The sequence below is a fragment of the Rothia sp. 88186D007BW genome (genome assembly GCF_053544215.1).
Genome location: NZ_JBPPTR010000012.1, coordinates 1 through 57671 on the forward strand (window position 1 = coordinate 1; position 57671 = coordinate 57671).

44 protein-coding genes (1 of these 44 running past the window's edge) are annotated in these 57671 nt (G+C 57.3%); 17 read left to right on the forward strand and 27 right to left on the reverse strand.

From position 1 onward, the window contains the following. Positions 1 to 151: 151 nt before the first annotated feature. From ACEE09_RS07730 to ACEE09_RS07740, 3 genes are all read left to right on the forward strand, one after another. Positions 152 to 394: a hypothetical protein gene (locus ACEE09_RS07730; protein WP_449083565.1), complete on the forward strand. Its 243-nt coding sequence runs from the start codon at positions 152 to 154 to the stop codon at positions 392 to 394. A gap of 165 nt (positions 395 to 559) precedes the next feature. Further along, entirely contained in the window at positions 560 to 814 is a 255-nt protein-coding gene (locus tag ACEE09_RS07735; protein WP_449083567.1) for a type II toxin-antitoxin system Phd/YefM family antitoxin, read from the forward strand. Beyond that, positions 811 to 1077 (forward strand): type II toxin-antitoxin system RelE family toxin, encoded by a 267-nt coding sequence (locus ACEE09_RS07740; protein ID WP_449083569.1) that lies wholly within the window; start codon positions 811 to 813, stop codon positions 1075 to 1077. Before ACEE09_RS07735 ends, ACEE09_RS07740 begins: the two co-directional genes overlap by 4 nt. 326 nt (positions 1078 to 1403) lie before the next feature. Here the strand turns inward: ACEE09_RS07740 and ACEE09_RS07745 are convergent, their stop codons facing one another. The 7 genes from ACEE09_RS07745 to ACEE09_RS07775 form a co-directional block, all read right to left on the reverse strand. Then, positions 1404 to 3692, reverse strand: coding sequence for a fibrinogen-like YCDxxxxGGGW domain-containing protein (locus ACEE09_RS07745; protein WP_449083673.1), 2289 nt, complete (start codon positions 3690 to 3692; stop codon positions 1404 to 1406). Further along, on the reverse strand, positions 3611 to 3973 hold the full coding sequence (locus tag ACEE09_RS07750; RefSeq protein WP_449083570.1) for a hypothetical protein: 363 nt from the start codon (positions 3971 to 3973) through the stop codon (positions 3611 to 3613). The genes ACEE09_RS07745 and ACEE09_RS07750 overlap by 82 nt, the downstream gene beginning before the upstream one ends. A 229-nt stretch (positions 3974 to 4202) precedes the next feature. Next, positions 4203 to 4532: a metal-sulfur cluster assembly factor gene (locus ACEE09_RS07755; protein WP_449083572.1), complete on the reverse strand. Its 330-nt coding sequence runs from the start codon at positions 4530 to 4532 to the stop codon at positions 4203 to 4205. A gap of 35 nt (positions 4533 to 4567) precedes the next feature. Continuing rightward, positions 4568 to 5326, reverse strand: a complete 759-nt coding sequence (gene sufC / locus ACEE09_RS07760) for a Fe-S cluster assembly ATPase SufC (protein ID WP_449083574.1) — start codon at positions 5324 to 5326, stop codon at positions 4568 to 4570. Positions 5327 to 5356: 30 nt separating this feature from the next. Continuing rightward, positions 5357 to 6604, reverse strand: a complete 1248-nt coding sequence (gene sufD, locus ACEE09_RS07765) for a Fe-S cluster assembly protein SufD (protein WP_449083576.1) — start codon at positions 6602 to 6604, stop codon at positions 5357 to 5359. 3 nt (positions 6605 to 6607) lie between these two features. Then, positions 6608 to 8065: a Fe-S cluster assembly protein SufB gene (sufB, locus tag ACEE09_RS07770; RefSeq protein WP_449083578.1), complete on the reverse strand. Its 1458-nt coding sequence runs from the start codon at positions 8063 to 8065 to the stop codon at positions 6608 to 6610. 99 nt (positions 8066 to 8164) lie between these two features. Next, the gene (locus tag ACEE09_RS07775) at positions 8165 to 8923 is read right to left on the reverse strand and encodes a helix-turn-helix transcriptional regulator (RefSeq protein WP_449083580.1); all 759 of its coding nucleotides are present in this window, start codon (positions 8921 to 8923) and stop codon (positions 8165 to 8167) included. Between the two features lie 129 nt (positions 8924 to 9052). On the opposite strand from ACEE09_RS07775, the gene ACEE09_RS07780 reads away from it, so the two are divergent. From ACEE09_RS07780 to ACEE09_RS07790, 3 genes are read left to right on the forward strand one after another with little or no spacing between them, the layout of a single operon-like run. Beyond that, a complete protein-coding gene (locus ACEE09_RS07780) occupies positions 9053 to 10072 on the forward strand; it encodes an ABC transporter ATP-binding protein (protein WP_449083675.1) in 1020 nt (339 codons plus the stop codon). Next, positions 10069 to 10836 (forward strand): ABC transporter permease, encoded by a 768-nt coding sequence (locus tag ACEE09_RS07785; RefSeq protein WP_449083582.1) that lies wholly within the window; start codon positions 10069 to 10071, stop codon positions 10834 to 10836. Before ACEE09_RS07780 ends, ACEE09_RS07785 begins: the two co-directional genes overlap by 4 nt. A gap of 44 nt (positions 10837 to 10880) precedes the next feature. After that, the gene (locus ACEE09_RS07790) at positions 10881 to 12017 is read left to right on the forward strand and encodes a COX15/CtaA family protein (RefSeq protein ID WP_449083584.1); all 1137 of its coding nucleotides are present in this window, start codon (positions 10881 to 10883) and stop codon (positions 12015 to 12017) included. Positions 12018 to 12029: 12 nt separating this feature from the next. Here the strand turns inward: ACEE09_RS07790 and ACEE09_RS07795 are convergent, their stop codons facing one another. Then, positions 12030 to 12986, reverse strand: coding sequence for a heme o synthase (locus tag ACEE09_RS07795; protein WP_449083676.1), 957 nt, complete (start codon positions 12984 to 12986; stop codon positions 12030 to 12032). A gap of 477 nt (positions 12987 to 13463) precedes the next feature. Between ACEE09_RS07795 and tkt the strand changes: the two genes are divergently transcribed. From tkt to pgl, 5 genes are all read left to right on the forward strand, one after another. Then, the gene (gene tkt, locus ACEE09_RS07800; RefSeq protein ID WP_449083585.1) at positions 13464 to 15575 is read left to right on the forward strand and encodes a transketolase; all 2112 of its coding nucleotides are present in this window, start codon (positions 13464 to 13466) and stop codon (positions 15573 to 15575) included. A 25-nt stretch (positions 15576 to 15600) separates the two neighbouring features. Then, a complete protein-coding gene (gene tal / locus ACEE09_RS07805) occupies positions 15601 to 16707 on the forward strand; it encodes a transaldolase (RefSeq protein WP_449083587.1) in 1107 nt (368 codons plus the stop codon). A gap of 189 nt (positions 16708 to 16896) precedes the next feature. Further along, positions 16897 to 18432: a glucose-6-phosphate dehydrogenase gene (gene zwf / locus ACEE09_RS07810; protein WP_449083589.1), complete on the forward strand. Its 1536-nt coding sequence runs from the start codon at positions 16897 to 16899 to the stop codon at positions 18430 to 18432. Beyond that, on the forward strand, positions 18429 to 19412 hold the full coding sequence (locus ACEE09_RS07815) for a glucose-6-phosphate dehydrogenase assembly protein OpcA (RefSeq protein WP_449083591.1): 984 nt from the start codon (positions 18429 to 18431) through the stop codon (positions 19410 to 19412). Before zwf ends, ACEE09_RS07815 begins: the two co-directional genes overlap by 4 nt. Further along, the gene (gene pgl, locus ACEE09_RS07820; protein WP_449083593.1) at positions 19402 to 20178 is read left to right on the forward strand and encodes a 6-phosphogluconolactonase; all 777 of its coding nucleotides are present in this window, start codon (positions 19402 to 19404) and stop codon (positions 20176 to 20178) included. Before ACEE09_RS07815 ends, pgl begins: the two co-directional genes overlap by 11 nt. Before the next feature lie 110 nt (positions 20179 to 20288). Here the strand turns inward: pgl and secG are convergent, their stop codons facing one another. The 10 genes from secG to uvrA form a co-directional block, all read right to left on the reverse strand. Beyond that, positions 20289 to 20546, reverse strand: a complete 258-nt coding sequence (secG, locus tag ACEE09_RS07825; protein WP_449083595.1) for a preprotein translocase subunit SecG — start codon at positions 20544 to 20546, stop codon at positions 20289 to 20291. Between the two features lie 101 nt (positions 20547 to 20647). After that, positions 20648 to 21424 (reverse strand): triose-phosphate isomerase, encoded by a 777-nt coding sequence (tpiA, locus tag ACEE09_RS07830; RefSeq protein ID WP_449083597.1) that lies wholly within the window; start codon positions 21422 to 21424, stop codon positions 20648 to 20650. A 112-nt stretch (positions 21425 to 21536) separates the two neighbouring features. Further along, entirely contained in the window at positions 21537 to 22760 is a 1224-nt protein-coding gene (locus ACEE09_RS07835; protein WP_449083599.1) for a phosphoglycerate kinase, read from the reverse strand. Between the two features lie 170 nt (positions 22761 to 22930). After that, the gene (gene gap / locus ACEE09_RS07840; RefSeq protein ID WP_449083601.1) at positions 22931 to 23935 is read right to left on the reverse strand and encodes a type I glyceraldehyde-3-phosphate dehydrogenase; all 1005 of its coding nucleotides are present in this window, start codon (positions 23933 to 23935) and stop codon (positions 22931 to 22933) included. Positions 23936 to 24180: 245 nt separating this feature from the next. Continuing rightward, on the reverse strand, positions 24181 to 25161 hold the full coding sequence (gene whiA, locus ACEE09_RS07845; RefSeq protein ID WP_449083603.1) for a DNA-binding protein WhiA: 981 nt from the start codon (positions 25159 to 25161) through the stop codon (positions 24181 to 24183). A 61-nt stretch (positions 25162 to 25222) separates the two neighbouring features. Continuing rightward, positions 25223 to 26167: a gluconeogenesis factor YvcK family protein gene (locus tag ACEE09_RS07850; RefSeq protein WP_449083678.1), complete on the reverse strand. Its 945-nt coding sequence runs from the start codon at positions 26165 to 26167 to the stop codon at positions 25223 to 25225. Between the two features lie 77 nt (positions 26168 to 26244). Continuing rightward, positions 26245 to 27135, reverse strand: a complete 891-nt coding sequence (rapZ, locus tag ACEE09_RS07855; RefSeq protein WP_449083605.1) for an RNase adapter RapZ — start codon at positions 27133 to 27135, stop codon at positions 26245 to 26247. A 58-nt stretch (positions 27136 to 27193) separates the two neighbouring features. Next, complete coding sequence (gene uvrC, locus ACEE09_RS07860; protein WP_449083607.1) at positions 27194 to 29170, reverse strand: excinuclease ABC subunit UvrC; 1977 nt, start codon at positions 29168 to 29170, stop codon at positions 27194 to 27196. Positions 29171 to 29235: 65 nt separating this feature from the next. Further along, positions 29236 to 29922: a lysophospholipid acyltransferase family protein gene (locus tag ACEE09_RS07865; RefSeq protein ID WP_449083609.1), complete on the reverse strand. Its 687-nt coding sequence runs from the start codon at positions 29920 to 29922 to the stop codon at positions 29236 to 29238. Positions 29923 to 30046: 124 nt separating this feature from the next. Further along, complete coding sequence (gene uvrA, locus ACEE09_RS07870) at positions 30047 to 32920, reverse strand: excinuclease ABC subunit UvrA (RefSeq protein WP_449083611.1); 2874 nt, start codon at positions 32918 to 32920, stop codon at positions 30047 to 30049. A gap of 157 nt (positions 32921 to 33077) precedes the next feature. On the opposite strand from uvrA, the gene ACEE09_RS07875 reads away from it, so the two are divergent. From ACEE09_RS07875 to ACEE09_RS07885, 3 genes are all read left to right on the forward strand, one after another. Next, complete coding sequence (locus tag ACEE09_RS07875; RefSeq protein WP_449083613.1) at positions 33078 to 33785, forward strand: MBL fold metallo-hydrolase; 708 nt, start codon at positions 33078 to 33080, stop codon at positions 33783 to 33785. Positions 33786 to 33902: 117 nt separating this feature from the next. Continuing rightward, positions 33903 to 35621 carry a D-lactate dehydrogenase gene (dld, locus tag ACEE09_RS07880; RefSeq protein ID WP_449083615.1) on the forward strand — a complete coding sequence of 573 codons (1719 nt, stop codon included), beginning with the start codon at positions 33903 to 33905 and terminating at the stop codon, positions 35619 to 35621. Between the two features lie 175 nt (positions 35622 to 35796). Beyond that, positions 35797 to 37419 carry an alpha/beta hydrolase gene (locus tag ACEE09_RS07885; protein WP_449083617.1) on the forward strand — a complete coding sequence of 541 codons (1623 nt, stop codon included), beginning with the start codon at positions 35797 to 35799 and terminating at the stop codon, positions 37417 to 37419. Between the two features lie 101 nt (positions 37420 to 37520). Here ACEE09_RS07885 and ACEE09_RS07890 read toward each other — a convergent pair whose 3' ends face one another. The 3 genes from ACEE09_RS07890 to ACEE09_RS07900 all read right to left on the reverse strand — a co-directional run bounded on the left by ACEE09_RS07890 (position 37521) and on the right by ACEE09_RS07900 (position 42701). Next, complete coding sequence (locus ACEE09_RS07890; protein WP_449083619.1) at positions 37521 to 39233, reverse strand: formate--tetrahydrofolate ligase; 1713 nt, start codon at positions 39231 to 39233, stop codon at positions 37521 to 37523. Positions 39234 to 39319: 86 nt separating this feature from the next. After that, positions 39320 to 41062 carry an ABC transporter ATP-binding protein gene (locus tag ACEE09_RS07895; RefSeq protein ID WP_449083621.1) on the reverse strand — a complete coding sequence of 581 codons (1743 nt, stop codon included), beginning with the start codon at positions 41060 to 41062 and terminating at the stop codon, positions 39320 to 39322. Further along, complete coding sequence (locus tag ACEE09_RS07900) at positions 41055 to 42701, reverse strand: ABC transporter transmembrane domain-containing protein (RefSeq protein WP_449083623.1); 1647 nt, start codon at positions 42699 to 42701, stop codon at positions 41055 to 41057. The genes ACEE09_RS07895 and ACEE09_RS07900 overlap by 8 nt, the downstream gene beginning before the upstream one ends. A 99-nt stretch (positions 42702 to 42800) precedes the next feature. On the opposite strand from ACEE09_RS07900, the gene ACEE09_RS07905 reads away from it, so the two are divergent. Further along, positions 42801 to 45404 (forward strand): DEAD/DEAH box helicase, encoded by a 2604-nt coding sequence (locus ACEE09_RS07905; protein WP_449083625.1) that lies wholly within the window; start codon positions 42801 to 42803, stop codon positions 45402 to 45404. Positions 45405 to 45506: 102 nt separating this feature from the next. Next, positions 45507 to 46919, forward strand: coding sequence for an alpha/beta fold hydrolase (locus ACEE09_RS07910; protein ID WP_449083627.1), 1413 nt, complete (start codon positions 45507 to 45509; stop codon positions 46917 to 46919). Positions 46920 to 47015: 96 nt separating this feature from the next. Here ACEE09_RS07910 and ACEE09_RS07915 read toward each other — a convergent pair whose 3' ends face one another. The 4 genes from ACEE09_RS07915 to coaE form a co-directional block, all read right to left on the reverse strand. Beyond that, positions 47016 to 48209: a TerC family protein gene (locus tag ACEE09_RS07915; protein WP_449083628.1), complete on the reverse strand. Its 1194-nt coding sequence runs from the start codon at positions 48207 to 48209 to the stop codon at positions 47016 to 47018. Positions 48210 to 48425: 216 nt separating this feature from the next. Beyond that, a complete protein-coding gene (gene uvrB / locus ACEE09_RS07920; RefSeq protein ID WP_449083630.1) occupies positions 48426 to 50570 on the reverse strand; it encodes an excinuclease ABC subunit UvrB in 2145 nt (714 codons plus the stop codon). Between the two features lie 83 nt (positions 50571 to 50653). Beyond that, positions 50654 to 52525: a BCCT family transporter gene (locus tag ACEE09_RS07925; protein WP_449083632.1), complete on the reverse strand. Its 1872-nt coding sequence runs from the start codon at positions 52523 to 52525 to the stop codon at positions 50654 to 50656. A 100-nt stretch (positions 52526 to 52625) separates the two neighbouring features. Further along, a complete protein-coding gene (gene coaE / locus ACEE09_RS07930; protein ID WP_449083634.1) occupies positions 52626 to 53243 on the reverse strand; it encodes a dephospho-CoA kinase in 618 nt (205 codons plus the stop codon). Between the two features lie 92 nt (positions 53244 to 53335). Between coaE and ACEE09_RS07935 the strand changes: the two genes are divergently transcribed. Beyond that, positions 53336 to 54028, forward strand: a complete 693-nt coding sequence (locus ACEE09_RS07935; protein WP_449083635.1) for an IMPACT family protein — start codon at positions 53336 to 53338, stop codon at positions 54026 to 54028. A 117-nt stretch (positions 54029 to 54145) separates the two neighbouring features. Here the strand turns inward: ACEE09_RS07935 and rpsA are convergent, their stop codons facing one another. Both rpsA and polA read right to left on the reverse strand, forming a co-directional pair. Next, positions 54146 to 55606, reverse strand: a complete 1461-nt coding sequence (gene rpsA / locus ACEE09_RS07940; protein WP_449083637.1) for a 30S ribosomal protein S1 — start codon at positions 55604 to 55606, stop codon at positions 54146 to 54148. 333 nt (positions 55607 to 55939) lie between these two features. Continuing rightward, positions 55940 to 57671, reverse strand: the 3' portion of a protein-coding gene (gene polA, locus ACEE09_RS07945) for a DNA polymerase I (RefSeq protein ID WP_449083638.1). Its footprint extends 1088 nt past the window's final position; 1732 of the gene's 2820 nt are visible here — the last part of the coding sequence; its start codon lies beyond the right edge, outside the window; the stop codon is at positions 55940 to 55942.

The following is a 57671-nucleotide window of genomic DNA, read 5'->3' on the forward strand; positions in this document are numbered from 1 at the left end:
CCGGAGTAGACCTGGCCAACCCCAGCTGGGACTAACAAACGTCTCGCCCCTAACCGAGCGTGCGTCATATCGCTGAGTGTGCACCGACCATGCGCACGCTCAGCGATTTGGTGCACGCTCGTTACGCTGCCGGTAAACTGACCCTATGAAAATGCCCTTTACAGACCCGCCCCTGACCGGATCCGAAAAAGAGCTGGTGCTCGGTTATATCCGTTTTCAACAGGGGAAATTCTTGCGTAAGTACCAGGGCGCGGACGGCACCTGGCTGGATGAGAGCGTCCTTGCAACTCTTCTGCTCCCCACCAGCATGACCCTGACCGGCGTGGTCGGGCACCTCTGGTTCGTGGAGGACTACTGGCGGGAAAAACTCCTGCTCGGCCGCACCCCTATCTGAGGCGAAATCGACCGATACCCAGCAACCAAACCTCACCACGGGCTACGTGGAAATACCGAAGAGACACCCTAATAACCCAAACCCTAGGTAGGGCTACAATCAAGGGTCGAAAAATAATCTGCTCAACTCTAGCCCTCAACCTTGTACGTAATGTACATTTAGTACATGACTACATCTACTGGAACAGCAGAATTTCGCCAGAACCTTGGCCATTACTTCGATGAAGCACAGCGAGAACCCATTGCTATCGAAAGCAGAGGCCGCCGCCGAGCCGTCCTTGTCTCCCCCGTCTTTTTCGATCAAGCACTCGAAGCACTCGAAGACAAACTTGATGCAGCCAAAGCCCGTCAAGCCCGCCAAGAAGAAGACGAAATCCCCTTTGACCAGCTCATGGATGAGCTTGGCATCAAGCTCTCATGACAGATAACTACTCAGTTACCTTCAAACCTTCTGCAGCAAAAGAACTGCGCAAAATCAATAAAAACGATCAGACCCGCATTGCCAAGAAAATCCAAGAGCTTACTTCAAACCCATACCCGCCAGGGATCAAGAAAATAGTTGGAGGAGACGGCGAACTCAGACTTAGAGTTGGCAACTACAGGGTAATCTACGCTGTCGAAGAAGGACGACTCATCATCTTGGTTCTAACAATCGGTCACCGGCGAGACGTCTATAAAAAATAGAAAACAGACTTACCCCCCCCCACCGACATCGGCAAGATCCTCGGCAACGCCAACTTCGCCAATTACCAGGCAGAAGCTGAGGAACGCTACGGCGGAACGTGCCGGAGTAGACCTGGCCAACCCCAGCTGGGACTAACAAACGTCTCGCCCCTAACCGAGCGTGCGTCATATCGCTGAGCGTGCGCATGGCAGGTGCACGCTCAGCGATATGACGCACGCTGGGCTGCTGGCATAGAGAAAACTCCCCGTGGGCAGACGGTAGTGGTCTGCCCACGGGGAGTTTTTAGGGCTAAAGGTTTTAGCGGCTAAGGGTGGGGTTGAGTTGCCTACTTGGGGGTGTCAGCACCCAGCTCTATTCCTGGGCCGTTACCTAGCTCAGCATCCGCTTCGCCCTTGGGTCCAAGTTCCTGCTCAAGTTCCTGGGCAGGGGCATGAGCTGGTTCGACCGGGGCAAGTGGCTGCTGAGCTTGCTGTGCCAGGGCCACGGGGGTTGAGGCTGAGAAGTTGCTAGCTGCGTCCGCAGAGCGCACAAAGTAGCGGGCCCCATCGGTGTGAGCTACCGAGTAGGTGGTGCTGTTCGTCGTTGCGATCACCCGGTTATTGCGTAGCACCTGGTAGGTGGCCTTACCACTGGCAGCAGACCAGGTCAGGACGTCGGTAGCCCCATCGGTGCGCACAGTTAGGGAGTGCGGGGCTGCTGGTGCGGTAACGTCGCGCTGGGTGAAGCGGGCAAAGCCCACGGTCTGCTGGGTACCGTAAGCGCCTTGGGAGCGGTTGATGTCGCCACCTACCCAGAGGGTGCCGGTGGAGTCCACAAACTGTTCCCAGACCCCGTCCCCGCGGGCGCCACTCAGGTTGGGGGCAAATTCGCCTAGCACATGGCCGGTTTCAGCGTCGAAGGCGGCAGAGAGACGGATGGAGTGCAGGTTGAAGAAGCCCTTGTTGGCCCAGGGGCGGCCCCAGGTGTCGGAGCCTTCATAGAGGTAGTTGCCGCAGTGGCAGGACCCGTAGATAACCTTGTTATCCTCATCTTCGTAGAGGTCCTGGTAGTCGCCGCCTCGGATACTGATGGCCGAGTAGGTGCGGGTCATATTGTGTTTGGCGTACTGGTGGATAATGTGCTCTGAGCCGACAGCCCACACGCTTGAGCCGGTGTCTTCAACATCGTATTGGAAGCCCTGGCGGCGGATAGTGGGGAAGGACGGGTCCCACACCCACATCTGGGCGACATTACTGTCAGTGGTGTTCAGCTGGGCCAGCTTCCAGGTCTTAGTGCCGTTGACTTCGCTGAAATAGCCTGCAAGGGCAACGGTGGCACCATCATCTGCTGCTGAGAGGCCATTGACCGAGCCGTTAATGTAGGGGCGCCAGCTAGCGTCGGGCTTATTGGCGCTGAAACTGAACCGGCCAGCGTTACGGGAGTAGCCGGTGGCACCGTTGCCGGTGTTGACGACGTGCGAGAATGAGCCACCAACGTAGAGGTAGTCCCCCTGCACATCCAGGGTGCGGGCGCTGGTGACGGACCCTGCGCGGCGGCTTGAGATGCCGAAGTTGTAGCTGCGGTCGATCTGGCCGGTGACAGGGTCAAGAATAACCAGGCCAGCGACCTTCTCGCCGTTGACTTCAGTAAATTCGCCGCCTACCGCTAGGGTGCCGTTGGGTAGGGCCTCTAGGGCCTTAATTTGGCCGTTGAAGGTGGGCGTGAAGGTGCGTACTAGTTCACCGGTATGCACATCGTACCCGGCGAGGAATTTTTGCTGCACCTTTTCGCCGGTTGCGGCGTTCTCTACCCAGGCGAAGTCGCCGCCGGTGAAGACGGTATCACCGACCTGGGTGATGGCCTGCACGTAGGTGTTCAGCTCGCTGCGCCTACCTGTTCCGGTGGCCTCGCTGGTGCGCCAAGTGACCTTAGCGGAGTATGAGTTGGGTAGGGCCCGGCGGGTCGAGCCGGTTACTCCGGTATCGGTGTAGTTGGTCAGGTTCAGGTCAGCCTGGGTCAGTTTGGGGCGCAGGTAGACCTGGGAGAAAGGTAGGGCGCCGGGGCCGGTTTTGCTCCAGAGGTGGGTGCTCTCATTGTTTGCCCCGCGGACGCCAGGGCCGTAGGCGAAACCTATACGCCAGTCTTGGGTGCGGTTACCCAGGAAGTTTACGTGGTACATGGGGTGCCCTGACCTCATCATCTGCCCGGTTACTGAGGGGATGTTTCTGAAGGAGGTTCTGGTGGTGGGTGAGTCGCCCCGGAATTTGATGTCCCGCCAGGTCTGGTTGCCTGAGAGTGCCCAGGTCCAGTCAGCGGCGTTGACGCAGGTTGCGGTCATGTTCTGCCATTTGGTGCCTTCGGCGTTGGCGGCCCGGCGGATGCGGAAGCCTTCGGTAAGGTCTGAGACTTTCTGGTTGCCGATGAGTGCGTCAATGGTGGTGGAGGGTAGCTGGACGGGGGTGAAGGCATCGGTGCCGTCGGGGTTGGTGTAGAGCTCGGAGGGCTTGCCCTTGCCGTTATAGTTCTCTTCCCAGCCGTCGCGGCCGCGGCCAATCATGACCCAGCCGCCGCCGTCCGTTTCTTGGTCGCAGTAGAACTGCTGGGGGGGGCTGCCAGCTCTGGGGTCCAGAGCCAGTAGGTGCCGCTGGTGGCGGCGGGGTTAGTCTGTTTAGCTTCCCAGCAGCTGGCGGCCGCTGTTTCGCTGGTCTTCCCATCAGGGGTGGAGGTATCTGCTGCGGTTGCCCCCGGTAGGAGGGTCACAGCGGTGGCCAGGGTCAGGGCACCTACCCCGGCTTGGGTGAGCAGGTTAGGTTTTTTGATGGAGAAGGGGGCTGTGAGCTGGGTTCGGGTTGCAGCCCAAAGATTGCGCGCGATAGTGCGCTTCGGCAGGCGCGCCGAAGTGTCTTGATGTTCCATGTGTTCCCTAGTAGGCAAAGATCCCGCAGGTGCGGGGCAGTTCAATGTGTGTACATCTAGCTTAGGGTTTAGGGCACCTGCTGCGCCTACCTCAGAGTGTGGTCATTGCTGGGGCGCCCATCCACTAACTAGCCCACAGAGGGAGCATTAAGAAGGACGCCGCCCCTGCACTGCCCTGCCCTAGGGCAGGAAGGTGTGGGGCGGCGTCCTGATGGGGTAACCGCAGGGGTTAGATGTTGAAGCCCAGGGCACGCATCTGGTCGCGGCCGTCCTCGGTGATGCGCTCAGGGCCCCAAGGGGGCATCCAGACCCAGTTCACATGCCACTCATCGAGCATGGTTTCTAGATTCTGCTGAACCTGCTCCTCGATAACATCCTGCAGGGGGCAGGCGGCGGTAGTGAGGGTCATATCGAGCACAAGAGCGCCTTCATCGTTCCAGCGCATACCGTAGAGCAAACCTAGATCGACGATGTTGACGCCCAATTCGGGGTCAATTACGTTCATCAGGGCTTCTTCGATAGCTTCTTGGCTGGGGGCACCAGCGGGAGCTTCTGACATGTTCTGTACTGTCCTCTCGGTAGAGACAGGTAGCCTTACTTGGCTGCCAGGTAGCGTTCGTAGCCCTCTTCTTCAAGACGGTCTGCGAGCTCGGGGCCGCCCTGGTCTACCATCTTGCCGTCCACGAAGACGTGAACGAACTGGGGCTTGATGTAGCGCAGGATGCGGGTGTAGTGGGTGATGAGCATAACGCCCATGTCGTTAGCCTGGTGGGCGCGGTTCACACCTTCAGAAACGACCTTGAGGGCATCGACGTCCAGGCCGGAATCAGTCTCATCAAGGATACCGAACTTGGGCTTGAGCAGTTCAAGCTGAAGAATCTCGTGACGCTTCTTCTCACCACCGGAGAAGCCTTCATTGACGTTACGGGTGATGAAAGCCGGGTCGATGGAAAGTTCTTCCATGGCTGCCTTGACGTCCTTGGTCCAGGTACGCAGGGCAGGTGCCTGGCCGTCGACGGCGGTCTTTGCTGAGCGCAGGAAGTTGCTCATAGTGACGCCGGGAATTTCTACCGGGTACTGCATAGCCAAAAAGAGGCCAGCGCGGGCACGCTCATCAACGGACATTTCGGTGACGTCTTCACCGTCGAGCAGAATCTCACCGGAGTCAATCTGGTACTTGGGGTGACCGGCGATAGTGGAAGCCAGGGTTGACTTGCCGGAGCCGTTGGGGCCCATGATGGCGTGGATTTCACCGGAGTTGATGGTGATGTTAACGCCCTTGAGGATGGGCTTGGTGTTTTCGTCATCCAGGATGACCGAGACGTGGAGGTCCTTGATTTCAAGGGTTGCCATAATGTGTTTCTCCTGTACAGAGGTAAAGCTTTAGTTGTTAGAAATCGCGAGTTCAGCTTCGAGGGCATCGGTGAGCTGTTCTTCAAGCTCAGGGATGCGGATCTGCTGAATGATCTCGTTGAGGAAGCCGCGGACGACCAGGCGGCGGGCCTCAGCCTCAGGGATACCGCGGGCCTGCAGGTACCAGAGGTGCTGCTCATCGAGCTGACCGGTGGTGGAGGCGTGACCGGCACCTTCAATCAGACCGGTTTCGATTTCCAGGTTGGGCACGGAGTCAGCGCGGGGCCCATCTTCAAGAATCAGGTTGCGGTTGAGCTCGTAGGTGTCGGTGCCTTCTGCGTCCTTACCGATGAGCACATCGCCAACCCAAACAGAGTGAGCGCCCCTGCCCTGCAGGGCACCCTTGTAGGTGACGCGGGACTTGCAGTTAGGTTCGGTGTGGGCCACAAAGAGACGGTTCTCGATGTGCTGGCCAGCATCGACGAAGTAGAGGCCGTACATCTCGGTTTCAGCGCCGGGGGCGGTGAACTTGGTGGAGGGGGTAAGGCGCACCAAATCGCCACCGAGGGAGATGTTGATGTGCTTGAACTTAGCGTCACGACCCAAAGAAGCGTACTGGGCTGAGGCGTGAATAGCGTCATCTTCCCACTGCTGAACGGTAATGACGGTCAGTGAAGAGGAGTCGCCCACCTTGAACTCAATGTTCTGGGAAAGTACCGCTGAGCCGGTGTGACGCAGCACGACAGTAGCCTTAGAGAAAGGCTTAGTCTCGATGAAGATGTGCTGGGCGGCAGCGTCCTTGTGGGTACCCTTGATAGCAACCTCAATCTGGCCTTCCAGCTCAGCCTCAGCGGGTACGGTGATAGCAGTTGCCTGGGTGAAGGTGCTCCAGGCGTTAGCTGCCACGCGGTCCTCGGGGATACCGGCTGAGCCGATGCGGGCGTCATCGCGGGTGATAGTTTCAACCTGCACGCCAGCGGGCGCATCGATATCTAGGGTGGGGGCAGCACCGGTGAGTTCATCGGTGTGCAGGCCGCCCAGGCGCTTGAGCGGGGTGAAGCGCCAGTCTTCTTCGCGTCCGGTCAGGGCGGGGAAGTCTTGAACCTTGTAGGAGGTTTTACGCTCGGCGCGGGAGCCATCAATCTCGACCTTGTCGGTGTTGTGCTTGGAGACGCGGATGGTGTCGTCGGTGGCTAGCTCAGTTGCCAGCTTTTCACCTTCTTGGTCCATGCCGGGAATCGCGGGGTTGTTGTGCCCCTGGTTTTCTGTCTTAGCCATAATTTAGCCTACGGATCCTTCCATCTGGAGTTCGATCAGGCGGTTGAGTTCAAGCGCGTATTCCATGGGCAGCTCGCGGGCGATAGGCTCCACGAAGCCGCGCACAATCATGGCCATGGCTTCGTCTTCGGGCAGGCCGCGCTGCTGCAGGTAGAAAAGCTGTTCTTCTGAGACGCGGGAGACGGTTGCCTCATGGCCCATGGTGACGTCGTCCTCACGGATATCTACGTAGGGGTAGGTATCTGAGCGGGAGATAGTGTCCACCAGCAGGGCGTCACAGACCACTGAGCTCTTAGCGTGGGAGGCGCCTTCGCGTACCTGCACCAGGCCGCGGTAGGCGGCACGGCCACCGTTACGAGCCACAGACTTAGAGACGATGGTGGATGAGGTGTTGGGGGCGATGTGAACCATCTTGGAGCCGGTGTCCTGGTGCTGGCCTTCACCTGCAAAAGCGATGGAGAGGGTTTCACCCTTGGCGTGCTCACCAACCATGTATACAGCCGGGTACTTCTGGGTGACCTTGGAGCCGATGTTGCCATCGATCCATTCCATGGTGGCACCCTCGTAGGCGATGGCGCGCTTGGTCACCAGGTTGTAGACGTTGTTGGACCAGTTCTGAATGGTGGTGTAGCGGACGCGGGCGTTCTTCTTGACCACGATTTCAACAACTGCTGAGTGCAGTGAGTCGGTCTTGTAGATGGGAGCAGTACAGCCTTCAATGTAGTGAACGTAGGAGCCTTCATCGGCGATGATGAGGGTACGCTCGAACTGGCCCATGTTCTCGGTATTAATGCGGAAGTAGGCCTGCAGGGGGATTTCTACGTGTACTCCTGGGGGTACGTAGACGAAGGAGCCACCTGACCATACAGCAGTGTTGAGGGCTGCGAACTTGTTATCACCGGCAGGGATCACTGAGCCGAAGTATTCTTCGAAGAATTCGGGGTGTTCCTTGAGGGCGGTGTCGGTGTCTAGGAAGATGACGCCCTGGGCTTCTAGGTCCTCACGAATCTGGTGGTAGACAACCTCAGATTCGTACTGGGCGGCAACACCGGCAACCAGGCGGTTACGTTCTGCTTCGGGGATGCCGAGCTTCTCGTAGGTGTTACGGATTTCTTCGGGCAGTTCTTCCCAGGTTTCGGCCTGACGCTCGGTTGAGCGTACGAAGTACTTGATGTTGTCGAAGTCGATGTCCGAGAGGTCTGCACCCCAGGTGGGCATGGGCTTGCGGTCGAAGAACTTCAGGGCCTTCAGGCGAAGGTCCAGCATCCATTCAGGTTCGTTCTTCTTGGCTGAAATGTCGCGCACGACAGCTTCGTCAAGACCACGCTTTGCAGCCTGGCCTGCTTCATCGGAGTCAGACCAACCGTACTCGTAGGTACCGATACCTTCGAGTTCGGGGTTTGCCTCCAGAATTTCTGAAATGACGGTGTTGTTGGCGGTGCGCTCAACCTGTTCAGTCATTACGGCCTTTCTTGGTGGGTTGGTTTTCACCGAGGTAAGTCGGTGAAGTCTTCTTCTCAGTGGCCTACCCTGCCAGGCAGGGTAGGCCGGTGGAAAATCTTAGGGGGCTTTCTCGCCCTGCCCCTCTTCGGGCTTCTGCGGTGCGGACGCCTGCAGTCGCCCCAGGGGGATATGGGTGGTACAGACGTGGGCGCCACCTGCCATGGTGGAGAGTCTGCGCACATCAACCCCAATCAGTTCGGAGATGATGCGGGTTTCCTGATCACAGAAGACGGAGAAGTCTTCAGCCAAGTCCCGCACGGGGCAGTGGCCTTGGCAGAGCTGGATAGCGGCCAGCAGGTGATCAGGTAGTTTGGTGTGTACCCCTAGGGCCGGGGCCATTTCGTTGGCGCTCGCCACAAAGCCATCGCGGGTCATTGCTTCTGCCAGCGCCTGAGCTCGAGCCGAGACATCATCCCCTGCTGCTTCGACGATGGGGCGGTAACGCTCTGCCATGTCGTGGGCGCGCGCTGAGGCGAATTGCCGCAGGGCATCTTCACCCACGGCGTCCTTGAGCATGATCAGGGCGTCACGGGCAATATCAAGGTAGTCATTGCCCAGTTCGCTATGGCCGTGGGGGGCGATGACGTAGCGGCGGGCAGGGCGGCCAGCACCAGCGCCGTGCTGGCGGTGGGAGGCTACTTCGATGAGGCTGTCTTTTTCAAGCGCATCGAGGTGGCGGCGCACTGCTGCCGGGGTGAGGCTAAGCAGTTCACCCAGTTTGGCCGCAGAAACAGGGCCATGGGTGAGAACTCCCTGGAGCACGCGGTCACGCGTGCGATCCTCTGTTTCTGCAGGGCGGGCAGGATGAGTGGACACAGTTCTGCCTTTCTCTGCGGAATACACAACTAAAGTATGTCGTAATTGAGGCTACTTAGCTAGTAAGGGCTACCTATTTTAAGCAGTGCACTGTCAAAGAGCTAGAATGGACAAGTGACACAACAGCACCTGCCCCCCAGCCTTAGCGCACGTGAGAGCGCACCTCAACCACAAGCGTCCGCCGCTCTAACGATCGAGAACTTGGTCAAGGATTTCACCCCCTCCAAGGATTTTGCCCGCACGCACCCTGAGGCTCTTACCACCCAGGGGCTCAAACGGGCAGTGGACCACCTCTCGCTCAGCATCACCCACGGTCATATCACAGTCCTCCTCGGTGCTAACGGGGCCGGAAAAACAACCACCCTAGCCTGCGCCCAAGGCCTGCTCAAGCCCACCAGCGGCAGCATTTCCCTCCTGGGCCAGGCCCCCTGGGGGGCTACCCCTGAGCTACGGGCCCGCGTGGGCATCATGTTACAAGACGGCGGGCTGCCCCCCGCGGTACGCCCCCTACCCCTACTGCGGCATATTGCCCGCATGTACACCAACCCCCTCAAGGTGGATGAGCTAGCCCACCGCCTGGGTATCGACACTTTTGACGGAACCAGCATCCGCAGGCTCTCCGGCGGGCAGAAACAGCGGGTAGCCCTAGCGGCAGCCCTCATCGGCCGCCCTGAGATTCTCTTCCTCGATGAGCCCACCGCCGGGCTTGACCCCCAATCCCGGAGTGTTGTCTTCGACATCATCCGCGAACAGCGTGATGCCGGTGTAGCCGTTGTGCTCACCACCCACCTCCTCGATGACGCCCAGCGCATCGCCGACTACGTCTACATGATTAAAGACGGCACGGTAATACTCTCAGGGACCATGGCCCAGGTGCTAGCAAACGGGCAGGATAAGAACCGCAGCCTAACTTTTACCGCCCCCAGCGGCTTCACCCTCAACCAACTATGGCCCCCAGCGGACGCCGCCCTCACCCTCACCGAAAACCCGGCAGGTAGCTACCAGCTCACCGGTCCCCTCACCCCCCAACACCTGGCTGACCTAACAGCCTACTGGGCAGCTCGGGGCATCATGCCCGGTGAGCTTTCCTTGGCCAACCGCACCCTAGAAGACGTCTTTCTGGAACTATCAGGTAGGGATATCCGATGAGTACCACCTCAACAGCAGCACCAGCTCTCACCCGAGTCCTAGCCCAGGGCCGGTTCGAAACTATTGCCATGCTCAAAAATGGGGAGCAGCTCATGCTCAACATTGCCTTCCCCATCATGGGCCTGCTGGCCATGGCCTACACAGGTTTTCTTGACCCCTGGGCCACCCGCTACGGGGTTAGCCGCCTTGATATTGCTGTACCCGGCGTTCTGGCCCTCTGTGTGCTCTCCACTGCACTGTCAGGTCAAGGCATCGCCACCGGCTTTGACCGCCGCTACGGGGTGCTCCGTTTCATCTCCACCACCCCACTGGGTAAGGGCGGGCTGGTTGCCGGTAAAGTCTTTGCTGTGCTATCGGTGCTGCTACTCCAGTACCTGCTGGTCGGAGCCCTGGGCCAGCTCCTCGGCTGGGAAGCCACGGTGCCCGGTATCCTCATGTCCCTACCTACCCTGCTGTTGGGGGCAGCCTGCTTCACATCCCTGGGGCTGCTGATTGCTGGGACTGTACGGGCTGAAGCAACCCTAGCTATCGTCAATATGGCCTGGGTTCTGCTGGCCGCCGCCGGAGGCACCCTGATTCCCACCGACCGCTACCCCACCTGGCTAGCCCCGCTGATTGACCTTCTACCCTCAGCGGCCCTCGGCAACGCCTTACGCGGAGACTTTATCCACCACACCTTCCTCCCCCTGCCCCACCTCATACTGGTCATAGCAACCGCACTCTTTGCCGCTTTAGCCACCCGATTCTTCAAATGGTCAGCCTAGCCTGGCTGACACCGTCCACCATTTCTCGTGAAGGAACGCCCCCCATGCCGACCACGCACCCGCCCACCACTGGCAGCTACCAGCCAGCCTCCCTGGGCGAAAAACTCTTCCCCCGCCACTACACCCGCTGGGTTAAGCAAACCGCCTGGGCCCTTGCGCTCTCTAACATTGCCCTGATTATCACTGGCGGTATCGTACGTCTGACCGGCTCCGGCCTGGGGTGTGACGACTGGCCCCGCTGCACCTCAGACGGCTCCTGGACCACCACCCCCGAAATGGGCATCCATGGCATGGTCGAATTCGGCAACCGCCTGCTCACCTTCGTGCTGGTGATTATTACCATCATCGGTTTTCTGGCCGTACTGCGCATCGTCTTCCCAGGGCGCATCTCAGCAGGGCGCTTCCTATGGGGTCTGCTAGTTGGTGCCCGATCCCAGGGCTACCAGCCCCGGGGGCTAGGTGCTTGGCTAGAGGCCCGCGGCTTTGTTGCCCCCCGCTCCCGCTACCCCGATCTTTTCAACCTCACCCTCCTGCTGCTCTGGGGTATTCCCGTGCAGGCGGTAGTTGGTGGCATCTCGGTCTGGCAGAAGCTCAACCCCTGGATGATTACCGCCCACTACATGCTCTCAGCCCTGATGATCATGCTGGCAGGTATCTACCTCAACAGGGTCTACCGCTACTTTGAGGGAACCGCCCAGGCTGAAGGTCTTACCGCGAGCACCCCCGCTTCTTCCCATCTCATGCAGCTACTGGGCTGGGTCGGGCTGATCTTGGTGGTTGCCCTCATGTTCATGGGAACCGTAACTACAGGGACAGGGCCTCACGCTGGTGACGCCGCCGCCCACCGCCACCCCTTCGACCCGGTATGGGTCACCCGCCTGCACGGTGCTTTGGTGTGGGTCTACTGCGCCTCTGTGCTGGTTTTCTGTGCACTATGGCGCTCAAAAGGCTGGGCACCTATTTTTGGTAAGTCTCTCTTGTTCGTGCTACTACTACTGGGCTACCAGGCCGTGGTGGGGTATACCCAGTTCTTCAACGGTCTGCCGCTCTGGCTGGTGGAGTTGCATCTACTAGGCTCAGGCCTCTTTGCCCTAGCCGCCGCTTCCCTCTTTGAGCGTCAGCTGGTGCTCTCCTCCCCTGCTGCGCGCGCCCAGGCTGCTGGACGCGTCCTAACCCCCTAGCTTTCCTCCTCATTAGAGGGGGAGCACCGGGCCCCCTACAAAGGGGTCGATTGCTAGGGCGATAAAAAGCACGGTTAGGTAGGTGATGGAACCGTGGAAAACTACCATGGCCGTGCGGCTAGTTGCCTGCTCGGCTAAGGCCAGGCGGTGCAGCTTGTGGCAGTGGTAGAGGAACCAGGCGCCAATGAGTACTGCGCTTGCCGTGTAGACCCAGCCAGCACCACCCAGGGGCACAAGGAGCAAAGAGCACATCACCATAGCCCAACCATAGAGCACTACCTGCACAGAGACGCTCTTGGCGGAGTCCGTGGCTCCGAGCATGGGGATGCCGGCAGCGCGGTAGTCCTCGGCGTACTTCATAGATAGGGGCCAGTAGTGTGGGGGCGTCCAGAGGAAAATCACCATAAAGAGGACGACAGCAGCCCAAGAAATCGTGTTCTCAACGGCCGCCCAGGCGATAAATACGGGCATGCAGCCAGCTAGGCCGCCCCAGACGATGTTCTGTTTGGTGCGTTTTTTGAGCCAGAGGGAGTAGAAGACGACGTAGAGGAATATTGCCAGCAGGCCCAGGCCAGCGGCCAGCGGGTTCACCAAGAAGTAGAGGTAGAGAATTGAGATGATTGAGAGCACCCAGGCAAAGATGAGGGCTTCTCGGTCGCTCAGTTCGCCGGTGACTAGCGGACGTTTTTCGGTGCGTTTCATGAGCCGGTCGGCCTCGCGGTCGATGTAGCAGTTGAAGGCGCAGGAGGCGCCTGCTGCCAGGGAGCCGCCGATCATGGTGTGGAGTACCAGCCAGAGGTTGGGGAAGCCCCCGGCTGCGAAGATCATGGTGGGGGCGGTGGTCACCAGAAGTAGCTCGATGATTTGGGGTTTGGTGAGTTGAATATAGGCTTTGATTTTGCGGCCCAGGGAGACGCGGCCGGGTGCTGGCACAGCGGGGGTTTGCTGGCCTTTTTCGGTACGGTCAATCACGGTCTTGATGCCATGGCTCTTCACGTATGCTGACTTCCCTTGACTGTTGTGTGTGCGGCTCTCTTGGTACCCCTCCGGTGATTCACTATGTGAAACAGGTGGGAGTTTTCGGCGTGTTGGGGCGCGGACGTCGTTGGCATGCCTCAGCACCCCCACACCCGCCTTTTTGGTGGTTGCCATCACATTGATGCAGTAATGGTCGGTTTGTGAGCACGCTAAATGAGCTTTTGGTCAAATTACATCGTATAACGGCCCCCTACCCCCTGGCTAGTAGGGAGAAGACAGCTCAAATCGGGCCCGCCCCACGGGGTGCGCCGAACCTATTCACAGGGCAGGTGCACTATCCTGGAAACAGCGTCTTATGCCAGCTTCCCTGTGCACCTAGCCGGGTCTAACCCCGCAGGCTACGGTAGGTTGGCAGAAGAAAAAGTTGTATGAATATTTCTGGGTAGCCAGATTGAGAGAGGACGGCTCATGCCTAACCTGAATCAGAAGCTTGAATGGACAGAGAAGGATCAGCGCGCCGTTGATACCGCTCGCGTGCTTGCTGCGGACGCCGTAGAGAAGGTTGGCTCCGGCCACCCCGGTACCGCAATGAGCCTAGCTCCTGTTGCCTACTTGCTCTTCCAGAAGATTATGCGCCAGGACCCCCGCGATGACCGCTGGGAGGGCCGCGACCGCTTCATCCTCTCCCCCGGCCACACCTCCATGACCATCTACAACCAGCTTTTCTTGGGCGGCTTCGGTCTGGAACTTGAAGACATTAAGGCCTTGCGTACTGCTGGTGCGCTCACCCCTGGCCACCCCGAATACGGCCACACTAAGGGCGTAGAAATCACCACTGGCCCTCTCGGCCAGGGCCTGGCGTCCGCTGTGGGATTTGCCTACGCCCAGCGTCGCATGCGCGGCCTCTTTGACCCCGAAGCAGCCGCAGGCACCTCCCCCTTTGACCACACCATCTTCACCATTGCCTCAGAAGGCGATGTGCAAGAAGGCGTCACTGCCGAGGCCTCCGCACTTGCCGGCCACCAGCAGCTAGGCAACCTGGTTGTTATCTACGACCGTAACCACATCTCTATCGAAGATGATACCGATGTGGCTTTCACCGAGGACGTCGCAGCCCGCTACGAGGCCTACGGCTGGGATGTCACCAAGATTGACTGGACCGCCAGCGGAGACTATAAGGAAGACATCGAAGCTCTCTATGAAGCTATCGTTGCAGCCACCAAGGTCACCGATAAGCCCTCATTCATTGAGCTGCGCACCATCATCGGCTACCCCGCCCCCACCAAGCAGAACACCGGCGGCATCCACGGCTCCAAGCTAGGCACTGACGAAGTAGCAGCCACCAAGAAGGCCCTAGGCTTTGACCCCGAACAGAACTTCGTGGTGGAGCCTGAGATCCTTGAGCATACCCGTGCCCTGATTGAGCGTAGCGCCGCTGAACGTGAAGAATGGCAGAAGTCCTTTGACGCTTGGGCTGAAGCTAACCCCGAGCAGGCCAAGCTCTACCAGCGCCTGGTAGCCGGTGAGCTACCTGCCGAACTCGACGAGGCTCTGCCCACCTTTGATGCTGGCACCTCCATTGCTACCCGCGCAGCCTCTGGCAAGGTCATTAACGCTATTGCACCTATCCTGCCTGAGCTCTGGGGTGGCTCTGCCGACCTGGCCGGTTCTAACAACACCACCATCGACACCGAAAAGTCCTTCAACCCCGAGTCCCGTACCACCAAGAACTGGACCGGCCACCCCTACGGCCGTGTGCTGCACTTCGGTATTCGTGAGCACGCCGCAGCAGCTATCACCAACGGTATCGCCCTCTCTTCACCCACCCGCCCCTTCTCTGGCACCTTCTTCGTCTTCACCGACTACCAGCGCCCGGCCGTCCGCCTGGCAGCGCTCATGGGTGTGCCCAACATCTTCGTCTGGACCCACGACTCCATCGGTCTAGGTGAGGACGGCCCCACCCACCAGCCCGTTGAGCACCTGACCGCCATGCGCGCCATCCCCAACCTGGATGTGGTGCGCCCCGCTGACGGTAACGAAACTGCCGTAGCCTGGCGCAAGATCCTAGATATCAAGGACCACCCTGCTGGCCTGGTGCTCTCCCGCCAGAACCTGACCAACGTAGCCCGTGAAGACCTGCACGCAGATGCTGAGGGCGAGAAGTTCGCCTCAGCAAACGGTGCAGCCCGAGGTGGCTACGTGCTGGCAGATACCGAGGGCACCCCCGATGTCATCCTCATTGCCACCGGCTCTGAGGTTGAGATTGCCCTAGCAGCCCGCACCCAGCTAGCTGAAGACGGTATCGCCGCCCGCGTCGTTTCCATGCCCTGCCGTGAATGGTTCGCCGCAGAATCTGCTGAGTACCGTGAATCTGTGATTCCCTCAGCTGTCAAGGCCCGCGTGAGCGTTGAAGCTGGCCTGTCCATGCCATGGATGGATATTCTAGGTGAAGCCGGCCGCGCCGTCTCCCTGGAACACTACGGCGCTTCTGCCTCAGCCGAAGAGCTCTTCGCCGACTACGGTTTCACCGCTGAAAACGTAGTAGCTAAGGCCCGCGAATCCATCGCCGCTGCCCGCTAACCCCACCAGTTCTAAGGAAGAAACCATGACTACCCCCACCCAGAAACTCTCAGACGCAGGCGTCTCCATCTGGCTCGATGACCTCTCCCGCGAGCGCCTCACCAGCGGCAACCTGCAAGAACTCATCGACACTAAGAACGTGGTCGGTGTGACTACCAACCCCAGCATTTTTGCTGCGGCTCTTTCTGATGGTGCAGCCTACGCTGAGCAGATGAAGATGCTGGCAGCAGAGGGTACCGAAGCTGAGGCAGCAGGTTTTGCTGCCATGATTGACGATGTTCGTGATGCTTGCGATGTTTTTGCTCCCATCTACAAGGCCAGCCAGGGCTATGACGGCCGTGTCTCCATTGAGGTCTCTCCCCTGTTGGCTCGTGAGTCTGCCGCTACTTTGGCCCAGGCTAAGGAGCTCTACTCTGCTGTTGGCCGTGAGAACGTCATGATTAAGATTCCTGCTACTGAAGAGGGGCTGGAACCGATTGCTGAGGCGCTGGCAGAAGGTATCTCGGTCAACGTCACCCTGATTTTCTCTTTGGAGCGTTACCGCGCCGTTATCAATGCCTACCTGCTGGGTCTGGAGAAGGCTCTGGAGAACGGTAAGGATCTTTCTAAGATTCATTCTGTGGCCTCTTTCTTTGTCTCTCGTGTAGATACTGAGGTTGATGCTCGCCTTGAGGCTATTGGCACCGATGAGGCTTTTGCTCTGCGTGGTAAGGCTGGTGTGGCTAATGCTCGTCTGGCTTTTGAGGTCTATGAGCAGGCTTTCACTTCTGAGCGTTGGGCTCGTCTGGAAGCTGCTGGGGCTAACCGTCAGCGTCCGCTGTGGGCTTCAACCGGTGTGAAGAACCCGGCTTACCCTGATACTCTCTACGTTACTGAGATTGCGGCTCCTGGCACGGTTAACACTATGCCTGAGGCGACTTTGGAGGCGATCTTCGATCATGCTGAGGTTGCTGGTAATGCTATTGAGGGCACATACCAGGAATCTAACGAGATCCTTAACCAGCTTGAAGCTGTGGGTATCTCTTACCAGGATGTGGTCAATAAGCTGGAGAGCGAAGGTGTTGAGAAGTTCGAGGTTTCTTGGAAGGAACTGCTCGAGACTGTCACCGCCGCACTGGCTGATCAGAAGTAAAACTAGCTCACGCTGAGGGTGGGGGTTTTCTCCCCCACCCTCACTGCGCGCACTTGGTGGCGGGTATCTGCCTTGCTTGTAGGTGCGATAGGGCTAGTGGATGCCATTAGACTAGACATGAGAATCACGGCAGCTTTCACTCCATGTGAGGAGCTGCCGCCCCAACCAATCTGTGAAGGATTCACGGCGGTGGCCAACACTCACGAATCAAATCCCCTGCGCGATTCGCGCGACCGCAGACTGACCCGCGTGGCAGGCCCGTCCTCCTTGGTCTTCTTCGGTGTTACCGGTGACCTTGCGCGCAAGAAATTGCTCCCAGCTGTCTATGACCTGGTCAACCGTGGCTTGCTTCCTCCCAGCTTCGGGCTGGTAGGTTTCGGACGCCGCGAATGGAGCCACGAGGACTTCCAGCAGGAAGTACGCACCTATGTTGAGGCCCATGCGCGCACCCCTTTCCGCGAGGACGTCTGGAAGCAGTTTGCCGCTGGCATTCGCTTTGTCACTGGTACCTTTGACTCTGATGAGTCCTTTGAGAAGCTCAAGGCAACTTTGGCTGAGCTTGATGAGACGAGGGGGACCCGCGGCAACCATGCTTTCTACCTGTCGATCCCTCCGAAGGGGTTTGAGCAGGTCTTGCAGAAGCTCGCTGATCACGATTTGGCCAACCATAACCAGCATGATGGGTGGCGCCGGGTGATTATCGAAAAGCCTTTTGGTCATAACCTTAAGACTGCCCGTGAGCTCAATGCCATTGTTGAGCGGGTCTTTCCCGCTGATTCGGTTTTCCGTATTGACCATTACTTGGGGAAAGAGACGGTGCAGAATATTTTGGCTCTGCGCTTTGCTAACCAGATGTTTGAGCCTCTGTGGAATGCCACTTATGTTGACCATGTGCAGATCACCATGGCTGAAGATATTGGTATCGGCACCCGTGCAGGCTACTACGACGGTGTAGGTGCAGCCCGCGATGTTATTCAGAACCATCTGTTGCAGCTGCTGGCTTTGACTGCTATGGAAGAGCCGGTGAGTTTCAATGCTGAGCACCTGCGGGCTGAGAAGGCTAAGGTGCTTGAGGCGGTACAGATTCCTGAGGATATTTCCACTGCCTTCGCTATTGGCCAGTACGCTGCCGGTAACCAGGGGGGTGAGGAGGTTAATGGTTTCTTCGATGAGAGTGATATTCCTGCTGATTCTCGTACCGAGACTTTTGCTGCGCTGAAGTTGAATATCAATACTCGCCGCTGGGCAGGTGTTCCCTTCTACCTGCGCGCTGGTAAGCGACTGGGCCGCCGCGTCACCGAAATTGCTGTGGTTTTCAAGAAGACTTCTAACCTGCTCTTTGGTGGTAGTGCCGATAGTTCGGGGCAGAATGCGATTGTGATTCGGGTGCAGCCTGATGAGGGTATGACCTTGCGGTTTGCGTCTAAGGTGCCTGGCACGCAGATGGAGATTCGTGATGTCAACATGGATTTTGGGTATTCTCATTCCTTTACGGAGGAGTCACCGGAGGCCTACGAGCGTCTGATTTTGGATGTGCTGCTCGGTGAGCCCCCGCTCTTTCCCCGTCATGAAGAGGTTGAGCTTTCCTGGAAGATTCTTGACCCTTTTGAGGAATACTGGGAAGAGCACAAGATTAAACCTGAAGCCTACCCCCCTGGTTCCTGGGGCCCGGTTTCTGCCCACGCAATGCTAGAACGCGATGGCCGTGTTTGGAGGCGCGCATGATTAAAAAACTTGAAGAAACCACTGTGGGCAAAGTTGCTAAGGAGCTCTCCCGCCTGCGTAATGAGAAGGGGGCAACGACGTCCTCTCGGGTGCTGACCTTGGTTATTTTGGCTGAGAAGGGGCATTCTAAGACCGCTGTTGAGGCGGCTTTGAAGGCCTCCTATGAGCACCCTTGCCGCATTATTGTGCATGTTGATTATGGTCAGGACGCTCAGGACCGACTGGATGCCCACATTTATGTCGGTGGGGATGCTGGGGCCTCAGAGCTGATTATTCTGCGCGGTTATGGGTCTGCTGCTGTAGCTACCGAGTCCCTGATTTCGGGGCTGTTGCTGCCTGATTCCCCGATTGTTGCCTGGTGGCCGCACTCGGTGCCTGAGAACCCTGCTGAGCATTCTATCGGTAAGATTGCCCAGCGCCGTATCACTGATTCGGCCCGTGCCTATAACCCGCTGGGTGTGCTCAAGAAGCTGGTGACCAGTTACAAGGATGGGGACACTGACCTGGCCTGGATTCGTCTGACTCTCTGGCGTATTCAGATTGCTGCTGTCTTCGACCAGCTTGAGCCTGCCCCCGTCAAGCGTGTGGTAGTTTCTGGTTCTTCTATGAGCCCCTCGGTGGTTCTGCTGGGTGCCTGGCTGGGAGATCGTCTGGATGCTGAGGTGCACCTGCGCACCACTGATGCCCAGCGTGGTCTGTATAAGGTCGAGCTAGAACGAGAAGATGGCTCAATTATTATTCACCGCCCCGGCCGCAATATTGCCACGATTTCTTCCCCTGGTGTGCCCGACCAGCAGATTTCCTTGCCTGCCCGTTCGCTGGCTGATTGCCTGGCTGAAGAATTGCGCCGTCTTGACCCTGATGTGGTCTACGGCGAGGTACTCAAGTCTGTGGCTGCTAACAGCAAGATTGTGGTTGATGTGGATACCGACGATGAGCCTGTAGAGGGCACTGATTATACGGAGGTCTATGATGCCTAACCCTGTAGTAGTTCCCCACCGGGATAAGGAGCAGTTGAAGCTAGCTGGTGCCACCCGCATTATTCATGTGGCCTCTACTGCTCTTGCTGCCCGGGGTATCGCCCATATTTCGCTTACTGGCGGGACCATGGGTATTGCGGTGCTTGAAGGTATTGCTGCCTGCCCGCTGAAGGCTACGGTCAACTGGTCCAAGGTGCATTTTTGGTGGTCTGATGAGCGTTTTGTGCCCCGCGGCCATGCTGACCGTAATGAGCAGCAGGCTAAGGACGCCCTGCTTGATTCTCTGGGGCTGCCTGAGCAGAACCTGCACATCATGGGGGCCTCTGATGTCTTTGAGACCCCGGAAGATGCAGCCCAGGCTTACGCTACTGAGCTGGCCCGTTACGCCCCGGAAGGTGAGTCTTCTCCCCTCTTTGATCTGACCCTGCTGGGGATGGGCCCCGATGGTCACATCGCTTCCCTTTTCCCTGAGCGCACTGAGATTCTAGAGGCTGAAGCTACAGCTCTTGCGGTGCACGATTCACCCAAGCCCCCGCCCACCCGGGTAAGCCTAACCTTGCCGGTCATCAACTTTTCAGAGCGTATCTGGTTCCTGGTTGCCGGTGGCGATAAGGCTGAGGCGACAGCCCGGCTGCGGGCTGCGTCCGCTCTGCCTGAGACTGAGTTGACCGCCCAGATTCTTACCCAGACCCCAGCAGCCGGGGCCCGCGGTCTGCTAGAGACCCTGATCCTGGCTACCGAGGACGCCCTGCAGGCGCCCCTCTAAGGCCAGAAACTCTAAGCCCAGAGGCTCTAAGCCCTAAGGGCCCTGGAGACTATAAAAAATATCCCCGCCTACCGGTGAGCCGGTGGGCGGGGATATTTTGTGGTGTAAGCCTAAATGACGGCAACCTCTGAGAAACGCATCACCAGGGCGTAGCCGATAATGGCAAAGACCCACAGCAAAATCACGGTGACTGTCAGGCGGATCAGGTTTTTAGAGGCCATGCCTGAAGAGTTGAGCGAGGTGGTCATGCCACCGCCGAACATATCTGAAAGGCCGCCGCCCTTACCACGGTTCAGAAGAACCAGCAGGATGGTGAGAATACTCGCTATAGCGATAATGACCATCAGAATAATCTTGAGGGTTTCCACGCATAACCTTTCAGTCGGGTTGGGTAGCGTCTCGAAGCGCCATCAAACTACTATACGCCGTTTATCTGGCAGAAGGAAAAGTAGACTAGCAGAAAAAGTTTCTAGGCCTGGTACCGGGCGATGTTAGCAAACTCGGTAGCATCCAAAGAAGCACCGCCCACCAGCACGCCATCCACGTCCGCTTGGGCCATGATGTCGGGGGCTGAGGCTGCCTTAACAGAGCCACCGTAGAGCACACGCACCTGATCAGCAACCTGGTCTGAGTAGAGCTTCGCTAGTTCCTGGCGGATAGCCTGGCCCATTTCCTGGGCGTCCTCTGCTGTTGCGACCTTGCCGGTACCAATGGCCCAGACAGGCTCATAGGCTACCACCAGGGTTTGAGCCTGCTCTTCGGTCAAGCCCTCAAGGGAGCTACGGAGCTGGTCGAGAGTGAACTCAACGTGCTCACCAGCTTCACGCTTCTCAAGGCCTTCACCCACACACAGCACGGGGGTGAGCTCGTTACGGTAGGCAGCTTGCACCTTAGCGGCGCAAACACCGTTGGACTCACCGTGAATGGTGCGGCGCTCAGAGTGGCCCACCAGCACATAGGTGGCACCAAGTTTTTTGAGGAAGACACCGGAGATGTCGCCAGTGTAGGCACCAGAATCCTGGTCTGAGAGGTCCTGGCCGCCGTAGACGATTTTGAGCTTATCGCCATCGACGAGGGTCTGCACGGAGCGGATGTCAGTGAAGGGAGGGAAGACAGCGACCTCGGCGGTGTCGTAGTCAAAGTTGGTGTCATCTAAGGTCCAGGCCAGTTTCTGGAGCAGGGTCACACCTTCGGTATGATCCATGTTCATCTTCCAGTTGCCTGCGATGAGGGGCTTGCGAGTCATGGGCTCGTTCCTTTCGCGAATTCTGCGGTGGGTGGGGCAGTACGCAGCGGGTGCGGCGTCCTGCCTCTAGGCAGTCACAGCTGCCAGGTGGGTTCACTGCCGCGGGGCGTTTTTAGGCGCCCAGTGCCTCAAGGCCGGGCAGAGTTTTACCTTCAATGTATTCCAGGGAGGCGCCGCCACCGGTGGAGATGTGGCTGAACTGGTCATCTGAGAAGCCCAGGTTGCGCACAGCAGAGGCTGAATCGCCGCCACCGATGATAGAGAAAGCCTCTGATGCTACCAGCGCATCAGCAACCGCCTTGGTGCCAGCAGCGAAGGACTCCATTTCAAAGACACCGACCGGGCCGTTCCAGAAGACCAGCTTGGCTTCCTTGATGGTATCGGCAAAGAGCTGGCGGGTCTCAGGGCCAATATCTAGGCCCAGGCCCTGCTGACCAATCTCACCGCCGGTCATATCATCAACCGGGCGCACCTCTTTGCGGGCCTCGTTGGAGAAGCTTTCTGCCCACACCACATCGACAGGGGTAATGATCTTAGTACCCTGGGCAGGTGCCTCTTGGAGGTAGCGCTTGCAGTTCTCTAGCTGGTCTTCTTCCAGCAGGGAATTTCCAATCTCATGGCCCTGGGCCTTAGCGAACGTGTAGCCCATGCCGCCACCAATGAGCAGGGCATCAGCCTTGCCAATCAGGTTATCAATGACAGCCAGCTTATCGGAGACCTTAGAGCCGCCCATGACCACCACAAAGGGGCGCTCAGGGTTCTTAATGACCTTCTGTAGCACCTCAACCTCGGTCTTGACCAAGTCCCCCAGGTAAGCGGGCAGTTTCTGGGCAATATCGTAGACAGAGGCGTGCTTGCGGTGCACAGCACCAAAAGCATCGTTCACATAGGCGCCGTTCTCGCCGGTAAGGGCTGCCAGTTCTGCTGCAAATTCGGCGCGCTCAGCATCGTCCTTAGAGGTTTCGCGGGCATCAAAGCGCACATTTTCGACAACCAGCAGTTGGCCGTCCTTCAGGGCCTCAGCCTTAGCTTGGGCATCTTCACCCACCACATCGCTTGCGATGGCTACGGGAAAATCTGCTAGTTCTGCCAGGCGCTCAGCAGCGGGCTTGATGGAATACTGGGGGTCTACCTGGCCCTTAGGGCGGCCCAGGTGGGCAGTGACAATGACGCGGGCACCGGCATCAACCAGTTTCTGAAGCACGGGCAAGGAGGCGCGCACGCGGCCGTCATCAGTGACGGTGCCGTCTTTGAGGGGGACGTTCAGGTCGGAGCGGACCAGAACGCGGCGGCCAGCTAGGCCACTGTCAATAAGCTCTGCAAGAGTCTTAGCCATAGAAGTATTCATCTCCGTTGATGTCAAAGTAAATGGGTGGGTGCTAGCCCTACCAAGAGGTGGTGGCCTAGCTTTTTAGATACAGATTAGGGTTAGCCAATGGCGCTTTACGGAACCATTCGCTAACCCTATCTTATGGGAGTCTCACATCAGACCGGTGTATGACAAGCTTAGAGAGCTGCAACTACCTTGTTTGTGAACATGACCAGACGAGAAACGTAACCGTATTCGTTGTCGTACCAGGCAATAACCTTAACCTGGTCCCCAATGACCTTAGTCAGGGGGGCATCGAAAACGGTGGAGACAGGCTCACCTTCGATGTCCTTAGAGACAATGGGCTCCTCAGAGTAGGTGATAATACCCTTCATGGGGCCTTCAGCAGCTTCTTTGACAGCCGCATTGACTTCTTCAACGGTGACCTCACGGGAGGCGGTGAAGGTTAGGTCGGTGATGGAGCCGGTGGGGGTGGGGACGCGAACAGCGAAACCATCGAGCTTGCCCTTGAGCTCAGGCAGAACCAGACCAACTGCTGCTGCCGCACCGGTGGAGGTGGGCACCATGTTCAGGGCTGCTGCACGGGCACGGCGCAAATCTGAGTGGGGGGCATCCTGGAGGCGCTGGTCAGCGGTGTAGGCGTGAATGGTGGTCATCAGACCCTTTTCGATGCCGAACTTATCGTTAAGCACCTTAGCCATGGGAGCTAGGCAGTTGGTGGTGCAGGAAGCGTTAGAGACGATGTTCATGGTGGCTGAATCGTACTGGTCGTCGTTGACGCCCATGACGAAGGTGCCATCAATGTTCTTACCGGGGGCTGAGAGAATAACCTTCTTGGCACCAGCTTCTAGGTGGGCCTTTGCCTTTTCACCGTCGGTGAAGAAGCCGGTAGATTCGAGGACGATATCTACGCCCAGGTCTTTCCAGGGCAAATCGGCGGGGTTGCGCTCGCCAAGTACCTTGATTTCTTTGCCGTTGATGACCAGGTTGTTGTCTGAAACAGTAATCTCCCCATCAAAGCGCCCCATGATGGAGTCGTACTTGAGCAGGTGGGCGAGGGTCTTGATGTCGGTCAGATCGTTGATAGCAACGATTTCGAAGCCTTCACCGTGCTGGGTTGCTGCACGGAAGAAGGTGCGGCCGATGCGGCCAAAGCCGTTAATTGCTACACGTACAGTCACTGAAATCAAACTCCTAGGTACAGTTAGTGACGCTGGTGGACAAGATGTCAGTTCTTATCCGGTTCAATAACCATCATACCCTCTTTATGTGAGTTTTGGTGTGTTTCTGTCGGTTTCTTAGGTGCCCTTACCTGCCTTTACGGACGCCTACCCCCACTTCCTTCCACGAAGGCAGGGGTTTATAGGTGGTGAGGGCAGGTGAACGCCGCCTCTACCACAGAGAAACCAACAAAAACCCACACAGGCTAGTCCAGCTGGTTAATCCCGTTCACGCCTGCTTCAGTCCCAGCAATCCCCCGCTCAGCAGCCCGCTTATCAGCCATAGCAATCAGACGGCGAATACGCCCTGCAATCGCATCTTTAGTCATAGGAGGCTCAGCAAGACGACCCAGCTCATCCAAAGAAGCCTGCTTGTGGGCAACCCGCAATTCACCGGCATAACGCAGATGCTCAGGAACCTTATCCCCCAAAATCTCCAGGGCCCGCTCAACCCTAGCACCCGCTGCTACAGCAGCCTGGGCTGAACGTCGCAAGTTAGCATCATCAAAATTTGCCAGACGGTTAGCAGTTGCCCGAACCTCTTTACGGGCACGGCGTTCGCGCCAATTATCCAGGGCATTAACCGCACCCATACGCTCAAGCAGAAGAGAGATAGTTTCACCATCACGCACTACCACCCGATCAACCCCACGCACCTCACGGGCCTTAGCAATAACGTCCAAACGGCGGGCAGCACCCACCAGAGCCAAAGCGGCCTCAGGGCCAGGGCAGGTAAATTCAAGGGCAGAAGAACGGCCAGGCTCCGTCAAAGAACCGTGAGCAAGGAAGGCGCCACGCATCACAGCCTCAGCATCAGCCAAAGAACCATTAACCACAGCAGGGGGCAGACCGCGCACAGGGCGCCCGCGCCCATCTAACAAACCAGTTTGCCGGGCCAAAGCCTCACCGCCGTTTTCGACACGAACCACATAGCGTCCGCCCCGGCGCAAACCACCGCCAGAGATAGACGTAATAGAAGCGTCGTGCCCATACATTTCAGCAATGTTGTACCGCAGGCGCTCAGCGGTCGTTTCAAGGTCAACTTCGGCTTCAACAACAATTTTGCCTTGCACCAGGTGCAGACCGTTCGTGAAGCGCAAGATTGTGGCTACCTCAGCTTTGCGCACAGATGAGCGCGTGGCGTCATAATGTGCCAGCTCTTCTTTGACCGATGCCGTCAGGGCCATACGGGTCTTCCTCCAAAGTTGTGTCTGCTCTCAAAAGCGCGGGGCCAGCACCAAGCCGGCCTTAATGTTTGAAGACGTGCTTATAAGCTGCTGCAAGTTTCAGGGGGTCATGGACGCCAGGTTGGTCGGCTTCCGCCACATCAGCCCACAGCACTTTCGCCCCAAGCTGGGCTGCTACATCTTCAAATGTTGCGCGGTCTCCTGCGGTGGCAGGATCTGCAATAACTGTATTAACCCTAATTTCTGGAACGTATTCACGCAAAACGAGCAGATGGTCTGCAGCACTCATGCCGCGGGTTTCTTTCCCATCCAACTCAAGGTTCATAACCAAACAAATCTGGGCTGTAGTGTTAAGAATTGCCTGACGCAGACCAGGTAGGAGCAGGTGCGGCAGCAAAGAAGTATAAAAAGAACCCGGCCCTAAAATTACCCAATCAGACTCATGGACCGCACGCACAGCGTCCGGGCAGGCCTCAGTATCATCGGGTAACAAACGAACCTTATCAACCCGCCCAGCCTTAGCAAGAGTCGCCTGCCCCTGGACCGTATCACGCAGGGTCATGCCCTGCTCATCGACGGTCACAATATCACCCTCAATAATCAGCGGGCGCGTGGACATAGGCAATACACGCCCCCGAGCATTCAAGAGGGCACCAGCCCAATCAAGCCCAGCAATAGGGTCATCTAAAAGCTCCCAGAGGGTAACAATCAGCAGGTTCCCCAGGGCATGATTCTCTAAAGGTGTGGGGTGCTCAGGGCTTCGCGAGGCAAAACGATGCTGCATCACATCACGCCAGGTACGCCCCCAGGTGGTGTCATCACACAAAGCTGATAGAGCCATCCGCAAATCACCAGGAGGCAGCACATCCAGCTCTTCACGCAGCCGCCCCGAAGAGCCGCCGTCATCAGCTACCGTCACCACAGCAGTAAGCGCTGAGGTAATAAGTTTAAGGGCAGAAAGCGAACCATACAGCCCATGGCCACCACCAAGAGCAGTAACCCTCATAGGCAGGTTATGCCCCTGAGCAGCCCCCGGAAGCAGGCCAGTCTCAGGGAAACGGCTCACACGGTTAGCCTCAGACATTACTCACGCCCCATGTCACGGTGATGCACAGAAATATTAACGTCCTGGAGACTACCAAGGCGGCGGGCAATCTCCTCACTGACAGCAACAGAACGGTGCTTACCACCAGTACAACCAATAGCAAAGGTCGCATACAGCTTACCCTCACGGCGATAACCGGCAATCACCGGCTGCAAAGCAGCAATGTAATTGCTCATGAACTCTTCCGTACCATCTTGGGATAAGACATAGTCACGCACCGGCGCATCCTGCCCCGTCTGAGCCCGAAGCTCAGGAACCCAGTGAGGGTTAGGGATGAAACGCATATCAGCCATGTAATGCACATCAGAAGGCGTACCGTACTTAAAGCCGAAACTCATAACAGTAATATTCACCATCCGCTCCTGACCAGGAGCATAGGTTTCACGAATCTTCTTAGCCAACTGGTGAATATTCATACCAGAGGTGTCAATAATGTAATCGGCCTCTTCTTGCAGGTCAGCAAAAATACGCCGCTCATCGGCAATGGCCTCTGCCACACGAGCCCCCTTCTGCAAAGGGTGCGGGCGACGCTGCGCCTCATAGCGGGCAATAATATCTTTATCGGCAGCATCCATAAAAAGCATGGAAAAATCAACGTCAGAGGCACGCAACTTATTAATAGCCTCAGGCAAATCAGCGAGCTGACGGCGGGCACGAATATCAATACCCACAGCAACCTTAGGAAGAGTACCCGGTGAATCTTTAACCAACTGGGCTAACGAACCGAGCATCTGAGGGGGAATATTATCCACCACATACCAGCCCTCATCTTCCAAAGTATTAGCTGCTGTGGACCGCCCGGCACCAGAAATACCGGTAATCACGAGAATCTGCGGCTTAATGGTCTGCTCGCTGGGGTTAGATGACATGGCTGGGGCCTCTCACTTCCACAAAATAATCGGTAGATATATCTAGCTTAGTGCACTTTTAGCGCCCTGCACCTGGTTCAGGGCCCGTAGTGAAACGGTCAAGAATTTTCTGGGCCATAGCCGGGCCAATGCCGGGAACAGCCTGAAGTTCTTCGGCACTGGCTTCAGATAACTGTTTGAGCGAACCAAAATGCTTGATAAGAGCTTCACGTTTAGCTGGCCCCAGCCCAGGCACAGTATCAAGGGCTGACTTGACCATCTCTTTACCGCGCTTAGAGCGGTGGAAAGTAATGGCAAAACGGTGGGCCTCATCGCGGATACGCTGAATCAGGTAGAGGGCGTTAGAGGTTCGAGGCAAAATGACAGGAAAATCATCGCCAGGTAACCAGAGCTCTTCCAAACGCTTAGCAATACCCACCACATAGATATCGCTAATGCCCAAATCTTCCAGAGCCCGGGTAGCAGCAGCAACCTGGGGCTGACCGCCATCCACCACCACCAGGTTAGGTGGGTAGGCGAACTTAGCTGGTTCCTTACTGTGCAGCTCTTGCTCGCTAATTTCTCCGGACGCCCGCACCCGGCGCCCTGGGGCCTCATCAGAAAGGTAGCGGCGGAAACGGCGGTAAATGACGTCATACATGCTAGCTGTATCGTCACGGGCAGCCTCCCCAGTGATAGAGAACTTACGGTAATCACTTTTCTTAGGTAGGCCGTCCTCAAACACCACCATAGAGGCAACCACGTTGGTGCCCTGAACATGAGAAATGTCGTAGCACTCTATGCGCATCAGCGCCTCGGGTAGCTCTAAGGTTTCTTGAAGCTCCACCAGGGAGGCAGAACGCGTAGTCAAATCCCCTGCCCGGCGAGTTTTATGCAAGGTCAAGGCCTGCTTCGCATTTTCGGCTACGGTTCCCATCAAAGCGACCCTATCACCGCGCTGAGGCACACTAATGCTAACCCTGGCCCCGCGCACCCCAGAGAGCCACTCTTCAAGCTTCTCATGGTTCTCAGGAAGCACCGGAACATTAATCTGGCTAGGTATCTCATTGAGAGTATGGTTGATCTCTTCTTCAGTAGACCCCGCAGCCAGGGCAGCAGCGGCCTCACCATAGACCTGCACCAGCAGATGATCCACCAGGGACTGGGGCGTAGAATCTTCGACCTTCTCAACGATCCAGCCGCGCTGACCGCGAATACGCCCGCCGCGCACATAGAAAACCTGCACTGCGGCCTCTAAATCATCTTCAACAAAACTAAAAAGATCAGCATTAACAGAATCAGGTAAGACCACAGCATTCCGTTCAAAGGCCTTCGTCAGGGCCTCAACATCATCGCGCAAACGAGCCGCCTTTTCAAAATCAAAGTCGGCTGCTGCCTCCTTCATCTGCCGGGTCAGCCCAGCAATGAACTTCTCAGCACCCCCAGCCATAAAGGAGCAAAGATCCTCAGCGATCTTCTGGTGATCCTCACGGCTCACCCGCCCCACACAGGGAGCCGAACATTTATCAATATAGCCCAGCAGGCAGGGCCGGTCAGAGGCCTGCGCCCGATTAAAAACACCGGTAGAGCAGGTGCGCACCGGAAAGACCCGCAGAAGAGCATCCAGCGTTTCGCGGATAGCCCAGGCCTGAGAATAGGGGCCAAAATAGCGCACCCCCTTCTTCTTCTCCCCACGCATGACCTGGGCGCGCGGGAAACGGTCCTTGAGCGTCACCGCAAGGTAGGGGTAGGACTTATCATCACGGAAGGCAATATTAAAGCGCGGCTTATACTCCTTGATCCAGGTGTATTCTAACTGCAGCGACTCCAGCTCACTACCCACAACCGTCCACTCCACCGAAGCGGCAGTATGCACCATAGCGTAGGTTTTAGGGCTCAAAGAATCTACGCGGGCAAAATAAGAGTTCAGGCGGTTGCGCAGGTTCTTGGCCTTACCCACGTAGATAATACGGCCCACCTCATCGCGGAAGCGATAGACCCCAGGGTTGGTAGGAATCTCGCCAGATGCCGGGCGGTAGGATGCAGGATCAGCCACGTATATCAGGTCCTTTGCGCTAGATAAAGTGCGGTAACAGCCCCCACCGGCACGGTGACACGGGGCTAGGCTCCCCCGTCACGCTCTGCTGACGGTGAGACGTTGTACTCGTTTTTGCGGGGCTGACCAGAAAGCTGGGCAATAGCGTCCATAATCTGGTCGGTGCTCTGGCGGCGCTGCTTACCGCTCATACGCTCCCCCAGCTTCTCAAAAGCCATCGGCTCACCCACCCGCACCGTAAAACGGTGAGGGTAGACCATATTAGAACCGGGCTTTTGAATCTTATCGGTACCAATCAAACCAATAGGCACCACGGTCGCCCCCGTCATATGCGCAAGCCAGGCCACTCCAATCTTCCCCTTATAAAGGTAGCCATCACGCGAACGAGTACCTTCAGGGTAAATACCGAAAACCTTGCCCTGATTCAGGTGCTCAAGGGCAGTCTCAAGAGCCTTCATCGACTCTTTTTTGTCAGTACGATTGACCGGAATAATATCAATAGCCTGGAAGAGGGCCTTCATAGCCCTCCCCTTAAGCCCCGGCGAATTGACGTATTCAGATTTTGCCAGGAAGGCAACCCGGCGAGGCATGAGAGCTGAAATGATGACCGAGTCCAGGAAGGCCAGGTGGTTAGAGGCAACAATGACGGGGCCTTCAGCGGGGAAGTTCTCAAGGCCGGTGACGCGGGCGCGAAAGACCGTACGAAGAAGAGCTTCGATAGTCTTTTGAGTTACCTTGTATTTGAGGGACATGAGAACTCCTTGGTGCACACTTCATGGGGGTTTACCTGAAAATGGTACCCCGGCCAGAAGATGCTTTTTGAATTTTAAGGGCTTTTTTGACCTATTTAGCATACCCCGGCGGGGTACCGGTGCCCTAGAGTATCTCAGCTAAGAAGCGCCCGGTATGAGACTCAGGTACGGTAGCCAACTGCTCAGGGGTGCCAGTAGCTAACACAGTGCCACCACCGTCACCGCCTTCTGGGCCCATGTCAATCAGCCAGTCAGCACTCTTAATAACATCAAGGTTGTGCTCAATGGTGATGACGGTATTACCCTTATCAACCAGCCCCTGGACAACACCCAAGAGCTTGCGGATATCCTCAAAATGCAGGCCGGTGGTAGGCTCATCGAGCACATAGATAGAACGGCCCTTGGACCGCTTCTGCAGTTCAGTTGCCAGCTTCACGCGCTGGGCCTCACCACCAGAGAGGGTAGTAGCTGACTGGCCTAGCCGCACATAGCCCAGGCCAACGTCCACCAGGGTGTCGAGGTAGCGCGAAATCTTGGTGAAGGCAGAAAAGAATTCGGCAGCTTCTGAAACTGGCATTTCCAGCACATCGGCAATGGTCTTACCCTTATAGTGCACTTCCAGGGTTTCGCGGTTATAGCGTTTACCCTTACACACCTCACAAGGCACATACACATCGGGCAAGAAGTTCATCTCAATTTTGAGGGTGCCATCACCAGAGCAGGCTTCGCAGCGTCCGCCCTTGACGTTGAAGGAGAAACGGCCAGGCTGGTAGCCGCGCATCTTCGCTTCGGTGGTTTCAGCAAAGAGCTTACGGATATGGTCGAAAACACCAGTGTAGGTAGCCGGGTTGGAGCGCGGGGTGCGACCAATGGGTGACTGGTCAACGTGAATAATTTTATCGAGCTGATCAAGGCCGGTGATGGTCTTATGCCGCCCCGGCACCTGCTTAGCCCCGTTGAGCTTATTTGCTAGAGCAGTGTAGAGAATGTCATTGACCAGGGTAGACTTACCCGACCCGGAGACACCGGTGACGGCGGTGAGCACACCCAGGGGGAACTCCACATCCACATTCTTCAAGTTATTTTCCCGGGCCCCAACCACCTTGATAGTGCGCTTAGGGTCAACCGGACGGCGGGTAGTAGGAACCTCGATGGCCCGACGCCCAGCCATGTAGTCACCGGTTACCGATTCCTTATTCTCAAGAAGCTCTGCGAAGGTGCCAGAGTGAACGATTTGGCCGCCGTGTTCACCTGCGCCGGGGCCAACGTCCACAATCCAGTCGGCTTCTTTCATGGTGTCTTCATCGTGCTCCACCACAATCAGGGTGTTGCCCATATCGCGCAGCTTGGTGAGAGTTTCAATCAGGCGGCGGTTATCACGCTGGTGCAGACCAATAGAGGGCTCATCAAGCACATAGAGCACGCCCACCAAACCGGAGCCAATCTGAGTAGCTAGGCGGATGCGCTGGGCCTCGCCACCTGAGAGAGTACCGGCCGAGCGGGCCAGGTTCAGGTAGTCCAGGCCAACATCTAACAAAAACTGCAGGCGAGCATCAATCTCTTTAAGCACCAGCTCAGCAATCTTTGCCTCACGCTCACTGAGAGTCAGCGAGCGCATGAAGGTGAGGGCCTCTCGCATGGGCATCTCGGTGACCTCGGCGATGGATTTGCCGCCAACGGTCACAGCCAGGATGGTGGGGTTGAGGCGGGCGCCCTGGCAGGAGGTGCAAGCTACCTTGCGCATGTACTGTTCGTAGCGGTCTTTAGACCAGTCTGATTCGGTTTCTTCGTACTTGCGTTTGATGTAGGCGCTGGCACCTTCAAAGCCGGATGTGTAGCGGCGTTCACGGCCGAACCGGTTTTTGTAGGCCACGGTGACCTTGTAGTCTTTGCCGTGCAGGATGGCTTTTTTGACTTTGGCGGGCAGGTTTTTGAAGGGGGTGGCTAGGTCAAAGTCTAGTTCTTCGGCTAGGCCTGCTAGGAGGCGGAGCCAGTATTCACTGGTGGCTTTGCCGGTGGCCCAGGGGGCGACAGCGCCTTCGGCCAGGGAGAGGTCAGGGTTGGGCACGATGAGGTCGGTGTCTACCTCTAGGGTGGATCCGATGCCGTCGCAGGCTGAGCAGGCGCCGAAGGGAGAGTTGAAGGAGAAGGCGCGGGGCTCTACCTCGGTAACGGCCAGGGGGTGGCCCTTGGGGCAGGCCAGGTTTTCGCTGAAGGAGCGGGTGCGGCCTGGGGTATTGGCGTCCTCATCTACGAAGTCGATGAGTACCTTGCCGTCAGCTAGGGAGAGGGCGGTTTCGATGGAGTCGGTCAGGCGCTGGTGGACGCTCTCTTTGATGGCGATGCGGTCAACGACAACGTCGATGGTGTGCTTGTACTGTTTTTCGAGTTTGGGTGGGTCGGTGAGTTGGATGACGTTGCCGTCTACGCGGGCGCGGGAGTAGCCGGCGGTGGAGAGCTCTTTGAAGAGGTCGACGAACTCGCCTTTACGGGCTGAGACGACGGGGGCCAGCACCTGCAGGCGGGTTTTCTCGGGGTAGCCCATGAGAATGTCAACGATTTGCTGGGGGGATTGCTTGGAGATTTCTTCGCCGCATTCGGGGCAGTGGGGGTGGCCTACTCGCGCCCAGAGTAGGCGCATGTAGTCGTAGATTTCGGTGATGGTGCCTACGGTGGAGCGGGGGTTCTTAGAGGTTGATTTTTGGTCGATGGAGACTGCCGGTGAGAGGCCTTCGATGAAGTCCACGTCGGGCTTATCGACCTGCCCTAGGAACATGCGGGCGTAGGAGGAGAGGGATTCGACGTAGCGGCGTTGGCCTTCGGCGAAGATGGTGTCGAAGGCCAGGGAGGATTTGCCGGATCCGGAGAGGCCGGTGAAGACGACCATGGCGTCGCGGGGGATGTCGAGGTTGATGTTTTTGAGGTTGTTTTCGCGGGCGCCCTGTACCCGGATGTGGGTGAGGTCGTTGCCGATGGGTTGGGTGGCTGAGCCTGCCATGAGTCACCTATCTCAGAGAATGTTTCGAAGATATATTCTATAGGTTTTGGGTGCCTAAGAAAAGTAGTACCCTTCCCTCTTGCTGCCATATTCTCTACCCCTGGGGGGTGAGAGTCACAGGTGGTAGAAAGTTAGAGTACAGGTCTAGAATGGAGCCATGAGTGACCTAGCTAATACCCTAATTTTTGAGTCTGACACCCTCACCGTTCGATCCATCGCCGTATCAGAGATGGAAAACAATGTTTACCTCCTCACCAATCGGGCAAGCGGGGAGCAGGTGCTTATTGACGCCGCCGACGATTTCCCTGCCATAGAAACCCTAGTTCAACAAGCTGCCACCACCGACTGCCCCGCATCAGGTAATCAGCCGGGGGCAAGCGTCCGCGCCCTGATCACCACCCACTCTCACTGGGACCATATTCGCGCCCTGCACCAGGTAATTGAGGCCTGGGGCCCAACCACCTACTGCGGCGCCCCCGATGCGCAGGCCATCGCTGAGCAAGAAGACGTAGAAGTTGAAGAACGCCTAGTTGGCGGCGAGCACCTGACCCTGGCAGGTATTGACCTAGAGGTCATTTCGCTGCGCGGGCACACTCCTGGCTCTATCGCCCTGGCCCTGCGAGCACCTACCAGCGGTGAGGACGCCGGTGAGCAGATTCTCCTTTTTACCGGGGATTCACTCTTCCCCGGCGGGCTGGGTAAAACAAACTCGCCCCAGGATTTTGAGCAGCTCTTTGCTGATGTGTCAGAGCGTATTTTTGACCGCTTTGACGATAGCACCCTGGTGCTCCCGGGCCATGGCGATTCCACTACTTTAGGCAAGGAGCGCCCCCAGCTGCCCGAATGGAAGGAACGGGGCTGGTAAACCACGACGAAAACCCTAGCTACGAATACACCCAGTAACTCTCCTCTCTAGCAACTGTCTTAGCGCACAGGACCTCAGTTCCCAGGTGCAAGTTCCAACCCAATAGAAAGATATGATATGACTACTTCCCCCACCCCCACAGGAGCCCATCAAGAGGCCCTCAAGGCTCTCAAAGATATTGTTGGCACTGAGCATGTGCTCACCTCAGAGCGGACTACCATGGCCTACAGTAAGGGCTACCGGTTCGGTGGCGGCCCCCTCTTAGCTGTGCTACGCCCCACCACCCTGGTGCAGATGTGGAAGGCCCTGCAGGTCTGTGTGGACCACAATTTCATGGTCATTCCCCAGGCCTCCAATACGGGTCTGACCGGTGGCTCTGGCCCAGGCTTCCAGGACTATGACCGGCCCATCGTCCTCATCTCCACCCACCTCATTAACCGGGTACACCTTATTAACAACGCCCAGGAGGCAATCTCCCTGGCAGGGGCCACCCTCACCCACCTGACCGAAGAGCTGGCCCCGCACGGCCGTGAACCCCACTCGGTCATCGGGTCAACCTCCATTGGTGCTTCGGTCATCGGTGGTATTGCCAATAACTCCGGTGGTAGCCAGATCCGTAAGGGTCCGGCCTTCACCCGCGAAGCTATCTACGCCCGCGTCAATGAACAGGGCAAGGTCGAGTTCATCAACCACCTAGGCATTACCCTGGGTGAAGACCCCGAGACCGCCCTCCAGCGTCTACAAGAGGGCGACTGGTCGGCGCAGGACGTCACCCCGGCCCCTGCTGACAGTAGCGAAACTGAGTATGCCGCCCACCTGCGAAAAATGGAGCCGACCCCCGCCCGCTACAACGCCAACCCCGAATACCTCTTTGAGGCGTCCGGCTCGGCAGGAAAAATCATGGTCTTTGCTGTGCGAACCCGCACCTTCCCGCTGGAGAAGAACCCGGCCATGTTCTACATTGGCACGCACAGCCCCCGTGAACTTGAAGAAATTCGCCGTATCTTCCTCCAAGCCGATATGCCCCTGCCCATCTCAGGTGAGTACATGGGCCGTAGCGCCTTCGATTTGGCAGAAAAGTACGGTAAAGACACCTTCGTCTTCCTCAAATACATGAGCTCTGCCCTACAAACCCGCATGTTTGCCTTCAAGACCTGGGCTAACGGGGTCTTCGGTAAGGTGCCAGGAATCGGGCCAACCTTTGCAGATACGGTCTCCCAGCGCATGTTTGACCTGGTACCCAGCCAACTTCCCCAACGGCTACGGGACTACCGTAACCGCTTCGAACATCACCTGCTACTCACCGTCAGCCAGGCCCAAAAAGCTCAGACCGAAACCATGCTCACAGACTTCTTCGCAACCCCAGAGCATGAGGGTGACTTCTTCATCTGCACGGCGGACGAGGCTAAAAGCGCCAACCTTCACCGTTTCGGGGCAGCCAGTGCAGCTACCCGCTATGCTGCCATGAAACGTAAAGAGCTCGGTGAGCTGATCCCCATCGATGTTGCCCTGCGGCGAGATGACTGGGATTGGCTTGAGACCCTACCGCCAGAAATTGCCGACCAGTTGGATGTCACCGCCTACTACGGACACTTCTTCTGCCACGTCATGCACCAAGACTATGTAGCGAAAAAGGGTGTTGACCCCCACAAGCTGCACGACGAGATTCAGGAGTTGTTGGAGGCCCGTGGTGCCAAACTACCTGCTGAACACAACTACGGGCGTCTCTACCACATGCCAGAGGCCATGGTGGAACACTTCAAGGAGCTGGACCCCACCAACACCTTCAACGCAGGTATTGGCGGTACCTCCCCCAAAAGGAACTGGGCTGAGTAAATTCTCCGCCTAGCGGCGGGGTAGCAGGTTCATCCTGACGGCTGATTTCTTAAGACAGGTGTGAGACTACACTGGTTTTTACAGACATATGAAAACCGTTCTCACCTGATTGGTTGGCGGGCCTGCCTCCGGTATAGGGCAGGCTCGCACAACCGGTCACAGAAAGAAGATAACCGTGACCACCGCGATCCCCCGATTAGCCTGCCGTCGTGCCACCTACCTGACCACAGCCGTCCTCACCATCAGTGCCCTGGCACTGGCAGGGTGCAGCCTCGACGCTCCCACAGCCCAGCAACCCTCAGAGCAGACCATAGCCCCAGCCGCTGACCCATCCCACGGGGCAACCTGGCAGCGGGAAAACTTTGAGAACTTCTACGATCAGAGCATCAGCTGGGGTGAATGCACAGCCGAGCACAGCGGCTTCTCACCCGAGAACGAAGAAATTTTGAAGGAAACAGGCTTTGACTACGCCAACTACGAGTGTGGAACCGTCACCGCCCCGCTGAACTGGGGCGACCCAGAAGACAACCGCACCGTCGAGCTGGCCGTCAGCCGTACTGTATCGACAGGCGGCCAGCAGGCTCCCCTCTTTACCAACCCCGGTGGGCCCGGAATCGGCGGAATTCAGCACGCAATGTCACTGGCCACCGAACCGTCCTTTGCCCCTGTACTGGAAAGTCACCAGCTCTGGGGGTTTGACCCCCGCGGTATAGGGGCCTCATCCCCCGTTATCTGCGAGTCTGAGTCTGAGGTAGCTGCTGTGCAGCTAGCCGAGTGCGCTGCCAGTTCGGAGGTTGCCAACTACATGGGCACCTCCCAGGTAGCCCGCGACATGGAACTTCTGCGTTCTTTGGCCGGAGGCGAGCGCCTGGATTATCTGGGCTACTCCTACGGCACTATGCTGGGGGCAACCTACGCTACTCTCTTCCCTGAGAAGGCAGGACGCATGGTGCTCGACTCTGCTGAAAACGCCCAGTGGGGAGCTCTCACCCACAGTTACGACCAGATGGTGGCCGTATCTAAAGCTGTTGGTGCCCTAGCAGACCGCTGCTCTGAGCTCGCCACCTCAGAGGGGGACGCGGTGACCTGCCCCTTCACCAGCGAGCGCCAGATGCTGGACTATCAAAAGTCTCTGACCGATAAGCCCCTGGTGGCCACTGACGGCACCGAGATTACCGGCTCTGCGCTACGGGACTACCTGATCAGCCAGCTCTACGGGCCGGACGTGATGCAGGGTGACGGACTGGATCTACTGGGTAAGGCTAAGGCTGGGGACAAAGAGTCCATTGATACTCTGGCTGAAATGATTGCGGCCAACAGCGCAGAGATTGATACAGCGGGTCAGCTGGTGGTCTGCCCTTCTAAGCCCAAGATCCCCGATGTAGAGGCCCTGCTCGCCCACATGAAGGAGGTTGGCGTACCCGAGTTTATCGGTGGCCCTGAGATTACCGATGAAGTGCTGGCTGAATTTACCGAGTTTGACTGCCCGGTTTTGCCCGCGACCGGCACCGATATTACGACCTCGTTTGACGCGTCCAAGGTATCAACCGACCTGCTGGTCATTGGTATTACCGGGGACCATGCCGCTCCCTACCAGCACGGCCAGGAGCTGGCCCGTCAGCTGGGTAAGGCTTCCTTCGTAACGCTTGAAGGAGCTGGGCACGGGGCGTCCTTCTCGGGTCGCTCTACCTGCGTCGATAAGCTGGCAACCGCCTACCTAGTGGAGGGCACCGTGCCCAAGGACGGGACAGTGTGCCAGCCCGATGAATTGAGGGCTGAAGGTTTTGAACAAGAGTAAATAGAGCTCTTTAACAGAGGAAGGTACCAGCTAACTCGGTTATACCCACCTAGTTCGTGGGTATAACCGAGTTAGCTGGTACCTACCGCTTTAAGGCCGGTTTAGAAGAGGCCGACCATGGTGCCGTTCTCGTCAAAACCTATCCGCTCAGCAGCCGGGGACTTAGCCAGACCCGGCATGGTACGCATAGTGCCGCAGATAGCGTAAACGTAGCCAGCACCAGCAGCCAGGCGCACCTCACGCACAGGCAAGGTCCAGCCGGTGGGGGCCCCCTTCAAGGAAGCATCAGCGGAGATAGACAGGTGGGTCTTGGCGATAACAACCGGCAGGTTACCGTAGCCTAGCTCCTCGTAGCGGGCCAACTGCTTGGCAGCAACCGGGGCAACCTCAATACCATCTGCCCCATAAACCTTGGTGGCAACCTTCTCAATCTTGGTGGTCAGGCTGTCCTCATCCTCGTAGGTGTAGGTCAACTCGCTCACATCATCGCAAGCTGCGGCAACAGCGTCCGCAAGATCAGTAACACCCTTACCGCCTTCAGCTACGCCGCGGTGGATAGCCACACGCGCACCAGCCTGCTCAGCGATACGACGAATAGTCTCATGCTCTGACTCAAAATCGGTGGGGAAAGCGTTAATAGCAACCACCGGCTGCACACCAAAGGAACGCACAATCTCAATGTGCTTCAGCAGGTTAGCGGCACCAGCCTCAACATCGCCAGTGTTCTCAGCTAGCAGGCCCTCAGGCAGGGGCTTACCCGGCACAATCTTGTAGCGGCCTGAATGAGACTTAAGAGAGCGGACGGTGACGACCAGCACGGCGGCGTCCGGCTTCAGACCAGAGACACGGCACTTGACGTTAAAGAAGCGCTCCGCACCCATATCTGCACCGAAACCAGCCTCAGTAATCACGTAGTCGGCATGCTCTAGGCCAACATAGTCAGCTACCACCGATGAGTTACCGGTGGCGATGTTGCCAAAGGGCCCTGCGTGAATCAAGGCGGGGGTCTTCTCAAGGGTCTGGAGCAGGTTGGGGTTGATAGCGTCAGCCAGAATGACGGCCATGGCGCCATCTGCCTTAAGGTCAGCAGCGGTTACAGGGTCACCATCGACGTTCAGGCCGATAACAACCTTAGCTAGGCGCTCTTGCAGGTCAGCGAAGCTAGTGGCCAGAGAAAGGATGACCATGATTTCACTGGCAGAAGTAATGTCAAAGCCGGTTTCGCGCGGTACACCGTCCATGCGCTCGCCCAGGCCAATGACGACGTTACGCAGGGCGCGGTCGTTCATGTCGATGACACGGCGCCAGGTGATAGCGCGGGTGTCGATGCGCAGCTCGTTGCCGTGGTGCAGGTGGTTATCGATAATGGCAGCTAGGAGGTTGTGGGCTGCGGTGACAGCGTGGAAGTCGCCGGTCAGGTGCAGGTTGAGCTTCTCCATGGGAACGATCTGGGAGTAGCCGCCGCCTGCTGCGCCGCCCTTGATGCCGAAGGTGGGGCCCATTGAGGGCTGACGCAAGGTGAGCATGGCCTTGCGGCCAGTTGCTGCCATACCCTGAGCTAGAGAAACTGAGGTGGCGGTCTTACCCTCACCGAGGGGGGTGGGGGTGACGGCGGTGACCACAATGTATTTAGAGCCGCGGCCTAGGGCCTTTTCTGCGGTGGTTTCGTCGGTGAGCTGTACCTTAGCCACATACTTGCCGTAGGGTTCTAGGCGGTCTTGATTGATACCTGATGCTTCGGCAATCTCGCTAATTGGCTGCAGGGTTGCGGCCTGGGCGATTTCAAGATCAGAGGGGAAAGGCTTAGTGCTCATAGAAGCTTTCTTCTGTGGAACGAGTAAGTGACCCTTATATTCTAGTGGGTCAGCTGTGATAAGTGCCAGATGGAAAAATGGCTGACCTAGGCGCGGGCAAAAATCTCTTCCGGGGTGCCCTGGGCCACCAACTCACCGTCCTCTAGGAGAACAGCCCGGTCAGCTAAAGAGGCGATGCGGGCGTCATGAGAGATGATGATGACAGAGCGGCCCTGCATGAGGGCAGCTAGGGACTGGCGGGCGTCCGCCAGTTCAAGTTGAGTGGTGGATTCATCAAGAATTACCGCCTGGGGGTTTGCCAGCACAATACGAGCTAGAGCCAGTTGTTGAATGTGGTCGCGCGTCAGACTCGTGCCATCACCGCCGATCTGACTCTCTAACCCCTCAGGTAGGTCATCGACCCAGTTAGCACCTACCATGCGCAGGGCGGTCAGCATCTGTTCGGCGCTAGCTGTGGGGGCAGCAACGCTCATGTTATCTGCCAGGGTGCCCACAAAAACGTGGGCTTCTTGGGTGCAGATGAGCAGAGCGGGCCGTCCACTGGCATCCGCCTGGGTGGGGTAAAGCCCGTTACCCACCAGCTGGCTACCTACCAGCACGGTTCCACTATCTGCGGTCAGGGACCCTGCAATCAGGCGAGCCAGGGTAGTTTTACCCGAACCGGAGCGCCCCACCAGGGCAAGGCTCTCCCCCGCTGCCACCTGTAGGTTAATTCCTTTGATAACAGGGGCCTGGGGGTCGTAACCGTAAGTTACACCCTGTAGGTCAATCATCGGGACGGACGCACCCTGCTCAGGCAGGTGCGCCAGGGCACTTGTCTGCTTGCTGCCGCGGCGGGCCTGCTGCTGGGTGGAGAGGTCAATAACACCAAAGACTCGGCCCATGGTAACGGTCATCTCACGCAGGCGATCAAGCCAGAAGGTGAAAATATCTGAGTTAATACGCATGGTGAAGAGCATGATTGAGGCGGTAGCAACCTCACCCCAGCTCGCCCAGCCCCGCTCCACACAGTAAGCGCCCCACACCATAGCTAGAACCAGGGGCAGGAAAGAGATGAAAGCATCCACAGACCAGAAAATAGAGCGCACCACAACAATACGGTCACTTGCCCTAAAAACCTCCCAGATCCGCTCCTTCTGCACACGGGCTCGCGAGGATTCGATGCCCAGTTCTCGCACAGTACCTGCCCCCCGAATATTCTCGGTGGCTACCACGGTCAGACCGCTCACTGCCTCAGTTTTTTGCCGCGTGGCCAGAGCAATTTTGGGAAGAAAAATTGACAGAGCCAGCAACATCAAAACGAACATCGGCACAGTCACCAGACCAATCACCGGGTTGAGCATAAAAATTGTCACCGCAGTAATCACCATATAGACACTGATATGGGCAAACTCTGGCAGACCGGTAGCCAACACCTGGCGGATGCTATCAACATCATCAGTCAGGCGGGCCACAAGATCACCTGAGCCAGCGTCCTCAACAGTCTGGGCATCAAGGTGCAGGGAGGCCCCTACCAGGTCGATACCCAGATCTCGGTTCAGGCGCACCCCCATCTTCTGGCCTTGGAAGGTCCAGGCGCGGGTCAGTAAGGCGCTGGCTACCACAGCCACACCAATGACGGCCAGCTCCGCCCAGGGGTAGCTCTTCAACTGCCCAAGGGTAGCTCGGTCAATGACCCGCCCCACCATCACAGGGGTAAGCAGGGTCGCCACAGAGCAGACCACAAACAGGGCAATAAGCCAGGAAAACTGCCACGGTGTTCTGAGAATCGACCGGGCCAGTAGCCGCCAGGTTCTCTTACCGTCAGTAATCGGGAGGAGGTTAGCCACAGGTGCCACCTGCTTTCAGTCGTCGCTCAACTTCCATCGTGGTTGAAATCAGATATATGCGGCGGATGTGCGCTAGAGGGCCAGGTTGCCCCGTCTTGGCCTCTAACTGGTTAAGAATGAACTTCTGGCTAGGCTCATCCACCGAGTTCAAGGGTTCAGTTAGCACCAGTATGGACGCTGGCTGGGCCAGTGCCCGTGCCAGGGCCAGACGCTGCCGCTGGCCACCAGAGAGGTTGGTGCCTTCTGAGGCTAGGGTGCTGGCCAGGTAGTTGTCGGGGTCCCGGCTGCCGAGCCGGACGGCAATTTCTTCGGAGTCGGTGAGCTGGAGCAGGTCAATCATGCGCTCGCGGCTCAGCCCCTCGGTACCCATCTGCAGGTGCTCTGCCAGGGTTCCGGCAAAGATCATGGGGTTGGGTTCTGAGAGCAGGACGCGCTCGCCCCCAGTAGGCTCTTTGACCTCCTGGGCGTTGTTTGAGGGGCTGTATCTGAGTCGTAAGGCCTCTGTAAGGGCTTCTGCATAATCTTGGGCAGGCAACCCGGCTTCGCGCGGGTTGATGTAGTGAACCGGGGCGCTGGCCCGGGGAACCTCAACCAGCACCTGCCCTGCTACGGCGCTGGGAACTGGGGCGGGGGCGTCCTTACCTTCAAGCTGAGAGTTCCTCTCAACTTCAGCTGCAAGTTTATCAATGCGTTTGAGGGACACCCGTGCAGTACGCCAGGAAAAGAGCAGCATCTCCACCGACCAGATGGGGCCGCTGAGAGTATTAATCAGGCCAACAACGGTGACTAGCTGGCCAGCGGGGACTTCCGTAATCCAGGCGCCCTCAGGGGCAGCCCCGCGCAGGGCCAAGGCAATCACCACCCAGGTCACGGCCCCTACCAGGAAGTTACGCACCGCATACGACCAGGTTTGCACGCTCTCTAAACGAATCTGAGAGGTGTAGACGTCTTGGGCGGTAGCCCCGTAGCGGTCCATCATGCGCCGCTGGGCGCCCAAACCCAAAATGGTGCGAATCGATGAGGCAATATCAGAAGCCCGCGAGGTAGAAACGCCCACTTTCTCACGGAAAAGATCCGCGTGCTTTTCTAAGATCTTAGAAATCCAGGTGAGGGTCAGCATGGTCAGAATCAGACCCCCCAGAGCCACCACCGCAATGGCCGGGCTAATACGCCACAGCTGCCAGGTGCCCAGGGCGGTCACACCCACCGCAGAGAAAGCTAAAATCATGGGCTGCCACATAGAAGCCAATGATTTTGCGTCCTTGTTCAAAATAGCAATCAGGGCCCCGGTATCACGGTTAGGGCTAGCAGAAATCAGGTGGGAGATATAGAGCCGCCAGTCTCGCTCAATACGGGCTGTCACTCTAAAAGTGATGCCCCAGCCCACACACTCCACAATCGACAGGTATATCACCGCACCCACCAACAGCCAAACCAGCCGCCAGGCAGATGCCTCATCACCAGAAGTATGCAGGTCAATAATGGTGCCCACCAGAACCGGCAGAAAAACAAGGGCCAGAGAGGTGAGAATATCGAGCAGGAAGGGCAGAAAAAAGAGAGGACGCCAGCGGAAGCCCGGCGGGACAATACGGAACTTAACTTTTTCTTCTTTAACTGTGCTATGACTGCTATCTACCACTCTTACCCTCTACTTCTTCCCACCACAATAAAAATCGCATCTCATTGTTTTCTATCACATTTATTGCACCTGTGGGAACTGAACTAGACTAGAAGAACCATGAAGATTCTTCCCTTTCTCTCCCCTTCCCTAGCCGATAACAGCAAACCCTATTTCCGTGGCGACTTTGCCTCTAACCCACTCACAGGCGATGAAGCCTACGAAGCCTTTTTAGCCTGGATTGAAGCCCGGGGAATGGAACTCTACCCCGCCCAAGATGAAGCAGTACTTGAGCTAGCGGCCGGTCACAACGTCATTCTGGCTACCCCCACCGGGTCGGGTAAATCCACGGTGGCCGTTGCCGCCCACTTCATGGGGTTAGCATCTGGCCAACGCTCCTACTACACCGCCCCCATTAAGGCCTTAGTGTCAGAGAAATTCTTTGATCTGTGCGAGATCTTTGGAGCCGAGAACGTGGGGATGGTGACCGGCGATTCTTCTATTAACGCGGACGCCCCTCTTATCTGCTGCACCGCAGAGATTCTTGCCAACATCGTGCTACGCGAGGGTGAAGGCGCTGACCTCACCCAGGTCATTATGGACGAGTTCCATTTCTACTCAGACCCCCAGCGCGGCTGGGCCTGGCAGGCCCCCCTACTTGATTTACCTCAGGCCCAGTTCCTGCTCATGAGTGCAACCCTGGGCGACACCAGTCGTTTTGAACGCGAGCTGACCGAGCTCACCGGCCGCCCAACCTCCCTGGTCACCAGCGAAACCCGCCCTATTCCGCTCAACTACGCCTACTCCCGTGAGCCCCTAGTGGAGAAGGTAGATGAGCTGGTGAGCACCCACCAGGCTCCGGTCTACATTGTGCATTTCTCCCAGCTACAGGCCATTGATACGGCAGCCTCCCTCATGAGCCTGGCTATTGCCACCAAGGAAGATAAGGAGCGTATCAACGAGCTGACCGCAGGCTTCCGCTACTCGGCAGGCTTCGGCAAGCAGCTACAGAAATATATTAAAAACGGTATTGGTATTCACCATGCCGGTATGCTCCCCAAGTACCGCCGCCTGGTAGAACAGCTGGCCCAGGCTGGCCTGCTCAAAGTAATCTGCGGAACAGACACCCTGGGTGTAGGTATCAACGTGCCGATTCGTACTGTGCTCATTACTGCCCTCTCAAAGTTTGATGGGCAGCGCACCCGCCGTCTAAAATCTCGTGAGTTCCACCAGATCGCAGGACGCGCAGGCCGAGCCGGGTTCGATACGGCCGGTTACGTGGTGGTTCAGGCCCCCGAACACGAAATTGAGAACGACCGGCTTGAGGCCAAGGCCCGGGAGAAGTTCCAGGGGGATGAGAAGAAAATAGCCCAGTCGCTACGCGGCAAAAAGAAGAAGCCCCCTCAGGGTTTTGTGGCCTGGAGCGAGAAGACCTTTGAGCAGATTATTGCCGCAGAACCTGAGCCACTGACTTCTTCCTTCCAGCTGACTCACTCCATGATGCTCAATATGCTCCAGCGCGAGGCTGACCCCTTTGAGACCGTCATGCTCTTTTTGACCGCTAACCATGAGCCACCCATCAAGCAGCGGGCTCTCAAGCGCAAGGCCATTGGTATCTACCGGGAGCTGTTGAACGGGGGCGTGGTGGAGCGCCTGCCGGAGCCTGACGAGTTTGGCCGTACCGTGCGCCTAACCGTCTCGCTGCAGGAGAACTTCGCCCTGAACCAGCCGCTCTCCCCCTTCGCCCTGGCGTCCTTATCTCTTCTGAATCAGGAGTCAGAGTCCTACGCTCTCGATGCGGTATCGGTGATTGAGTCCACCCTAGACAAGCCCCGCCAGGTGCTCATTGGCCAAGAGAAGAAGGCCAAGAGTGAGGCCCTGGCCGAGATGAAGGCTGAGGGCATGGATTACAACGAGCGCATGGCTGAGCTCGATAAGATCACCTACCCCCAGCCCCTAGCTGACCTGCTAGAGGCGGCCTTTGAAACCTACTCAGCGGGCGCCCCTTTTATGAAGGAGTTTGAGGTTGAGCCTAAGAGCGTGGTACGCGATATGTACGAGCGGGCCATGGGCTTTGGCGACTACATCCAGTTCTACGGGCTGGAGCGCTCCGAGGGAATTCTGCTGCGCTACCTGTCGGATGCCTATAAGGCCCTGCGCCAGACCGTGCCCCTATCTGCTCTGACCGATGAGCTCATCGACGTGATCGAGTGGCTGGGTGAGGTTATCCGTCAAACCGACTCCTCCCTGGTGGACGAGTGGGAGCGCATGGCCGCCGGTGAGGAGGGCACCCCGGTACAAGATTCTTTGGAGGAACTTGTTGCCGAGTCTGCCCCCAAGGTCACTGATAATGCACGCGCCTTTAAAGTCATGGTGCGTAATGCCCTCTTCCGCCGCGTGGAGCTCTTTGCGGACGAACGCGACCGGCTACTGGGCGAACTTGACGGTGAGCGCTCAGGTTGGGATGCCGATCGTTGGGCTGAGGCCATGGATGATTACTTTGATGAGTACGAGGATATTTATACGGACGCCGAGGCCCGCTCCCCACGCCTGATTGAGATTGATGATGACACCGCTGAGCACCCCGGTTTCTGGAAGGTACGCCAAATCTTTGCCGACCCTGACGACAACCACGACTTCGGTATTACCGCCAAGATCGATCTGGACGCATCCAATGAGGAAGGCGCGCCTGTGGTGCTGATTGAGAGCGTAGGAGCTTTCTAGCCCCTCTATATAAGGGACCAGATTCCTCCCGAAATCCTTCTGGGCAAGACATACTATCGGTAGTTTTCTGGTCCCTACTCCCCCTGCATGTAAAGGAGCCCCATGCCTACTCACCCTCGCTTGCCCCAGCCGTCCCACCGTGTCGGTGCCACCCACACCATCGACTCCCTCAAACTGATAGACCACTGGTTCACTGTGCCCCTGACCCACGGACTCATCTACGGTAAGGGTGAGGCTGCTGCCCTAGAGTCCCGTTTTGCTGACCAGAGCATCACTGTTTTTGCCCGCGAGGTCATTAACACTTCTCACATGCTCACCACCTCAGTCGATGAGCGCCCCTACATGGTCTACCTGCAAGGTGGGCCCGGCGGTAAAAGCCCCCGCCCCGTCGCCCAAGGAGGCTGGGTGAGTGAGCTGACCAAGACTCACCGTCTGGTTCTTCTTGATCAGCGCGGCACCGGTAATTCCACCCCGCTTTCTGCCCGCGTCATCACCGCCCAGGGCTCCCCCGATGTGCAGGCTGAGTTCTGCGAGCTTTTCCGGGCGGACTCTATCATTGCCGATGCCGAGGTTATCCGGGAGTTTCTGTTAGCTGACCGCCAGGACAAGCGCTGGTCGACCATGGGCCAGAGTTTCGGAGGCTTCCTCACCCTCTCCTATCTCTCCTTTGCACCTCAGTCCATCAAGGACGCCCGTATGACGGCAGGCCTTGCCCCCATCCGCTCCCATGTGGACGATGTCTACCGCTCCACCCTGGACCGGATGAAAGAACGCACCGAGGAATACTACGACTGGTACCCCGAAGATAAAGAGCTGGCCGTGCGCATCAGTAAGCACCTAGCCCAGGCTGAAGAGCACCTGCCTACTGGCGAGCGCCTGACCCCGCACCGCTTTCAGATGCTAGGTAATATTTTGGGTGGTAACGGCCGGGCCAGGGGCCTGCACTACCTGCTGGAGTCGGCTTTTGCTGAGTCGGAGATGTGGCTTTCGGGCCAGTTCCTGGCAGCGGTAGGGGCCCAGGTGAGTTTCCAGGCCAGCCCTCTCTACGGTTTGCTCCACGAGACAATTTATGCGGACGGCCCCGCCCAGGAGTTGGGGAGCACCTCGCCTTCTGCCTCACCGACCAACTGGTCTGCGGCCCGCATGTACGCCGAGCGCCCAGAGTTTGCGGAGGATGCTTCTCCCCTGCTGCTGACCGGCGAGCACATCTTCCCCTGGTACTACGAGGAGGACCCGGCTTTGCGTCCGCTGGCTGAGGTGGCCCACCTGTTGGCTGAGAAGAAGGACTGGGGGTGTCTTTACGACCATGATCAGCTGGCCCGCAATGAGGTGCCTCTGGCGGCTGCTGCCTATGAGCCTGATGTGTATGTTGATTATGCTCATTCGATGAAGACTGCCGGGTTTGTGGGTACTACCCGGGTGTGGTCCTCCCAGGCTCACCACCACGATGGTCTGGGTACGGATGGGCCTCTGATCTTGGGCCATCTGAAGGATCTGCTGGCTGATATGCGTTAGCCCCATGGCCTAGCAGTGTTAAGAGGACGGCGCCCTCGCCCCAGTATCTGGGGTGAGGGCGCCGGTTCTTTGAGCTAGTTGCTTTACCGTCTAACTTTAGATGGTGCGTTCAGCGTGAGCGGTGCGGGCACGGCGTACCAGGTCCTGGTAGTCGTTCTCTGACTCAATCAGATCGTCACGGTACTTTTGCGGGATTTCGTGGGATTTAGCTACCTCGGCGTCGAGCTTGCGCTGGATCTCGGCGCGTTGAGCCTCAGAAGCATCGGCGGGCAGGTTCAGGTACTCTTCAGAGAGGTTCTGCACCTTCTGGATAGTGGCCAGGGCCTTACCCTTGGGTGAAAGCAGTGAGGCAAGGATGGTAATCACCAGAACACCCACGATGACAGCAAGTGATAGTTCAATGCCGACTTCCATGACGTTTACCGGCTGGCCGTCGTTGATGAAGGGCAGGGTGTTCTCGTGCAGGGCGTGCAGCAGTAGCTTCACACCGATGAAGGCCAGGATGATGGACAGGCCCCAGGAGAGGTAGATGAGGCGGTCAAGTAGACCGTCGATGAGGAAGTAGAGCTGGCGCAGACCCATCAGGGAGAAGGCGGTGGCGGTGAAGACGATGTAGGCTTCCTGGGTTAGACCGAAGATTGCGGGAATGGAGTCCAGGGCGAAGAGGATGTCGGTACCACCGATAGCTACCATAACTAGCAGCATGGGGGTCATGACCTTCTTGCCGTTTTCTACGGTGAAGAGCTTATCGCCGTCGTAGTAGTCAACGGTGTGGAACATTTTCTTAGCTGCACGGACTACGATGTTGTTGGCTTCGTCTTCTTCTTTATCGGTGATTTCGCCCTTGATGAGGTTACCGGCGGTGTAGATGAGGATCAGACCAAAGGCGTAGAAGACCCAGCTCCAGCGCTCAATAGCGGCAGCACCGATCAGGATGAAAACGGTGCGGGCAATCATGGCGAAGACGATACCGAAGAGTAGCACCTTTTGCTGGTCGGCGCGGGGCACGCGGAAGGAGGCCATGATGATGAGGAAGACGAAGAGGTTATCAACGCTCAGGGCTTTTTCGGTGATGTAGCCACCGTAGTATTCTGCGGCGAATTGGGGGCCGTCCCACCAGAGGATGACGAGGCCGAAGAGGAGGGCGATACCGACGTAGAGGGCAGACCAGATGGCTGCCTCTTTGATGGTGGGTTCGTGTGCTTTGCGCACGTGGAAGAAGAAGTCGTAAGCGAGTAGTGCCAGGATGAACGCAATCGTTACACCCCACTGCAACCCAGTGATATGCATTGGGAGCCTTTCTTGTGGTTGGGTTTGCCAAAAATCCACAAGTCTCTCCCACCACCGCTGTGGGTGGTTTCCTGCCCCGGTTGGGCGCCTTTGATCAACGTGCTGACGACACAGGAATTAGTGGGATACTCCCTTGCTCAATCTAAAACTATAACCCATGGCAACACCGCTACACCAGCGCCCAGAAGCTGCACCCCTGCCAGCGGGGGCTCTTCTTTAGGCGTGCCCGGCTTCTTGCATGGCGCGTAGCTCCTTTTTGAGATCGGCAATTTCATCGCGCAGACGCCCTGCCAGTTCGAATTTGAGTTCTTCTGCAGCTTGCATCATCTGGGCGTGCATCTCTTCAATGAGCCCCAGCAGGTCTTCGGCAGGGGCTGCTGCCAGGCCGTCTTTACGTACCTTAGCTTCAGCTTTCTTGAAGAGTTCTTCAGCTTCGGGGCTGGTTGAGGCGTATTTGCTGCCTTTCTTGGTGGGGGCCAGTTTGCCTGAGGCTCCCTTGCGGGTGGCAAGGAGTTCTGCGGTGTCTTCTGATTCACGGGCTAGGACGTCGGTGATATCGGCTATCTTTTTGCGCAGGGGTTGTGGGTCGATGCCGTGCTCACGGTTGTAGGCTTGTTGAATGTCGCGGCGACGGTTGGTTTCGTCGATAGCGGTGCGCATGGAGTCAGTAATTTTATCGGCATACATGTGCACCTGCCCGCCCACGTTACGGGCTGCACGGCCGATGGTCTGAATCAGGGAGGTGGTTGAGCGTAGGAAGCCCTGCTTATCAGCGTCCAAGATGGCAACGAGGGACACTTCGGGGAGGTCCAGGCCCTCACGCAGCAGGTTAATGCCCACTAGCACATCGAAAACGCCCTGGCGCAGTTCGCTCAGTAGCTCAACACGGCGTAGGGTATCAACATCGGAGTGCAGGTACTGCACCTTAACCCCGTGTTCTAAGAGGTAGTCGGTCAGATCCTCAGCCATGCGCTTAGTCAGGGTGGTCACTAGCACACGCTCGTCGCGCTCTACGCGCAGGCGGATCTCTTCTAACAAATCGTCGATCTGCCCCTGGGTCGGTTTGACCACAATTTCAGGGTCCACTAGGCCGGTGGGTCGAATAATCTGTTCCACTACCCCATCGGCTTGGGCCAGCTCATATTTGCCGGGGGTCGCTGAGAGGTAGACGGTCTGCCCGATACGGTCTAAGAATTCTTCCCATTTGAGCGGGCGGTTGTCCATGGCTGAGGGCAGGCGGAAACCGTGCTCGACCAGGGTGCGTTTGCGGCTCATATCGCCCTCAAACATGGCACCAATCTGGGGGATGGTTACGTGGGACTCATCAACGATGAGCAAGAAGTCATCGGGGAAGTAGTCCAAGAGGCAGTGGGGGGCGGTGCCGCGAGCGCGCCCGTCAATGTGGCTTGAGTAGTTTTCGATGCCGTTGCAGAATCCCATTTGTTCCATCATTTCTAGGTCGTATTGGGTGCGCATGCGTAGGCGTTGGGCTTCGACCAGTTTGTTCTGGGATTCGAGTTCTTGGAGGCGGTCGCGTAGTTCGTCTTCGATGGAGGCGATGGCTCGGGCCATGCGTTCTGCACCGGCTACGTAGTGGGAGGCGGGGAAGACGTACATTTCGGTTTCTTCGCGGATGACTTCGCCGGTGAGGGGGTGCAGGGTGTAGATCGCTTCAATTTCGTCGCCGAAGAATTCGATGCGGATGGCGTTTTCTTCGTACATGGGGATGATTTCGACGGTGTCGCCGCGCACGCGGAAGGTGCCGCGGTGGAAGTCTAGGTCGTTGCGGGCGTATTGCATGGCAACGAAGCGTCGCAGTAGTTCGTCGCGGTCAATTTCTTGGCCTTGGCGTAGGGTGACCATCTGGGCGACGTATTCTTCGGGGGTTCCTAAGCCGTAGATGCAGGAGACGGTGGCGACCACAACGACGTCGCGGCGGGTGAGTAGGGAGTTGGTGGCCGAGTGGCGTAGGCGTTCGACTTCTTCGTTGATGGAGGAGTCTTTTTCGATGAAGGTGTCGGTTTGCGGTACGTAGGCTTCTGGCTGGTAGTAGTCGTAGTAGGAGACGAAGTATTCGACGGCGTTGTTGGGTAGTAGTTCGCGCAGTTCGTTGGCTAGCTGGGCGGCCAGGGTCTTATTTTGTACCATGACCAGGGTGGGCCGTTGTACTGCTTCGATGAGCCAAGCGGAGGTTGCGGATTTGCCGGTGCCGGTGGCGCCCATGAGCACGATGTCTTTTTCACCGTTGCGGACGCGTTCGGTCAGCTCTGCGATTGCTTTGGGCTGGTCGCCGGCTGGCTGGTATTCAGAGATCACTGTGAAGGGTGCGACGACGCGGTTTATTTCTTGGGCAAGGCTCATGCCCTCTACCCTACCGAAAAACCCCCGACAAAACTAGAACACATGTACTAGTTTCATCGGGGGCTAAGGAGCAAGAGGAATCTCTACTGCTTCTGGGGGTTAATGTCGGTGGCAGGTAACTTTCCGGTGATGACAGGGGTGTGGGTGCCTTGTTCTTCAGCAGGCTTTGTAGCTACCTTCTGGGCGGCGGCATCCTGGGCAAGATCTTCAGCAGTTACCACAGGAATCTGGCCTGTCTTGGGTATCAGGCCCTCAAATTCGGGTTCGGTGCCCAGCTTATATTCGGGGCGGATTGTTACCTCTTTAATCGAAGAGCTGTCTTCTTGGGCTCGGCGGTGGTATTCCTCGATGGGTACAACCTGCTTCCACTGGCGGGTTCGCATGGGAGGTAGTTCACCGGCGTCCTCGCGTAGGGCGCGCACTAGCATCCACATCTCCATGAACCCCATAATCCACATGGGAAAGCCGATAACGATGATGACGTTCTGTAATGCGGTTAGCCCGTCGTCACCTGCTGCAACCAGGATTGATGCAGAGACCAGGCCGATGGAGGCACCCCAGAAAATGCCCTGCTTCTTGGGTGCAGGTTTCTCATGGCCGTTGGCGATGGCATCCATCACCAGGGCGGCTGAGTCAATGGAGGTGACGAAGAAGATGGTGATAACTAGCAGGGTGAGGGCAGCGATGACCGGGAAGAGGGGGAAGTGGCTGAGGAATTCAAAGAGGGCGGCTGGGATGTCTTTCTTTTCAACGACGGTCTCTACCAGGGTGCCGTTTTCTTTGCGTTCGATGTGGAAGGCACTCATACCGAAGACGCCCACCCAGATCATGGTGAAAAGGGTGGGGGTAGCTAGCACACCCAGAATGAGCTGGCGCACGGTGCGGCCCTGGGAGATGCGGGCAATGAAAAGCCCTACGAAGGGTGCCCAGGTGACGGTCCAGGCCCAGTAGAAGACAGTCCAGCTGCCTACCCAGCCAGTATCGGCAAAGGTGTCGTTAAAGAGCATCATGACCGGCAGCTTTTGGATAAAGTAGCCGATACCTTCGATGGTGCCCAGGGTGACAAAGCGGGAGGCACCTGTCATCAGGACGAAGACTAGCAGGGCGATAGCCATGAGAATGTTGATGTAGGAAAGACGTTTCACGCCCTTGTCCATGCCCATGAGTACAGAGGTGATACCAGCGGCGGTAATGAGAGCGACGATAGCAGCCTGGATCCAGCCGCCCAGAGGAATACCGTACATGATGCCCAAACCAGAGTTAATCTGTAGGGCACCTAGACCAACGGAAACAGCGATACCAAAAACGGTGGAGACGATGGCAATAATATCGATGGTTTTACCGATAGGGCCGTGGATGCGCTCACCAAGGAGGGGCTGGAAGATGGAGGAGATGCGGGGAGGGAGCTTGCGTTTATAGGTGAAGTAACCAAAGGCTAGGGCGGGGACGGTAAAGATAATCCACATGCCCAGGCCAATGTGCCAGTTGCCGATGGCCAAAGCTTCTAGGGCTGCGTGGTCTGACTGGGGTTCTACCCCAGCATAGGGCGGGTTGGCGTAGTGGGTGATAGGTTCTGCTGCGCCCCAGAAAAGCAGCACAGCACCCACACCGGCGGCAAAGAGCATGCCGAACCAGGCCACCCCGGAATATTCAGGCACTGCATCGTCATTACCGATTTTGATGCGGCCAAAACGGCTCATTGCCATATAAATCAAGAAGGCAAAGAAGACGGCGTTGCCTAGAACATAGATCCAGCCTAGGTAGGTGATGATAAACCCTGAGATGTGCCCAATACCGTTAGACATAGCTGAGGGGAAGAGAACCATCAGCAGGGTAAAAACTAGAATGAACAGGGCAGATGAGAAGAAAATGACGGGGTTGGTGCGTAGCCCCAGCCGGTCGTGTAGCTTGTTCAGCACAGAATTATCCTGGTGGAAGTAAGGGTCTGACTGCACAGGCCCCTTGTAAACCACCGCCTGCGCAGGTGTTGCCCGGTTACTGGGCAACGTATCAATAATAAGCTGGCTTGGGGTTTATTTCCATTCCCCTAGGCCATTATTCACCCACCGAGAGAGCGGACACCTCAGCAAAAACCGCGCGCACCTGCGCAGCAGTGCGCTCCATGCCACCCGAATTATCAATAACCCAGGTAGCAACCGCTCGGCGCTGCGCATCACTAGCCTGAGCCTGCATGCGGGCACGAGCGTCCGCCTCACTCATCCCCCGCCCCTGAACCAGGCGACGCAAACGCTCCTGCGGATCCACCTGCACCACCATCACCCCATCAAACTCAGAAGCCTGCCCAGTCTCAACCAGCAAAGGGATATCCTCAACAATCACAACCCCCGGGCCGTGCTCCTGCACCGCAAGCTGCCGCTGACGCTGCGCCTCAGCCCGCACCGCCGGGTGCACAATAGCATTCAGCTGGGCACGAGCCTGCTCATCAGAAAACACCAAGGACGCTAACGCCGCCCGGTCAAGCTCCCCAGTCGGCAGTAAGATACCCTCACCAAAAGCGCGGACGGTCGCAGCCAGCACCGGCTGGCCAGGCTCCATGAGCTGACGAGAGATAGCATCAGCATCAATCAGCACAGCCCCGCACTCCACCAGCATCTTCGCCACCGTCGACTTACCCGACCCAATACCACCGGTCAAACCAATACGCACAACCACAGCACCTATCCCCTTTATCTTCAAGGCCCAGAAGCAACCATACTGCCCCACTAGCCTACGCCCACTGAGCACCACACACTAGAATAGACACCATGACTGATGAAACCCGCGCCAACCGCTACACCGTGCTCGCCACCCCAGAAGAAACCCGGCACCTACTAGAAATCAAGCGCAGCGAATTCATCGGCTATGCACAACGGGTCGAGTCAGAAGAAGAAGCCCGCGCCTTCATCGAATCGAAACGCAAAATCTACCACGACGCCCGCCACGTCTGCTCAGCCTTCATCATCGGGGCAGACCGCCAGATTCAACGCTCCAGCGACGACGGAGAACCAGCCGGCACAGCAGGCATCCCCATGCTCCAGGCCTTACTGGCTCGCCGCACCCAAGGGCGTGAAGGGCAAGAAGCTACAGACCTCTCCGATATTTGCACTGTTGTTGTGCGCTACTTCGGGGGCATCAAACTCGGGGCAGGAGGTCTGGTGCGCGCCTACACAGACGCAGTCGTTGCCACCTTAGACGCCGCCAATCTCACTGCCCGAGAACGCCTGCGTCTTGGCACCATCACGGCCTCTCACTGTGAGGCAGGGCGTTTCGAAAACGATCTTAGGGCCCTGGGTTATACGGTGCTGGGCACCGAATACACCGCCACCGGCGCTGATATCACCTTAGGGGTTTTTGACGACCAGGCCACCTGCGCCCACACAGAAAAAGCTCTCGCTGAGCTAACCGCTGGCTCAGGGCATATTGTATGGGGTAGCACCCAGTGGGTCGATCTACCCTAGTGACAGGCAACAGGGTTTGTCTTTCTGCATTTTCATAGAGTAAGGGCCCCTCACACTGTTCTAGTGTGAGGGGCCCTTACCTATCAGCTCACTCATTCAGTGAATGAGTTACCGGGATTAGTTGCCGGTCAGCTTCTTGCGCAGCTCAGCCAGTGCCTCGTCAGAAGCCAGGGTGCCGGTCTCGGCAGGCTTGTCTGAAGAGTATGAGGTGGGTGCAGCTTCAGCAGGAGCGGATGCGGGAGCAGCGGCGGCTGCTTCTGCGTCAGCTTCCAGAGCCTTAGCGACCTGTACCTTGTGAGCTTCCCAGCGAGCCTGGGCGTCAGCGTACTGCTGCTCCCATGCTGCACGCTGGGTTTCGAAGCCTTCGAGCCATTCGTTGGTCTCGGGGTCGAAGCCCTCGGGGTACTTGTAGTTACCCTCTTCATCGTATTCTGCGGCCATGCCGTAGAGAGCGGGGTCAAACTCGGTGGACTCAGGGTCTACACCTTCGTTGGCCTGCTTCAGTGACAGGGAGATGCGGCGGCGGTCCAGGTCGATGTCGATGACCTTGACGAACAGTTCGTCACCAACGGAGACAACCTGCTCTGCCAGATCCACGTGGCGAACAGCGAGTTCGGAGATGTGAACCAGGCCCTCGATGCCGTCTTCAACGCGAACGAATGCGCCGAAGGGTACAAGCTTGGTGACCTTACCGGGTACAACCTGACCCAGTGCGTGGGTGCGAGCGAATGCCTGCCAGGGGTCTTCCTGGGTAGCCTTCAGTGACAGTGAGACGCGCTCACGGTCGTGCTCAACGAGAAGAACTTCAACGGTAACTTCGTCGCCAACTTCGACAACCTCTGAGGGGTGGTCGATGTGCTTCCAGGAGAGTTCGGAAACGTGGACGAGACCGTCAACGCCGCCGAGGTCAACGAAGGCACCGAAGTTAACGATGGAGGAGACAACGCCGGTACGAACCTGGCCCTTTTCGAGCTGGTTGAGGAAGGTTGAACGGACCTCAGACTGGGTCTGCTCAAGCCATGCACGGCGGGACAGAACAACGTTGTTGCGGTTCTTGTCCAGCTCGATGATCTTGGCTTCGATTTCCTGGCCAATGTAGGGTGCCAGGTCGCGAACGCGACGCATTTCGACCAGTGAAGCAGGCAGGAAGCCACGCAGGCCGATGTCGAGGATAAGACCACCCTTGACAACCTCGATAACGGTACCGGTAACGACGCCGTCTTCTTCCTTGACCTTCTCGATGTCGCCCCAGGCGCGCTCGTACTGTGCGCGCTTCTTGGAGAGAATCAGGCGGCCTTCCTTGTCTTCCTTGGTGAGGACAAGAGCTTCAACGGTGTCACCAACAGAAACAACTTCGTCGGGATCTACGTCGTGCTTGATGGAAAGTTCACGTGAGGGGATGACACCTTCGGTCTTGTAACCGATGTCAAGCAGAACCTCGTCGTGGTCAACCTTGACAACTTCGCCTGAAACGAGATCGCCGTCGTTGAAGTACTTGATGGTTGCATCGACTGCTGCGAGGAATTCTTCTTCGTTGCCGATGTCGTTGATTGCAACCTGGGGAACGTTGGTGCTCATAGAGAGTAGGGCTCCAATATGGATAGTTTTCTAGGTCAATACAGGCAGACTCTTACGTGCTCCCGCGGTATAGCTTGAAGACTATGGTGCAGGGTAAGGCCCACATGGTTCGCTGTATTGAGCGTTGATACGGACAATATGATGTGCGAGTGCCGTGCGGACGCCGGAGCGAGCACTGTACACGCACAGATTCAAGTCTAGGGGGCACACAGGTGCCGGTCAATGCTTTGGTGGGCGTTTTCACCGCATGTTCACGGGAAAGTGAGGTGATGTTGGTCTTACCCCGCACCCGGGTGTGTTGCCCCAGCGTCCGCACCCCCACCGCAGCCCTTACTAATGCCCCGCCTCATGCCAGGAACGACCCCACCCAACCTGCACATCAAGAGGTACACGCAAAGAAGTAGCCCCACTCATCTCTTCCACCAAGATAGCCTCAGCAGCTTTTTCTTCACCTGCGGCCACCTCAAGAATCAGCTCATCATGAACCTGCAACAAGATACGGCTCGCCAGATTCTCACGGCGCAAACGCTCATCAATATTAATCATGGCAATCTTAATAATGTCAGCAGCCGTACCCTGAATAGGCGAATTCAAGGCAGCACGCTCAGCAGCCTCACGACGCTGACGGTTAGAAGACGCCAAATCAGGCAGAGCACGGCGGCGGCCAAACATGGTCTCAGTGTAACCAGTCTTATGAGCCTCACGGACAATAGAACGCAAAAACTTACCAACCCTACCAAAACGCTGGAAATAGTTGCTGCGCAAACTCGTCGCTTCATCAACACTAATACCCAGCTGCTTAGACAAGCCAAAAGGCGAAAGACCATAAGCTAGCCCATAACTCATAGCTTTGACCTTAGAGCGCATCTGGGCAGTGACATCCTCAGGGGCAACCCCAAACACCTCAGAACCCACATAACGGTGCAAATCCTCCCCCGCCTGGTAGGCGGCAATCAGATCCTCATCATCAGACAGATGCACCATAATGCGCATCTCAATCTGAGAATAGTCAGCGGTGAGCAAGGTAGTGTAATCGGTGCCCTCAACCGGTTCAGGTGCCACCACAAAAGCATCACGAATCTTCCGCCCCTCTTCAGTCCGAATAGGGATATTCTGCAAGTTAGGGTCAGTTGATGAAAGACGACCAGTAGCAGCCACATTCTGCTGGTAGGTGGTGTGAATACGCCCATCTGCTGCAGTTGCCTTACGCAACCCCTCAACGGTCTGCTTAAGCTTGGTGTAATCACGGTAGGTTTGCAGCTCACCGAGAAAAGAGGCCCCCCGGCTCTCAGAATCTACCTGCCCCAAAATCCCTGCAAGAGAATCAGCATCAGTAGAATAGCCACTCTTGAGCTTGCGGGTGGTCGGCAACTCCAGCTCATCAAAAAGGACGCCCTGCAGCTGCTTAGGTGAGGAAAGATTCACCTCATGCCCCAAAATCTCATAAGCAGCATCGGTGGCGCGGGTAACATGCTCACCATAGTAGCTCTTGAGCTCTGAGATAGCATGAGCATCAATCGCCACACCAGCAATTTCCATGCGGGCCAAGGCAGAGGCAGCCGGCAACTCAATTTCCTCATAAAGACCCAACTGGTTCTTAGCCACCAGATCAAGGTGCAAAGCATACGCCAACTCCTGCACAAAGCGCCCCAGCAGACCCTGGTAAGCCGTATCAACCGCAGGCTCCAAGGAGAAAAGCTCCCCCTGCTCTTGCTGCTGCGGGGCAGCCGGGTAGGTTTGACGCAGATAGTCGCGGGTCAAATCTTCTAACATCTCACGGTGGCCACGGCGGCGGGCAGTAGGGATAAAACCACACACATAAGAAGAAAGCATGGGGTCTTCCACTACACCTGCCAGAGGCAACCCATAAGCGGCAAGAGACTTATAGGTCTGCTTCACATCGAAGATAATTTTAGGGGCGCTCGCATCACCCAACCAGTCACCGAGAGCTGCGCGGACGCCGTCCGCCTGCTTCTCAAAACCCAGGTAGGCAACGCGGGCACCGGCAACCAGCACCAGACCATGCAAGGCCTGGCCGTGGGCCAGCCCCTTCTCCCTGGCCTCT

Bases quoted from the DNA above. Each gene is read 5' to 3' on its own strand.
- ACEE09_RS07750 (WP_449083570.1), bottom strand. From the start codon at position 3,973: ATGGAACATCAAGACACTTCGGCGCGCCTGCCGAAGCGCACTATCGCG.
- ACEE09_RS07850 (WP_449083678.1), bottom strand. From the start codon at position 26,167: ATGAGGGTTACTGCTCTTGGTGGTGGCCATGGGCTGTATGGTTCGCTT.
- ACEE09_RS07875 (WP_449083613.1), top strand. From the start codon at position 33,078: ATGAGTGACCTAGCTAATACCCTAATTTTTGAGTCTGACACCCTCACC.
- tkt (WP_449083585.1), top strand. From the start codon at position 13,464: ATGCCTAACCTGAATCAGAAGCTTGAATGGACAGAGAAGGATCAGCGC.
- ACEE09_RS07910 (WP_449083627.1), top strand. From the start codon at position 45,507: ATGCCTACTCACCCTCGCTTGCCCCAGCCGTCCCACCGTGTCGGTGCC.
- rpsA (WP_449083637.1), bottom strand. From the start codon at position 55,606: ATGAGCACCAACGTTCCCCAGGTTGCAATCAACGACATCGGCAACGAA.
- ACEE09_RS07785 (WP_449083582.1), top strand. From the start codon at position 10,069: ATGAGTACCACCTCAACAGCAGCACCAGCTCTCACCCGAGTCCTAGCC.
- pgl (WP_449083593.1), top strand. From the start codon at position 19,402: ATGATGCCTAACCCTGTAGTAGTTCCCCACCGGGATAAGGAGCAGTTG.
- ACEE09_RS07865 (WP_449083609.1), bottom strand. From the start codon at position 29,922: ATGTCCCTCAAATACAAGGTAACTCAAAAGACTATCGAAGCTCTTCTT.
- ACEE09_RS07755 (WP_449083572.1), bottom strand. From the start codon at position 4,532: ATGTCAGAAGCTCCCGCTGGTGCCCCCAGCCAAGAAGCTATCGAAGAA.
- dld (WP_449083615.1), top strand. From the start codon at position 33,903: ATGACTACTTCCCCCACCCCCACAGGAGCCCATCAAGAGGCCCTCAAG.
- ACEE09_RS07740 (WP_449083569.1), top strand. From the start codon at position 811: ATGACAGATAACTACTCAGTTACCTTCAAACCTTCTGCAGCAAAAGAA.
- sufC (WP_449083574.1), bottom strand. From the start codon at position 5,326: ATGGCAACCCTTGAAATCAAGGACCTCCACGTCTCGGTCATCCTGGAT.
- uvrA (WP_449083611.1), bottom strand. From the start codon at position 32,920: ATGGCAGGCTCAGCCACCCAACCCATCGGCAACGACCTCACCCACATC.
- sufB (WP_449083578.1), bottom strand. From the start codon at position 8,065: ATGACTGAACAGGTTGAGCGCACCGCCAACAACACCGTCATTTCAGAA.
- ACEE09_RS07915 (WP_449083628.1), bottom strand. From the start codon at position 48,209: ATGCATATCACTGGGTTGCAGTGGGGTGTAACGATTGCGTTCATCCTG.
- tal (WP_449083587.1), top strand. From the start codon at position 15,601: ATGACTACCCCCACCCAGAAACTCTCAGACGCAGGCGTCTCCATCTGG.
- ACEE09_RS07935 (WP_449083635.1), top strand. From the start codon at position 53,336: ATGACTGATGAAACCCGCGCCAACCGCTACACCGTGCTCGCCACCCCA.
- ACEE09_RS07815 (WP_449083591.1), top strand. From the start codon at position 18,429: ATGATTAAAAAACTTGAAGAAACCACTGTGGGCAAAGTTGCTAAGGAG.
- ACEE09_RS07730 (WP_449083565.1), top strand. From the start codon at position 152: ATGCCCTTTACAGACCCGCCCCTGACCGGATCCGAAAAAGAGCTGGTG.
- whiA (WP_449083603.1), bottom strand. From the start codon at position 25,161: ATGGCCCTGACGGCATCGGTCAAAGAAGAGCTGGCACATTATGACGCC.
- ACEE09_RS07890 (WP_449083619.1), bottom strand. From the start codon at position 39,233: ATGAGCACTAAGCCTTTCCCCTCTGATCTTGAAATCGCCCAGGCCGCA.
- ACEE09_RS07905 (WP_449083625.1), top strand. From the start codon at position 42,801: ATGAAGATTCTTCCCTTTCTCTCCCCTTCCCTAGCCGATAACAGCAAA.
- sufD (WP_449083576.1), bottom strand. From the start codon at position 6,604: ATGGCTAAGACAGAAAACCAGGGGCACAACAACCCCGCGATTCCCGGC.
- ACEE09_RS07790 (WP_449083584.1), top strand. From the start codon at position 10,881: ATGCCGACCACGCACCCGCCCACCACTGGCAGCTACCAGCCAGCCTCC.
- rapZ (WP_449083605.1), bottom strand. From the start codon at position 27,135: ATGTCATCTAACCCCAGCGAGCAGACCATTAAGCCGCAGATTCTCGTG.
- uvrB (WP_449083630.1), bottom strand. From the start codon at position 50,570: ATGAGCCTTGCCCAAGAAATAAACCGCGTCGTCGCACCCTTCACAGTG.
- ACEE09_RS07735 (WP_449083567.1), top strand. From the start codon at position 560: ATGACTACATCTACTGGAACAGCAGAATTTCGCCAGAACCTTGGCCAT.
- ACEE09_RS07835 (WP_449083599.1), bottom strand. From the start codon at position 22,760: ATGGCTAAGACTCTTGCAGAGCTTATTGACAGTGGCCTAGCTGGCCGC.
- tpiA (WP_449083597.1), bottom strand. From the start codon at position 21,424: ATGACTCGCAAGCCCCTCATCGCAGGCAACTGGAAGATGAACATGGAT.